Below are 57,671 nucleotides of genomic sequence, written 5' to 3'. Positions count from 1 at the left end.
CCAGCCGAAGGACGTGTTGTTCGGGGTGAAGAAATCCTGCTTGATCAGCGTTTCCCAATTGTCGAAGACCGGCTTCAGTGCCGGGTCGAGATAGCTCATCTCGCCGTTCATCAGCGCCATGTGCTTGTCGAGGCCGTTGATGCGCAGGTTCATCTGGTCGAACCATCCGGCGGCCGGCCACAGCTCCTTGGTGCCCATGGCGATCGGCGTCAGGTTGGCGGCCTTACATTTGGCGCCGAAGGCGAGGAAATCGTCCCAGCTCGCCGGAACCGTCGTGCCGAGCTGGCTGAAGACATCCTTGCGATAGAACATGCCCCAGAGCGTGCCGCCCGTCGGCAGCCCGTATTGCTTGCCGTCGACGGTAACGGAACCGGCCGCCGCGCCGAGCACGTCCTTGTATTTCTCCTTCGCGAAAAGATCGGAGATATCATCGAACAGACCGCGCTTGACGAAGGCGCGCATGCGGTTTCCTGAAAACCAGAAGCAGATATCGGGTGCGCCGGCGACCAGATAGTTGCGGATCGCCGTCTTGTGCGCTTCGTGGTCCATGTTGTTGACCACGACCTTGACGCCGGCCTGCTTACCGAAATCGTCGGCGATCTTGCGCAAGATCGCCAACGCATCGGCGTTGTTTTCGTCGGAAATGATGTTGATGTCCTGGGCCTGCGCGATTGCCGGCATCGGAAAACCTGTGAGTGCTGCGACAGAAGCCGCCCCTGCACCCTTCAAGAAGACACGCCGGCTCGCCGGCCTTCCAAGCAAATTGAAAGTCATCTGATACTCCTCCCGTTGTAACGTCCGTCCGCACCCTTGGCCAGCCAGCCGGACGAAAGCGTGGTGGGCGCCCCTCTTGCCCTTCCACGCATGGTCGCAACAAACCCGCCGCGGCAGCGCATATGCTCTGCCCGGAACATTGGGTTCGAGAAACCTTGTCTTACCGCTGACTTCTTCGCGCTTATGCACGAGCCGGATGTTGATCGACGAGTGAAGTTATGCATAAGTCTGAAACGGACGCAATAATTAATTTACAAAATTAAGAAAGAGAAATCGTGAAGCTGAAAGGCGACCAGAGCACGTCGCGAGCCCTGAACCGGCGGCTCATCCTCAATCTCCTGCGGCAGGAGGGGCCGAGAAGCCGTGCCGAAATAGCGACGATTACGGGTCTCAGCCCCGCCGCCGTCACCTTCGTCATCGCCGATCTGATCGAGGAAGGACATGTCAGCGAAGGCAAGGCCGTGGCGGGGCTCTCGGGCCGGCGCCCCATACCCGTGGAGATCAACTATACCAACGGCTTGGCAATCGGCTTCAAGCTGATGGTCGGCTCGGTGGAATGCGTCGTCACCGATCTGGCAACCAATCCTCTTGCCTCCTCGCGGCTGACCTTGACCGACAACGAGCCGGAGAATGTGGCCAGGGCTTTGGCTGATGCGGTGCCCATGCTCGTCGAGGCGGCGGGACGACCGCATGCGCGGCTGGCGGGGGTCGGCATTTCCGTGCCTGGCGTCATCGACAACGCCCAGGCCGTCTGCGTGCGCAGCTTCCGGTTCAAATGGAACAACGTGCCTTTCGCATCGATGGTGGCGCAAAAGGTCAAGGTGCCTGTCTGGCTCGAAGACGACACCAACGCCTATGCCATTGCCCAGCAACTCTTCGGCCCGGGACGGCAGTATCGCAACATGGCGGTCCTTGCCATCGGCGTCGGCATCAGCTGCGCCCTCATCGTCGATGGAAAGCTCTATCGGGGCGCCCACGGTGCGGCCGGCAAATTCGGCCATACCCTGCACGAGGAGAGTGGCCGGCTTTGCGAATGCGGCAAGCGCGGATGCCTGATGGCCTATTATTCCGAGCCTGCGATGCTGCGCACCTGGCGTGAGGCAACCGAACGTGACGACGGTCATAACCTCACGGATATGCTGGCGGCAGCAAAAGCCGGTGACCCGGAGACCGTCAGGATCTTGAGCGAGGCCGGCAATGGAATCGGAAAGGCGCTCGCCAATCTCGTCAACATCACCGACCCCGAGGTCATCGTCGTCGGAGGCGAAGCGGTTTCATTCGGCGATGCTCTTTTCGGCCCGCTGAAATCCAGCATGGCGACCCGCACCTTCTTTGCCTCGCCACCTCTATTGCCCGATTGGGAAGACAATTCCTGGGCACGGGGTGCCGCAGCACTCGTCACCCAGAAATTCTTCGATTTCGAGACGGCTGATGGGACGACCGGTGCCAGCGAACCCATTGCGCGAGCCTATTCTGCATCATCCACATAGGCCTGAGAGGGTCCGGCCCAGACGCATCCTCGCCATGGCTCCGATAAATTCGCGACACCGAATGTTAGATTGACTCTATTCTACGTCCTGCATAGATTTCTGTGACATTCCTGACTTGCGCCTGTGTTGAAGTGTGACGCAAACCGGTTGACGAGGCATCTTGATGGACACGACTGACCCGTCTCGCGATGACTGTCCTGAGGAATTCAATCTCACACGTCGGAAACTGATGGTGAGCGGCGCCTTGTTCGTCGGAGGCGTGTTGTTGTCTCCGGAGATTTCAGCCCAGACTTTGGGTACGGCCGCACCGGAGGTTTCGACGAGCTTCATGGAAGTATCGTCTCTGCTGATCGATCACCGTCTGGATCCCGAGGTCGGGGCACGCATGGCTGCGGCCATGTTGCGGATATACCCGACAATCGAGCGGGATATCTCTGCCATTGTCCAGATTGCCAAGCAGAAGAACGCCAAGGTCGTCGAGGAATTCTTTGCCGATATTCCGGAAGGGAACCTGAAGGATACCGCCCTGGCCATTATTTCGGCCTGGTATACGGGCGTGGTGGAAAATTCGAGCACTGCGGAGGTCTTCGCCTTCGAGACGGCACTTATGTATCAGCCGACCCATGACGTCATGACAATCCCGACCTACGCAATATCCGGTCCGAATGGATGGAATGCGGAGGCCCCGCCTCTCGGCAATATGCCGACATTCTGACGAGAGCCGCCGGGTGTGCGAATCCACGTCGCCGGCAGCTTAAAACGAATCGAGCGAGATGCCCTGAGCAAGATTGCATCAGAGGATCGGCTCGCAGCGGCTTTTGACGTGCCTACTCGAGTCTTCGGATAATGGAATCGCAAGATGGCAAACGACTACAGTGCCGATGTTATCGTTGTCGGGACAGGCGTCATCGGCTGCATCGTCGCCGAGCAAGCGCTGGATGCAGGCTTGTCCGTTCTTATGCTGGAAGCCGGCCCGCGCGTAGAACGCTGGCAGATCGTTGAGAATTACCGCAACGTACCGCCCCGGTTCAAGCAGAACTGGAATGCACCTTATCCGGCTAAGCCTTGGGCACCGCATATCGAATCGGAACTGCCGGACGCCACGACCGACTATCTGCAGCTGGAGGGCCCGAATGGGCGTGCATACCGCCAGGGTTATGTGCGTTACGCCGGCGGCGCTACGTGGCATTGGGCAGGCATCTGTTGGCGGCTGCATCCCGATGACATGCGGCTGAAGAGCCTTTACGGCGTCGGCCGGGACTGGGCATTTGATTACAACACGCTTGAGCCATATTACACCCGGGCCGAATATGCGTTGGGTGTGTGCGGTCCGTCCGAGGTCGAGCTGCAATGGCCGCCATTGCCGCGCTCCAGGCCCTATCCGATGGGACGCATTCCCTTAGGCCCAGGCGAGCAGCGGTTTACAGATGCTGCCGCACGCGTCGGCATCACCAATCTTCCCGCGCCTCAAGCCCGCAATAGCGGCGTGTCCTACGATGGGCGACCGCCCTGTTGCGGCAACAACAATTGCTTCCCGGTCTGTCCGATCTCGGCGAAATATGATGCCGCATCGGCGCTGCCACGGATCGAATCGAAGGGCGGCAAGATTCTTGCCAATGCCGTCGTCTACAGGGTGGAAACGGATGCGAAGCAGAACATCCAGGCGGTCCATTTCTTAAATCCCAACAAGGAAACGCAAAGGGTCGTCGGCCGGCTTTTTGCCATTGCCTGCAATGCCATAGAGACGCCGAAACTGCTCCTGATGTCCAAGGACGAGCGCAATCCGAATGGCGTTGCCAACCATTCGGATCAGGTTGGGCGCAATCTGATGGATCAGCCCAAGATCAGCGCGCAGATGCTGCTCGCAGAACCGATGTGGACGGGCGTCGGCCCGGTGCAGGGCAGCAGCATCATGATGACGGGGCAAGGCGCATTCCGAAGCGAACACGCCGGCGCCATGCTTCGCTGCGAGAATGCCGCTCTCAGCGCCATCGGCGGACAGGCAGCACTCGCCAAGGGCCTGGTCGGCAAGGCGCTGGACGCCGAGATTCGCAGGCTCTCGGCCTGCACGGCGCGACTGACGATCGAGCACGAGATCCTGCCGGATGCCAATAACCGTCTAACCTTGTCTGACAAGAAGGACTGGCTCGGCCTCAGCAAGCCGAACATCTATTACGATGTCGGCGACTATGTCCGCCGCAGCCATCAGGAATATACCTTGCCGCTGCTGAAGAAACTGATCGCGGAGCTTGGCGCCGTCGAAAGCACCATCGCCACGACCTTCACCAACAGCGACCACATGATGGGGAGCTGCATCATGGGGACCGATCCCACAGACTCCGTCGTAGATGTCGACTGTCGCGCGCATGATCATCCAAACCTTTTCTTACCCGGGGGCGCGGCAATGACGACGGGAGGATGCGGCAACAGCACCATCACCATGGCGGCTTTGGCCATGAAGGCCAGTGACGCCATCGTTGACCAGTTGAAGCGGGGCTGAACGTGGACACTTTCCTCAGGTTCCTTAGCTTCAGGTTTTTAGGCGCTGCAATCTGTCTGATGTCCGCGAGCTCGGCCGCCTTGGCCGCAGGAGATGATGCGCAGGCAGCCTCGATCAAGCGCGGCGCCTATGTCGCCATCGCATCGGATTGCGTTGCCTGTCACACGGCACCGGGTGGCAAGCCGTTCGCGGGCGGACTGGCCATCGCCTCGCCGGTGGGCACGATCTACTCCACCAACATCACGCCCTCTACGACGGCGGGTATTGGGCAATACACGGAGGAGCAGTTTTCCCGTGCCGTACGCCGTGGCGTTCGGGCCGATGGCGCGAACCTATATCCGGCGATGCCTTACACATCATACAATGTGTTGACGGACGCGGATATCCACGACCTCTACACCTACCTGCAGCACGGCATCGACCCCGTCGATACCGTGCCGAAGCCCACGGCGCTGCCGTTTCCGATGAATATCCGGCTGTCGATGATGGCATGGAACCTGCTGTTCCTCGGCAGCGGCAATAGCGAAGCCGATGCCACGCAATCAGCCGAGTGGAATCGCGGCAAATACCTTGCGGATGGTGCCGCGCATTGCAGCACCTGCCATACGCCGCGCGGCTTCCTGATGCAGGAATTGTCCAGTCACTATCTGGGCGGCGGTCAGGTCGGCCCATGGTATGCGCCAAACATCACCTCCGATGCCATCAGCGGCATTGGAAGCTGGAGCAAGGACGAACTGGCCCGCTATCTGGCAACCGGTTCGCTGCCCGGCAAGGCGCAGGCGGCGGGCAGCATGGGAGAGGCCGTCGAGCACAGCTTTTCGCACCTCACGCCGGACGATATATCGGCGATCGCGACCTACATCAAAACCGTCGCGCCGCTGCATGATGCATCCGACGACCAATCGCGGTTTGGCTATGGGCAGTCCTTCACCCAGCTTGCAAGCCTGCGAGGCGCAAACCCGATCCGGTCGGATACGGATGAGCAAGCCAGTGGCGCAGTGCTGTTTTACGGCAATTGCGCGTCCTGCCATCAGGCTTCCGGCCAGGGGAGCAAGGATACCTATTATCCGAGCCTGTTTCACAATTCGGCGACAGGCGGAACCAATCACACCAATCTGATTTCCACGATTCTGAATGGCGTTAGCCGGACCACACCCAATGGCCAGGCCTTCATGCCCGGCTTCGGCGGCAAGGCCAACGATATCAACGCGCTCAATGACAATCAGGTCGCCACCTTGGCAAACTACGTGATCGAACACTACGGCCGACCCGGCACCCCGGTGACGCCTGCCAATGTGGCCGAGGTGCGGGCGGGTGGTCCTGCGTCTTCGCTGCTGCTTCTGGCGCGCATCGGCATTGCCGTGGCGGTTGTTGTGGGCTTGGCGATCATTGCCCTGCTTATTGTTTGGCGGCAGAGGCGAGCCAGGACGGCTTGATCTCGTCCCGGCAGCTACTCACTGAGGATATCTGCGCCAAGGGCCGCGCGTGCTAATCCACCTGCCCCGGCAGGCCCTCGCGCTTCACCCGTCGCTGAACCCAGCTATATCTGAATATGCTCCAGAAGGAGCTTCCCTCGACCTTGTCTAACAGGCCCTCCAGGAATTCCTGATCTGGATTGGCAAGGCGTGCTGCCTCGATCCAGCGCACCGCCTCCTGATGATTGTAGCTTTTCAGTTCCTTGTCGGCATACCACCAGCCGAGCGCGACCATGCAGCCGGCATCGCCGCTCCCGGCGAATTCGAGCACCGGCTGCAAGACATGTTGGCGTGCAAATAGCGGGAACGCTTCGCTGCGCAGAAGCCAGGCATGGGCAGCCCTGATGCGCCGCCAGATATCCAGGTTGATCGAGCTGGGGTCCTCTTCAAGCAAGATCGGGAAAAAGTCCCGCGCCTTGTCGAGATGAAGAAGCGCATCCCTGACGGCCTCGTCCGCCTCCGCACCGGTAATCTCCTCATCGCATATGGCAAGGAGCTGAGTATAGGCCAGATTGTAGATAGCCGTCGGATGATTGCTGGCCGCCGCCTGGCGATAAAGATCGAGCGAGCGCTGCCTGTCCTTGCCGTGAAAATGGAAACCGCTGAGGAATTGCGAGGAGGCGTCGCCATACTCGGCGGCCTTGGCCCACATCGGCACGAGGGCCTCGTCGCCTTCGAATTCCGCGAACTTGGACAGGCTGTTGAATGGCGAGGCCGTGACATCGGTGAGATCAGGGGTCATTTCGGCTGCACGCTTGTACCAGCCATCCGCCACCTCCGGCCGCTTCTCGACCCCGGCCCAGCCCTGAGAGCACAGGAAGCCGTAGAGGGAGGCGCCCCGCGCGCTGGCAAGGCAATTACGGTCGGCGACCTGCCCTAGCCACAGTCCTTTATCCTTGCTTGCCATCCAGACCTCGACAGCGCGAGTGATCTGCCAGTCCTCAAAAAAATTGTGCGGCGCGCTCTGTGCATAGTGCTTGCAAGCCTCCTCGACGCGGTCGAGCTTGGCGAAGAGATAGGCGACATATTTGTGGACGCGGCCCCGCAGGTTCTCCGGCAAGGGGCGTTTCAGCAGACGCTCGCCGATACGCAGCTGGTTTTGCACCACGCGCGGGTCTTCGAACATATAGCCATCGAGCTCAAGCTCGTCGAACCAGGCGAAATAGCGCAGCACATTGCGGTCGATTTCACTGAAGCGCTCGCACAGAGGCGAGTCGGCGAAAGCCAGCATCTCCTCGATGCTGCCGCCCCAGCGGGGCATTCGAAGCGATACGTAGCTGCAGGCCACCTCGAGCGCGAATGGATCCATGGCGAAGGCGACGCGCAGCCAGTATTGCAAGGGAGCAACCGGATCACGCCGCTGGTCGCGCCGCCAGGACAGCGCCTCGCCGGTCAAGATCGCGGGCAGATGCTCCGGCAGTTCTGTGACGCTGATTTCAGCAATCAACTCGCCACCCGAGTGTGCAAACATTTGCTCGATTTCATCGGAGGTCCCGTGGTTCGGCATGCGGCTTGGACGTTCGCCACCGAGAAGCCATTTTGCCCACCAGTCCGGCTCTCCGACGGCGGCAACCGAATGAAGGATGCCGGGGATGACGAGCCAGGCCCGCTGGTCTCGCACCAGAAGCCTGACGAGCGCACGGAACATGGTATCCTGCGCTCTATGGGCGCAGGTCCACATGGCTGGCGTCACCTCATCGGCCATGTCCGTGCCACGATATTCCCCGAACCAGGCCGACCAATAGGCCACCTCGAGAATCGCTGGAAAGTGACTGAGCGGGCGAGCCTGCCGCCATAGGCGCAAGGCTTCCAGAATAGCGGGGCCGCCCTGCACCGCGCAGGCATGGAAATCGTGCAGCGCATCGTAATAATCGCCCTGGCTTGGGCGATCGACGGCCGCATCGCGCAGCCGCGTCAGCAGCCGCTCGGTTTCGTCCCAGAGATGGGCCGGCAGCAAGACTGCGAAGTTCACCGGAATATCGCGTGCTGTTGCTTCCTCGACGGACAGGGCCGCTATCTGGGTCATCAGTGATTCCTATTGTGCTGCTGTAAAGAGGGATCCGGGGCAAGCCCCGGCATGACGAGATTGAAGGACGACCATTGCAGTCGCTTCCAGATGTATTCGGGAGACGTATGGAAATCCTGCCATTCGTTCTCCGTGGCTTTGCTGGGATGGGTGCCCTGACCATGGTGCGGTTCATGCGACAGCCAAGCGGCCCGCAACGCTCTGCCGCGCGCGGCTGCAAGACCGAATTCATCCCAGCCGAGGAAACAATCGCGTACGCGCTGGGCATTGAGAAAGAGCAGCGCCCAACCGAGCGTCTCATCGATCAGGCCCCAGGCGGCCAGAAGACGAAGGATATAGCTCTGCCGCATGGCGTGCGCGGCGAGAAGCTGGCGCGCCAAACCCTTTTGACGGCCAGCGGAAGCGCCGAGCCGCTCGAATTCGGGAACGCGGAAAAACTCCTGCTGAAACCGGGCCAGAACCTCTTCGTCCCTGGCTTGGTCGAGGCCGAGCTCGGTTCGAACGAGGGATTGCTGACGCTGCGGCACGGCCAATGGCGCGCCGAGCCGAAGACCACGTGTCACGCCGGTGACTGCGTGGCGATGAAACAGCGGCTCGGTCATAGCAAGCGCCCATTTGCGGTGGGTGTCAGGCTCTCCGATGGGCGGGGAGGTTTTCGCCGGCGCCAGGAGACGGCTGAGCCAACCGCCGCCCTCTCGCTCAGAAGAAGGTGCATCCTTGGCCGAGAGGGTGCCTTGCCAGTTCGAAAAGTGATTGGCGAAGATCTCCGCGAGCCTCTCTCCGGCCGACGAGGTGGATCTATCAAGGGCCGTCACCGCCAAGGCAGCCATGATCGCAGCACCCGGCTCTCTCGTCGTGGCGGAAATATCGCCGCCCGCACCCAGTGCCAGCCATTGGAGCTGGACATCCGGATCAGGATGCAGGGCCAGCAAATGCGGGAGGGTGGCAACGAGATCACGCTGAAGATCGGCGGAGGTAAGCTCGGCGAAAGACTGATAACTGAACCCCATCGCACGGCCAAGGACAGTGGGTAATTCATGGGCGATAAGGCCAAGCAGCACCAGGTCGGTGCTGTCGTTCGGCCGAGGGCGCAGGTTGTTCAGCAATAGCAGCACATCCGGCATGTAGCGGGCGGCCGGGACGGAGTTCTGCTTGCCTTTGATCTGATCGACGCTCCAGTCACCGAGGTCATCGGCAAGGCTGATCGTCACATGCGGATGATTGTTCGCGTCGCGCAGACTGAACAGGCGTATGCGCCCTTCCTCGCAACCCCTGGCATATTGTTCGCCATAGCCTCCCTCAAGCCGGTCGTGGTTGGCGAACTGACCGAGGCAATGCTGCATGTGAAACGACTCATAGGCCATTTCGGCACGCAGGAGGTCCCCCGAGCCGCGCAGCTCGACAAAGCGCCCATTGGGCGTGGTGATGATTTCGGTCAGGACCTGCCTGTGGCTGGGCCACCATCCGCGCGTGCGCTTGCGGCGCATACGCTCATGATCCTTTCGCCAGGCTTCGTCGGCAGCAGCAAAGGAGATGCGCTGAAAGCGCCCGGCCAAGCGGGTGTCGAGCCGCGAGTGCAGGAATTCCACCAGCCGCGCTTCCTGCTCACGCAATAGATTATGCTCGGCATCAATATAGATCATGCCCTGGACGCCGGCGGCCAGCTTGGCCTGGAACCAGTTGGGGATGGGTTGGGCGCCGACGCAAATATGCCACGCCTTGGCATCGGTCACGGGCAAGGCATGCTCAAAGCAGCCGATCACCCAGCGAAAGAAATGGGTCTCAAGCCAGCGCCGGATATCCGGATGGTCGCGGCGAGCACGGCTTCGGGCAATGATCGCATCCCGGATAAGGCCGGCATTGATAACGTCGCGTGGTGCGATGACCCTGACATTCATGCGGCACATCCGCACAACGATGGAGCCGAACGGAGCCTTGGCCGAGCAATGAATGGGGATTTCATTGGACTGATGGGAAGATCCTATCGCCTATTCCGATGCCTGCATCTGAGGCCACTCTCCCAGCGGAAAATATTGATTTGAAGATGGATTGCAACCGCTTGGATTGATTTTACAGGAATACACCCTTTGGTCCTGTATTTTCGGCTTATGGAATGGGCGCTCGATTGTTGGCCTGCATCTCCAGCCGCGCAAGAAACCCCGGCCTTTCGACCGGGAGCGCCAAGACAGTTATGGGCATGAATTGCGGCACGCGGAGCTGACGGTTTTCTCTAAATTTCCTCGAACAATGGCGCGATCGTCATCTCCGGCACGAGCACGAGACCCTTGTCGGTGATGCGGATTTCCGGAATGACGGAGAGCGGGATGAGGTTGAAGCCCATATAGGCGATGGTGCAGCCGGCCTTTTCCCATTCGACCTTCAAAGCCTTCACCTCTTCCGCCACCTCATGCACGCGCTTGTCGGAGAGAAGTCCGGCGATCGGCAGCGGCACCATGGCCGTCACCTTGCCATCCATGACCACGCAGACGCCGCCTTGTACGGCCTCGATCGCATCGAGCGCGACCTTCATATCTGCCTCGTTGGTGCCGGCGATGATGATGTTGTGGCTGTCATGGCCGACGGAAGAGGCAACCGCGCCCTTCTTCAAATTGAAGTTGTTCAGAAGACCATAGGCGATGTTGCCCGAAGACTTGCCGTGGCGCTCGACCACAGTCACGAAGCAGAGGCCATGTCGGTCGAAATGCGTCTGCCAATCATTTGCCGGCTCAAGTTCGACCGTGACATGCCCAAGAATGATACCCGGCAGCTCGGTCTTGATAGTGTGGGCGATCACCGTTCCGGTCGGCAGCTCCGGCGTCAGTTTCAGCGCCTTCGGCAATTTCACGGTATGATAAGCAGCTTCCGGATAACGATAGGGACTGGACAGCGCGGCATCGAGGACGGGGGTGACCTTGCGGTCTTCGACCACCAGCTCGCCGCCATACCAGGTGCTGACCGGCTTCAGGTCGTCGGTCAGCAGCACCAGATCGGCGCGGCGACCGCCGCCGAGACCACCGATCTCGTTTTCCATGCCGAAGCGGGTCGCACCGTGAAGCGAACCCATGGCCCAGGCCTGCTCCGGCGTCATGCCGGCCTTGACGGCTTCGCGCGTCACCCAGTCGAGCCCGAAGAGCAGAAGGTCTTCGGCATCGCGGTCGTCGGTGCAGACGGCGATGCGCTTGTGCGAAGCGCCGAGCTCGGTGATGGTCTTGATGGCGTGCGGCAGGCTGTGCCAGGGTGTCGTCGGCGGACCGCCGCGCAGGAACAGCCAGATGCCGGCCTCCAAGAGGTCATCGGCGATCTCGCGGTCGATGGCCTCGTGCGTATCGGTGACGCCGGATGCCGCATAGGCGGCAACGAATTCACGACCGTAGACATGGCCAGAGACCGGCCGCCCACGCTCCAGCGCAGCGGCCAGGATCGCGTGACTGCGCTCATCGCCCATCGCCACCTGCACGAAATCCATCTTTTCGCCGAGTGCGAGGGCTTCCGGCCATTTGTCGAAGAGATCGGCGATCTTCTGCGGCGTCAGATCGCCACCGGCCGTCTCGAGCTGCGGCGAGGTTGCCGGCACCGTGCTCGGCACCGTCAGGAAGATCGACAGCGGCGCATGGCGCGCATCCTCCAGCATGGCCTCGACGCCGGCGACATCCATGACATTGCCGATCTCGTGGCTGTCGCAGAAGATGGTCGTCGTCCCGTTGAGGAGAGCGGCCTCGGCATAGGCGCAAGCCGTCACCATGCTCGATTCGATATGGATGTGCGGGTCGACGAGGCCGGGCGCAATGATCCCTCCCCTGGCGTCATAGAGTTTGGCACCGCCGCCCCTATAACTGCCCGCCGGCTTCACGGCGGCGATACGGCCGCCCGAAACCCAGACTTCCTTGTCGGGCAGAATCCGCTCCGAATAGGTCGACAGCACGCGCGCGCCCTTGATCACCAGATCCGGCTCGCGGCGTGCCGAGGCAACATCGGCGAGCGTGCGCGTCATGGTCGAGAGCGGCTTGACGGAAAAGCGTGTGAGCGTCATCGAATCCCCCATTCGAAATCAGTGATAGTCGGGTATGCCCGGCATGGTGCGGAACCCATCGATCATCCGGAAGCGCCGCACCCAACGGCGGAGCGCCGGATAGTCGTCGTGATCGATACCATAGTCACGGCTGAGCGCGAAAGACGGAAACAACGTCAGATCGGCAAGCGTCGGGCCATCGCCGACGAACCATTCGCAGCCATCGAACTGACGCAGCGTCATATGGTCGTCCATGAGGCGGAAAGCCTTGCGCGCACCGGCATGAAGGGCTCTTTCATCGCCGGGCGTATCGAACAGGGATTTCAGTCGCGCCGCCACGGCGGGCGCCAGTGCTGTCGCGGAAAAATGCAGCCACGTCATCGTCGCGCCGAAGGCAGACGCATCCTTAGGTAGCCAGAGACCGGCTGGATCGTGGGCCTTGGCGAGATAGGCAAGGATAGCCTCGGCACCATGCAGCACGAGGTCGTTGTCGCTGAGGACAGGCATCGTTCCCGCCGGATTGAGCGCGAGCATAGCCGGCTTCGTCTCCTCGCGGCCCGGAAACATATCGACGGCGACGGTCGTATGATCGAGCTTCAGCATGGAAAGTAGCAGGCGGACGCGATAGCTGCCCTCATCCATCTCGTAATTGTAAAGCGTAATGCCGGCCATCAGGCGACCTCCGCTTTCTGTTCGAGATCGAAACGAAGCCTTTCGGCCCAAACAGCATAGTGCTTCTGCTTGGCGCCGGCATGCACGGCGGGCGCCCCGGCAATGACGATGTGTAGCGCTGCCTTGTTCTGCGAGATGCTTTGCAGCGCCACCAGCAGACGATCGTCGCCCACCTGGAGCAGGCCGACATCGGTGACACCGCTCTCTCGCAACGCGGCAGCGACGTCGTCCGCGCTGCGATCGATGTAGAGGCTGCGCACCGGGGTTACCTCGGTTAAACCGTCGATTTCAGGCGCGGAGGCTTCCGCTGCCGCCGTCGCCCAGACGATCCCGTATTTCTCTTCGGACGCATAGGTCGGCACCTTGATGGTCTGCGGCACTTCGAGGCTCGGATGCGCGGGAATATAACGACATTGCCCGGCGGTATCGTACTGCCAGCCGTGATAGAGGCAGGCGATGTGATCGCCGCGAACGAAGCCGAAGCTCATGCGCATGCCGCGATGCGGACAGCGATCCTCCCAGACATGCGCCTTGCCGCTATTGTCGCGCCAGACGACGATCTCGCTGCCATCAACCACGGCGCCAGCCGAGGTTCCCGCCTCGATCGACGCCGAAAGCGCGACCGGCACCCATCCTGCTTCCAGTTTCATAAGCTACTCCGCTCGATATCGAGGATAACGCAATCATAGGGGCCGAGGCTGCACGCCATCTCGAAGGCGTCGACAAGATCGTTCTGGCCTTTGACGGCAAGCGTCGCGGATCGCGCGTCACAGGCTCCGAACTCGATATGCAGATCCAGCCGGCGCGCACGGTGCCGAGCAAACTCGACGAAACTGTCGCACACCATTTGCCCGCGAAAGACAAAACGAGCGGCCTCGATCATGTCGCAGCCATTCCGCTCGTTCTATTCATGGCCAGCCCGCGCATCAAAAATATCCAGTCTGCATAAAAAATAACCATGCTTCACTTTTAGGCATTCTAGCAATGCTGGCTTTTGAAATTCAAGAGGCTTTGCGACAGCAACCGATATCAACCGACGGGCGTCAGACCGATCCCGGCGCGGCAACTGGCATAATTGTTGCGTCGATTACCCTCGGGCGCTGTTGGCGCACCTAATCAAAAGAGGGGTTCCATGATTGATTTGCGTTCGCTGTCCCGTCGCGGATTTCTAAATATGAGCGCCGCCGGTGCGGCGTCGTTGATGCTGCCGGCAGGCCTTGCCAGCCGCGCCTACGCCGCAGCCTCCTTTCCGGCGATCAAGGAAGAGGATGCCGTCGTCGGCTTCGGGCATGTCGGTCCGATCTCCGACGAGGGCTGGACCTGGGCACACCATCAGGGCCTGCTCGCCGTGAAAGCTGCCTATCCGAAGCTGAAGAAGGTTCTCGAGGTCGAGAATATCCCCTATTCAGCCGATGCGACGCGCACCTATCGCCAGTTCGTCAGCGAAGGCGCCAACATCATTTTCGACACCTCCTCGAACGGCGACTTCCTGCACGCTGTCGTCAAGCAGGCTCCCGATGTCGCCTTCCTCGAATGTGATGGCCGCGTCGATATGGATAATCTCGGCTGGTACTATCTGGCCCATTGGTATCCGACCTACGTCATCGGTGTCGCAGCGGGCCACCTGTCGAAGTCCGGCAAGCTCGGCTATGTCGCCTCCTTCCCGGTCGCCTCCGTCTTTGCTTCGACCAACGCCTTTCTGATGGGCGCGCGTTCGGTCAATCCGAATGCGACGCTGCAGACCATCGCCATCAATTCCTGGTTCGATCCGCAGGCGGCAACGCAGGCCGGCACAGCGCTGATCGACAATGGCTGCGATTTCCTCTTCGGCATCATGGACGAAGCCGGCTATTTGCAGGTCGCCGAAAAGCGCGGCGTCTGGGCTGCCATGTGGAACACCGACATCCGCCGCTACGGCCCGAACTCCTACGTCTCGTCCGTCCTCATCGATTTTAGCAAGTACTATGTCGATCAGGTCGGCAAGCGCCTCGCCGGCACATGGGCGCCGAGCAACGCGCTCTTCGCCATGGGCGCCGGCGTCGACAGAGACAAATGGGGCGAAAAGGTTCCAGCCGATGTGGCTGCCGCCGCCGATGCGGTGCGCGACAAGATCATCGGCGGCTGGTCGCCCTTTGCCGGTGAAATCAAGGATTCGACCGGCAAGGTTCGCGTCGCCGCCGGCCAGGCGATGACCGACAATGACCTCTATGGCTGGGACTGGTCCGTCGAAGGCGTTACCGGGCTCAGCGCCTGAGCGACCGCTCATGAAACCATGCCTCGGCCGGCTCTCGGCCGAGGCCCATCCCATGACTCTCTGGTATGTATTTGATGACCGAAACAGCGACACCCTTCCTAGCGCCTCCCGGCACGCCGCCATTGGTCCAGCTCAAGGGCATCGCCAAGTATTTTCCGGGCGTCATCGCCAACGAGAATGTGGATCTCGAGGTTCTGCCCGGCGAGATCCATGCATTGCTGGGCGAAAACGGCGCCGGCAAATCGACCTTGATGAATATCCTCACCGGCATCTACCAGCCGGATGCCGGCGAGATCATCATCGATGGCTACGCCAGGCAATTTGCGACGCCGCTTCAGGCGATCGCCGCCGGCATCGGCATGGTGCACCAGCACTTCAAGCTGGTGCAGGCCTTCACGGTCGCCGAAAACATTCATCTCGGCTGGTCCGAGACGCCGCGGCGTGCCTCCGCACAGGTGCTGGAAGCGCGTACGGCCACGCTTGCCGAAAAATTCAATCTTCAGACCCGCCCCGGCGCCCGCATCAGCGATCTTTCGACGGGTGAGCAGCAGCGTGTCGAGATCCTGCGGGTGCTCGCGCGCCAGGCACGCGTCCTCATTCTCGACGAGCCCACAGCCGTACTGACACCGGCAGAGGCCCGCGAGCTTTTCAGGGCACTGCGCGACTTCGTCTCGCGCGGCAATGCCGTCATCTTCATCAGTCACAAGCTCGACGAGGTGCTCGAGATTTCCGACCGTGTCAGCATCCTGCGCGGTGGGCGCAAGATTGCCACCGAAAGGACCGCCGATTGCAACGCCCGCATGCTCGCCAAGCTGATGGTCGGCCGCGATATCGTGCTCGCCGACATGCGCCAGCGTTCCACCGGCGCCGCGCCGATTTCCGCGAAGCCGGTGCTGAGCCTTGGAAGCGTGTCGGCAAAGAACGACACCGGCGCCGAGGCGCTGCATGATATCTCGCTTGCGGTTCATGCCGGCGAAATCCTCGGCATTGCCGGCGTGGCTGGAAACGGTCAGCGCGAGCTGAGCCAGGTGCTGTCAGGCATGCGGCAGATCAGCGGCGGGCGCATCCTTATCGACGAGCTTCCGATCGAGCACAGCAATGCAGCTGCATTCGCGGACAACGGCATCGGCCATATACCGGAAGACCGGCTGCATAGCGGCCTTGCTCCGGCGCTCAGCATCACCATCAATGCCGTGATGCGCGAATACAAGACGCCATCGATCTCAGCGGGCGGTGCCTACCGCCCTGGAGCCGCAGCCGCACTTGCCAGGGAGATCGCCACGGCGGCGGAGGTGACCATTCCGGATTTCAACATGCCGATCCGCAATCTGTCCGGCGGCAACCAGCAGCGCCTTGTCGCCCGGCGTGAGATGCGGATCGCCAGCAAGGTCCTGATCGCCGCCTATCCAAGCCGCGGCCTCGATGTCGGCGCCATCAACACCATGCTGCGTTATATCGTCGAGCTGCGCGATGCCGGCGCGGGGATCGTGCTGATCTCGGAAGAGCTGGAAGAACTCCTCAATCTCTCCGACCGCATCGCCGTGCTCTACGAAGGCAAGATCATGGGAATAGTCGACAATGACAGGACCGATATCGACCAGATCGGCCTATTGATGGGCGGACGCGCCCTTAAGCGCGAGGTTGCCTGATATGAGCGCATCCTTTCGTCTTCACCGATTGCCTTCCGCCTCGCCCAGCAAGGCATTTGCTGCTCGCATCCTGGCTATCCTGCTGGCACTTGTGTTTGCCGGTCTGGTTCTTGCTGCCACCGGCGCCAATCCACTCGAACTGGCCTCCGAGGTGGTAAGCTCAAGCCTCGGCTCCAGTTTCGGCCTTCAGGATCTTGGTGTGCTGCTGGTTCCGCTCATCCTCACAGGACTGTCCGTCGCTGTCGGCCAGCAGATCGGCGTCTGGAATATCGGCGCTGAGGGGCAATTCTATGCCGGTGCCTTCGGTGCTGCCGTGGTCGGCCTCTTCGTGCCTGGCCCGCCCGTCGTGATCCTGCCGCTGATGTTTCTTGCCGGTCTTCTCGGCGGCGCTGTGTGGATCCTCGTCCCGACGCTGGCGCGCGCTTATGCCGGCGTCAACGAGCTGATCACCACGCTGCTGCTCAATTTCGTCGCCGTGCTTCTGGTGTTCTACGTCTCGACCAGCGCCTGGCGCGACCGAACGGCGAATTCGGCGACAGCGCGGTTGTCGGCCGAGATACCCGAGCTCTGGGGCTCGATCCATTGGGGTCTTCCCGTTGCCCTTCTTGCCGCCATCATCGTCGCCGGCCTGCTGGCCTTCTCCCGTTGGGGCTATGAAGTGCGCCTCGTCGGCTCCAATCCGGCTGCGGCTCGCTATGCCGGCATACCGGCGCGCCGCCATCTGATCACCGTCATGCTTCTGTCCGGCGCCATAGCAGGGCTTGCCGGCATGCTGGAGATCGCCGGCACGGTGCACCGCCTGCAAGGCGGCATTTCCAACAATTACGGCTATCTCGGCATCATGGTGGCGGTGCTGGCACGCAACTCCGCCATCGGCGCCATCTTTTCGGCGGCGCTAATGGCCTTCATCCTGAACTCCGGCATCATCCTGCAAACCCAGGGACTGACGACATCGGCCGTGCTCGCGATCACCGGGCTCATCCTGTTCCTGACGGCGATCGGCGATGAGCTCGCTCATTATCACATCGCCCGCGACAAGGCCTGATAAGGACAAGACCATGGATCTTCTCACCGGCCTCCTGACGACAGCCTTTCTCGCCGGCGGCGTTCTGGCGCTTGCCGCACTCGGCGAGGTGTTGGCCGAACGGGTCGGCGTCGTCAATCTCGGCGTCGAAGGGCTGATGGCGATGGGCGCACTGACTGGCATTGCCGCAACCACAATCTATCCCGAGCCGACGCTCGGTTTCCTCGCAGCCTTGCTCGTTGGGGCGTTCTTCGGCGCGATCTTTGCCGCAGCCACCGTTCTCCTGCGCGCCAATCAGGTGTTGTGCGGCCTGGCACTGACCTTGATGGGCAATGGCATCGCCTCCAGCATCGGCCGCGCCTATTCCGGCATGCCGGCGCGCGCCACTTTTTCCGGCATCGAAATCCCGCTCCTCAGCGATCTTCCGATCCTCGGCAAGGCCTTCTTCTCGCAGAATATCCTCGTCTATCTGATCTATATCATCCTGCCGGTCATACTGAGCTACATCATGTTCCGCACCCGCCACGGCCTCAATCTGCGCGCCGTCGGCGAAAACCCGGCAGCGGCGGACGCGGCCGGCGTTTCGGTCAGTCTTATCCGCTGCGCCTATGTCACGGCTGGCTCAGCCCTTGCCGCCGGCGCAGGCGCCTACCTGACGCTCGCCTTCGTGCCGTCCTGGTCGGATGGTGTGGTCGCCGGCCGCGGCTGGATCGCAGTCGCATTGGTGATCTTTGCCGGCTACCGGCCAATCGCGGCCGTGCTGTCCGGGTTGCTGTTCGGCCTCATCACCGCGATCGGCTTTGTCGGCCAGGCGCGCGGCTGGCCGATCGCGCCCGCTTTCCTGTCGATGCTGCCCTATCTCGGCACGATGGCCTTCATCATCGTGCCAGTGCTGGCATGGCAGCGCATGCGCCGCATCATGGCGGCGCCTGCCGCCATCGGACTGCCCTATTATCGCGATGTCCGCTAAGGTGGATCGCCGGACAAGACAAAGGAGTTCCGCATGAGCCAGTGTTTGGACAAGGCAGCCCTTGATCAATGGTATGCGCTGGAAACGGAAACCGAGATTCCGTTCGGAAGCTCCGCCAATCGTCTTCTCGGCACCGATCTTACCGTAGAGCGATCAAGGGATGGCACCATCGTCGTGAGGGCCGATGGGCGCAGCGAGCCATTGCCGCTACTCCATCGCTTCGGCCTCGTCTGGACGACGCTCGGCACGCCGGCCGGTGGACTGTTCGAACTGCCCGAAGCCGATGAGCCGGATCGCCGCGTCGTCAATTGTGGCACCGTGGCTGTGCGCGCCTCCGGGCTCCGGATCGTGGAGAATTTCCTTGATCTCGCGCATTTCCCCTTCGTCCACACCGATATTCTTGGCGCAGAGCCACATACCGAAGTGGCGCAGTACAATGTCGAAATCCGCCGCGATGTCGACGAGGTCTGGGCGACCAATTGCCAGTTCTTCCAACCGCAGGCCGCACTTTCGGCCAGCGAAGGCATCATGACGGACTATATCTATCGAGTGATGACGCCTTTCGCGACGCTGCTCTACAAGACCTGTCCGAATGCCGCCAATCGCTGGGACGTTATCTGCCTCTTCGTGCAGCCGCTCGACCCGGATCGTTGCCGTGCCCATCCCGTGATGTTCCTGATCGACGACGTCTCGACGACGACTGAGCTGGTGCATTTCCAGCAGCTCATCTTCCTGCAGGACCGCATCATCCTTGAAAACCAGCGCCCGGTACTGCTACCGCTGGAGCCGCGGGCGGAAATCCCCACTCGCGCGGACGCCACCTCGATTGCCTATCGGCGTTGGCTGAAGGAAAAAGGCATTACCTACGGCACCACCATCATGGCTGCCTGAAACAGAGAACAGCAATGGATTTGCGTGGCAAGACCCTGAGCGCATCGGGCTTTCATTCGCCGGTGCGCGGCAAGATCGACAGTCTGGATGACGTGCTGATCGAGATCGATGCGGCCGGTACGATCAAGGCGATCCATCGCCATGGCGACCCCAATTACCGCACCATTCGCGATGCCCGCGACGCCACAGGCGAATTGGTGACGCTTCCCGCCGGCTCCTATCTTCTGCCGGGGTTCGTCGACCTGCATGTGCACGCGCCGCAATATCCGCAGCTTGGCGATGCGCTCGACGTGCCGCTGGAAGTCTGGCTGCAGAAACATACGTTTCCGCTGGAGGCGCGCTATCAGGATGCAGCCTTCGCGCGCCATGTCTATGGTCTGCTGGTCGACGACCTCCTCGCTAACGGCACGACGACCGCGCTCTATTTCGCCACCATCCATCAGGAAGCGACGCGGGCACTGGTCGATATCTGCCTCGAAAAGGGCCAGCGCGCCCTCATCGGCAAGGTGGCGATGGACAACCCGCAGGAATGCCCGGACTACTATCGGGATGCCTCGGTCGAGGACGCGTTGGACGGCACCCGCGCCCTCATCGACTATGTGCGCGGTCATGCTGATAATGGCGAAGGCCGCGTCCTGCCTGTGGTCACGCCGCGCTTCATTCCCTCCTGCACGGATGCCACCCTCGAAGGGCTCGGCGCGATTGCCCGGGAATGCGGCTGCCATGTCCAGACCCATTGTTCGGAAAGCGATTGGGAGCATGGCTATGTGCTTACCCGCCACGGCATGACGGATGCGGGGAGCCTCGATCGCTTCGGCCTGCTCCGTCGCGGCACGGTGCTCGCCCATGCAAACTTCCTGACCGCTCGGGATATGGATGTGATCAAGGCGCGTGAGGCGGCTGTCGCCCATTGCCCGCTTTCGAACGCCTATTTCGCCAATGCGGTCTTTCCGCTGCGCGCGGCACTGGAGAAAGGCCTGCATGTCGGCCTCGGCACGGATATATCAGGCGGGCCGAGCGCCTCGATGCTGGAGAATGCCCGTGGCGCGATCCTCGCCTCGAGGATGCTGCAAAGCGGTGTCGATCCGAACGTACCGGCAGAAACGCGCTCGACATTCGGGCGGGCGCAGATCGACTTCCGTGACGCCTTTCACATCGCAACAGCCGGCGGCGGTGCGGCGCTCAACTTACCGATCGGACAATTTGTACCCGGCTATCAATTCGACGCCATCGTTATAGACACCGCCAATGCGAAGGGCACGGTGCGGCTTTTCGAGGATCGGGACGAAGGCGAAGGCATATTGCAGAAGATCATCTACACCGCCTCGCGGCCGAATATCGCGGCCACCTGGGTCGGCGGCCGCGGCGCCTGACTGGTTTCCAGGGGGTGTTAAGCTCGCCTCACGCGATGAAGCTCTCCTGCACGCCTCAAAGCCTCCGCCGTTGGCGGAGGCTTCTGTTGCAGACCAATATCATGTTTCCCAGTAGTTCAATTTGACGCCCCTAGCGTTGTAGAGGACGTGCATATATGAACTATTGACCCCGTTGTGGCCCGAACATATCGGATAGATATAAACGGGATCACCCTTCTCCATCTGGGAAGCCTGTGTCCCGGGGATCACGTGCCCCCCGACAAAAACGCCGCTGCATTGACGCTGAGGCTGACTGCTGAACCAGTTGCGGGACGTGCAATATGTGGGCGCATTTCCATTATTGCATTTACCCTGCCACAGGCCGATCCACGAGGTATATCCAGTGACTTTCGGGTCCAGCGTGCTGCCAATGACATTGGCGAAATCGGTATTTCCTGCCCAGGTGACGGTTCCAACATAGGTGGATCGCAGGATGTCCTGAAGCTCGGCGACCTCCGAAGCCCTGTCGACTGAAGCCTCGGCCTCTATCGGCCTGCCGAACATGCGCTTGAAGTCGTCGAGATTATCAAGGGTGACGGTCGGTGCAGTGCCGATCTCAACGACGCTACCGATGCCGGCCCTTATGGCTGCGTCTACCAGTGTTTCATTGCAGCGCCGGGCCGTATCCATCAGACGTGCATGGAACGCCGTATGCGTCCCGACGTAATCGGCCCACACCTTGGTGACGGGACTATTGCTGCCGACATTGTTCGGCGTTGCGCGGAATTCGATGCGCTGTTCGGATAGCTGCCTGGGCGCATCCTGCAGGAATATGGTGATGCGGAGTTGATCCTCCGTCTGGTCGTCGTTTCCGTGAATGGTCAGTTCGTCACTATCCACCTTATAGTCATACTGAAAGCTGATCTGTGCCATGACTGGCACGCCGTCAAAGGAGCCAACCGGCATGGGGTCGCTCTGAATCTCCTTCGGTCCGCCGCTGAGATCGAGGCTGACCGGGACAGTGTGCTCACCTATCTTCAGCTGCACACTGTAGTCATTGAATAGCGTCGTCAGTGGCAACTCTACGTCAAGAGATTGCGGCGGCTGGGTTGGAACGGTCATGTCAGTAACCTCCGCCGGATTGGTTCGCCGCGACGAAGCCATCGATGACATTGAGCCTGGTGTTTTCGGGCATCCTCATGAATATGACCTCCAAGTATGTTGAGACCTCTGGCCATCGCCAACGAATAGACACTAGCTTTTTCAGTCTTGGCTTGCCTTTGCGTGGGTAACTAAATTCTTTGCGGCCCGCATTTTTTCCAGATGGCAGCGAAGCAGATGGCCGCTCTAAACGAGAGGCACGGAAGGGAGCCTGAGGCGTCTCGCATCATCTCCACGCAATTCGAAGTAGCTAGCTGGTGGCGCGATCAAAACTCGTCCACCGGCTTCGCGCAGGACCTGCAAGCGAAAGAAAATTTTCTTCGCCGGGGATATCTGCCCTATAACGTCCGCTCAAAGAATATGAGATGATGGAGCGTGCCAATTGGCTCGAGCATGATTTTCGAAATGGGATTTGTATTTTTCAATATGCAATTTTAAAATTGGATCCGAGGCCACCTTAAGCCGCCGAAACGCCCGGTGAAGCGAGATTTTTCGTGTCAACAAAATGTCGATCGTTGATAGCGGACTTTTTCATTGAGCGTCTCGCAGCAAATAAATGACCCGGACGAGTGTGGAACGACACGTGACTGATATTGGTCAACTCCTCAGTTGCCCCCTGTTCGCCGATGTAGCGCGAGAGAGCCTGACATTCGACGCCCGTGATTTGCGGACCCGCTTCTATGCGCCGGGACAGATCGTCTTCAACCAGGACGATACGAGCGGCGATGTCTATTTCCTGCGTTCCGGCTTGCTGCTGGCGCTCTATCTCGATCAGGATGGCAGGGAACTGATCTTCACGAGGCTCAACGCTCTTGACTATTTCGGAGAGCTCTCGGCCATCGACGGCGGCAACCGTTCCCTTTCGGTCTATTCAAAAACCGACTCCTGCCTGATCATCATGAAAAAGCAGGCATTCCTCGATCTGCTCGAAACGATACCGCTGGTGCGGCAGCGGATCATGATTGATATGGCGGAGCGGATCCGCAGGCTGACAAGGCATAGCTATCAGCTGACCAGCCAAAGCGTGGATAAGCGCCTGAAAGCCTATCTGGCCCGGGTGGCGCTGGAAAAGGGCGTATTCAAGCCGAACGGGCAGCTGGAAAAATTTCCAACCCATGCGGAAATCGCCGGATCCATCGGTGCCAGCCGCGAAGAGGTCAGCCGCTCCATTTCCGCCTTGAAGCGAAACGGGATTCTCGAGGCCGGCCGGCAGAAGCTGACGATCCTCCAGCCGAATGCCTTGCTCAGCGAATAGCGGTAGCGATTCGGGATCGCATCGTCCTATTTCGTCTTGATCAGCCAGTTCACCGCGATGTTGACGGCGCGGGTTTCCGTTTCGCTGACGCGCACGTCCCCCTGGTGATAGATGGTGCCGGTTTGTGACGATGGCGGCACGGGTGGAGCCGCTTCGAGATTGAGCGGCGGTCCTTCTCCCAGCGTAACGGATTGAGCGGTCATTTTCAGATTGTGCGTATGATCCTGTAGCGCATCCATCTGGGTCGAGCCAACGCCGCGCGGATTGACGGCCGGACCAGGGGGTGGAGTGCGGTTGTCCTTGTCCACGGACTTCTTCAAATCCACGCCGCGTAGAAAATAACCCTGGTAGTCAGGCAATTTGAACTTGTCGCTTCCATCGGCCCCGTAAAGCTCACCGATCACGCGATAGAGTTCCGGATACTCGGTCTTCAAAAGGCTGGAGCCGTCGCAGATCATCCAGGGCATGTAACGCAGATCCGTCATGGCCGAGGTCAGGGTTTGCGTCTGCTGCAGGACTTCGCCGGGAAAGATAATGATCGCGCCAACGGGAATGCCGTCCTGAACGCCCGACTGCGGATGCGGGAAGAATTGATGGCGTGGTTCCTGCCCGGGAAAATTTCCGGGGAAGACTGGCGGAATAAACAAAGGCGGCAGCATTCGGCACTCCTGCGATCATGTGAAGGGATTGTCGGTAGACAGTGCGACCATAGCAGTGGGAACAGTGATCGACCAATTGTCCTGGATGGTTTTGCCGGCTTCGTCCGGCTGTTCCAAAAGAAGATCGACCGCGCTCATATCCACGGCCATGCATGGGGTCAGGTCTTCGGCGCAGGGCCAGATCTGGCCTGTGCGAAATGCTAGCAAAGCCATTCTTGCCGCCTCCGGCTTGACGGAGAGCAGGAGATTGGCGCGCTTGGCGCGAAGCAGGTCTCGCAGATAGCGGCTTGGCGAAAACAGCGAGATCAACGCGCTTTGCCCCTCGCTCAGATACGGGTCCGCGCCGGGATCCTGGACCAGCTCCACCGCCATCCCATCCCAGTCGAATATGTTGCGCAGGAACTGGAAATAGCGCGGTTCGAAATTGATCGAAGCCGCCGTATCTGGCGATTTGGCAAGCGTCGCGCCGGCAAAGAGCGCGATGGCAGCCTGAACGATCTGCTCCTGCACGATCTGCGTCAGAAGCGTCGGATTGGCAGTCTCCAGTGCCTTTTGCTGCTCCGCCAGGGCAGTCTGATAGCTTGTTGACGAAGCCTGATAGGCGGCCTGGATCTTCTGATAGGTCGCCATCTGCCAGTTGGCGAGCGTTGCCGCACTCCGGGCGCATTGAACCTCTATGCTGGCTGCATAATAATTGTTGAATTCGGCTGCCCCCTCCGCCGGCGACGTATCGGGCGCAGGTGCCGCGCTCTCCCCCGAACCGCTTCCCGCGCCGGCGGTTGCTTCGGCCGCAGACGATGTCTTCGGCGGCACGCTACAGAGGATCGATGCCCGCAGCCGGTCGGCATATTGCGCCGGGCTTGCCGTGAGATATCCCTTGAAGGTTGAAATCGTGCCGGTCTGATCCGCCGTCAGGATTACGCCGCTCATCGTCACCTGCACGGTTGGATTGGCGATAAAGCTGCTGATACTCGCGGTCGCCAGAACAGGTGTATAGCCCTCAGGCACGTCCATTTCCGCATCCGACAACGGATTTCGCGATTTGAAGCCGCAACTGATGACGCGAAGAGCCGGCGGCGGCGGCCCATCCGGAGCAATCCCATAGGCCTGGAAAGCATCGAGATAATAGACAGACGCCGGCGTCCCACCAGGTTTGACCGGCTCCGGCGACAGGTTGGCATAGGAGGTTATACCCATGGCGGTCGGGGACAGCGGCGCGACAAGCCTGAGATCGTGATATTGCGAAACCGCCTCGGCCAGATTTGCGCCTGGACGATCGACGAACATCTCGAACACCAGCCTGTCCTGGCTGGCACGGGTCTGAAGCTGGTATACCCGGTTCACCCAGCGAAACACCGCCTGATGATTGCCGTTGTTGCCGGCGTTCGACAGGGTCCGCGTCTGCGTGATTTCCAGTTCCTCGAATATGCGGCTACTCCGGCGCAGCATCGATTCCCGGCGAAGGGCCTTCACCGACCGATCGATGACATCACGGGCAAATTTCGAAATATCCTTGAGGTAACCGCCGGCCGGTTGATCCTGAACCCACCAATTTCCGGTGACCTTCATGGAATTGGTGTTCGGCTGGCCATAATCGGTTTGATAATTGTCGATTGTCGTCGTGGAAACGCGGTCCGACAAGGTCTTCTGGACCTGATTGATCAGGTCGGCGGTCGTGGTATCCCTCCCGAAATTGCTGGTGCTGTCGCTGACGCTCTGGTCGTCTTCGGCCGTGTCCGTCCGGCGCAAGTTGCGATGGACGTCCTGCCGGGTTTCTCCCGCGATCACGGATTCGATGCGCTCTATATCTCCGAGCACATAGCGGCCAGGCCGGTAGTGCACAGTGCGGATGGCGCCGACGGCGTAAGGCTGCACCGCAGGCGGATCGGCAGGCGCCGGAGGCGGATCGACCGGGAAAATATCATCGGGCAGGATCATCACCGCGCTGAGTGCGCGAGAAAGCGCTGCGTCAGGCGGCACTGGCGCGGGATCTTCGCCAAGCTTCGGATGTGCAGCCTGAAAGGCCAATACCCAGTTGACCAGATGCGTGACCTGCAGCAGCCGGATCAGATCGGAAAGCCACGCATGGTCATAGCCCAGCGTGATCATCAGCGCGATCGCCGAATTCCATATATTGACAAGCGCCGCCTGGGCATCGGCCGACTGCAGTTCCGTGGCCAGGTTTTCCCACCCCCCGAAGCTTTCGATTACCCAGCTATCGAGCAAAACGTAGGTGCAGTCTTTCCTCAGCTGGCGGGGAAAATGACGAAAGCCGGCATAGGGTTGCGGTAGCGGCTGCGTCGGCGTCACGAACGGCTCGCCTGGAGTTTGGCCGGTTGCCGGCGATATCGTGTCATCGATGAAGGCGACAGCGGCCTCACGCTTGGCGGCGGGATCGGCACCCTTCAATTTCGTATAGAAGGCGCTTGTGGCTGTCGCTGCGGGCACCGCCATGAAGCGTTGGCCGGCAACGTCGCTCGCCAGCTTCGGCCATGGCTTGATATAGACAAAGGGGAAGAGCTCTCCCGCCTCCAGATGCGCATCGGCGATCGCCATGCCATCAGCCGGATCCGGAATGGGCAGGGGTCCCGGCACCGGCGGATCATCATCCGGCGGTGGAACGGGCGGAATTGGCGGCACCGGGCGCGTGCTGCCAAAGCAGATCATGAAACCGATATAGTTCCAGTAATCGACGTCGTCGGTCTCCTCGATTTCCACCCGGCCCATGATCTGCTGCGAATATTGCACATCCAGCCCGGTTCGCCAGCGCAGCCAGCCGTGCACCTTGCGCCCACCCGTGAAGGCGACGCGGAACGGAGTTTCCTGCTCGAAGCGCAAGCCTTCGACGACATATATCTCGAGCGGCAAAACCGCGCGAAAAATCTCGGCCGCGACATTCAACACAGAGCGGCGCCCCGCATCCTCATAGGAAACGCGAAACCGGATCACGATTTCTTCGTTCTGGTTCTTATGCGGGATATCGCGCCATTCCTGAATCTCGGTGTGGCCGGTCATGGAGATCCCTCAAGCACCGATGGTTTCAAGACCCTTGATGATCTGGGCGAACCAATCGGTATCGGGATCTTTGGATAGAGCCTCGATCAGCGGATCGTTGTTAAAGCCACCCTGCGCAATCTGGCGTATCGGCGGATCCACCAAATTCACTTCGTCATCCATCGGAGCCAATGGAAATGCTTGCGCTATCTTCCCGTAATCGCCGGCTCCCCATTCCTGCTTCGTAATTTTCTGGACTGCCTGATCACGTTGATTGAAGCAGACGCCGATGTAATCAGCGACCAGCTGAAGCTGGTTATCCGCTACTTGGATGTACATCGCCGCATAGCCCTTGATGCGGCCCATATTCACACCCCAGCGCTGCAAATAGGCGACCGCATTGATCACCTCGTCATCGTCTTCGACGACTCCGCTGACGACATCATCATGCGTGACGAAGCTGATCTGCCGCCCACATTCCTCGGTGAATTCCTTCTGGCATTGGGCAAAAACAGCGTCGTTGTCGTCCCAGGTGTTATCGGCACCTTCGAAGCCTCCGCCCGGCAAGGCAAACTTTGCCGCGCCTTTCAAAGGTTGACCATTGGGAACGATCGCGCCTCCTTTGCCGGAGAAGAAATATCCCTTGGCCCGCTTCTGGAAGCCGATAAACCGGGTGGCGTTCTGCGGGGTACGGGAAAACACGATGGTGTAGACGAAATAGCTATTGGGCATTGCACAATCCTTTCTATCCTTTTCAACAGCGGATCGGATCAGGCCGGTTCCGCACGATATGAGACGAAGGTGAGAGGCGTAGCCCGCGGTCCGGGCGCTCCTCCACGAAGCTGAACTGTCAGGGCCTGCAGCCCGCTCAGAGCAAAAGCGGTTCCGCAGGCATCAGTGATCCGGCCGCGCAATGCGGCGCGGCAATCGATCTGGAATTTCAGGCGATCCGGCATGAACACGGCCCATGCCCCAACGCGATCGAGCGGCAATTCCGCGATCGGCCGATTGTCCCGGCAGATGCAAAGCGACAAATCGGGACGCGGCGTGCTTTGACTCAAGAGAAGCCCCGATTTCAATCCATATCCGTGCGGACCCTCTATCCGGGTTCCGGTGTCGCAATTGTCTCGGCCAGGCTGGAGCGGGCATTCATTCCCGTAGCTGTCGCGGATCAGGAATGCCGGCTCCCAGCTGACATGGAGGGGATGATGCCAGCCGTAACGGCACCGTTCGATCGCCGCCCACAGAACCGGCATGGTGCCCGGTAGCATCCCGGAGACATCCCAGAAGATACCCACGCGGCTGACATGCGGATTGAGAGAGACATTCTCGTACGTCAACCAGGTTTGCATGGCGGCTACGACGACGGTTCGCTTTGCGAAACGTCGGTGAATTTCGTGTTCTCCGGAATATCCAGCACGAAAATATAACCGATATCCGAAAGCTGGCTTGCCGTGTTCACATGGAACCGCACCCGCATCATCTTGCCCGACGTTTGGACATCGATCTTCACGTTGCCCCTCACCTCGAACTTCTCGGCATCGCCGGCGTCGGCGGGTAAGGGAATTTCGGTCCACTCGGTGTTGGAAAAGAGATAGGGATTGATGGTCGAGCTGACGCCCGTGTTCAGATCGGTCACCGTCAGCTTGAAGCTGTCTGCGCCAAGGCTTATCGCGCCGGTCTTGGTATTCTTGGTGGCCGGATAGGTCGCCTCGATGGAGACCCTGTCCCTGCCTGTCCCGGCAACGCCGCCCGAGGTCCAGCTCTTGACGATCGTAGCCTGCGCGGTGGAACTCTGGGCATTGCTGCCAGCCGCAACTCCTGCATTGACACTCACCGCACCGTCAGTGCCCTGCACCGAGGCAGAGGGTGTTTGAGGCGTGCTGCTCTCTTGAGCCGTCGAGGTCAAAGCGGATTTTGCACCGGTGAGCCTCAAGCTGGTTTCCGTTTTCATGGCTATACTGTCCTCCGTTCATGAAAGGGAAAACGGGATACCCGCTGATTACTCGTGTGGTATCCCGGATTGATCATCATCTCGGAGAGATGATGGCGTCCTACTGGTTGATGTTTTCCAGATGGAACTGGAAGGGAGTCGAATTCGGGCCGGGGCCGCCGCCGGTCATGACGACATCGGCGCTGGTGATCCCGAAAAGGTTGATCTCGGTGTTGACCTGGCTGATGATCGCGGAATTGATCACCTGACCTTCGGCGACCTGGCTGACGACGCCGATGTAGATGCGCGGCTGGAACTGGAACACGGCCTTCTGCCCGGGCGCCATGTTGGTCTTCGTCGCCAGCAGCTTGCCGTCCTTGAAGATGCAGGCGCTGATCGCGCCTTGCGTCAGCTGGTTGCGCACTTCGACTTCGTTCGGGGAAGTGGCATTTACTTTCGACAGCGCCAGCACATCGCCGGATGTGTCCAGCGTCATGTCGAAGCCCTGGCCGTCATAGGCAGTCAACTGAGGGGTGTAGTTGCCCCAGCTATCCTTGGCCGAAACCTGAAATTGCAGAGGGAAGTTGAAGGGATGGCGGTCGAGCCGACCGCAATTCTTGATCACTTTCCACGCAACGGCGATTTCGCCGAATGACTCGGCAACGTTCTGCTGGAAAATAAGAACGCTGGAATTGTTCGTATCGCCGGAGCGATTGATGAAGTTCAGGCTGATGTTCTCGGTTGCCATTGTCGATTTGTCCTCTCGTGGTTCAATAAAGCGGTGGCCCTCGCCAACAATTCGATACTAGCCAGCAACATCACGGCCTGCCTTTGAGGCCGTGTCTAAATTCTTTGCGCCTGACATTTTTTGCGGAACTCCAGCGGCCCCTGGTTGTAGTGCCTGCGAAATGCGGTCGAAAAATTGTTAGGGTCGCCATAGCCGACCGTCAACGCAATATTGAGCACACTTTCGGAACTATCGCGCAAGAGTTGTGCCGCGATCTCACAGCGACGCTGACGCAACCACGTTATCGGCCCGACGCCGAAGACCTGATTGAATGCCCTGTTCAACGTGTTGCGATTGGTCCCGAGTGTCGCGGCCAGTTCGTCGACCGTAACCGTAGCGGCGATGTTGGTTTCGAGCACCTCGCATGCCGCCCGCACCATCGGATCGCTACCGAGCCCGGCTGAGAAGGTAACGTCATGGATTGATGTCGGAGCCCCAGAGAGGCGCCGTTGAATTTCCGGAGAGCAGAAGGGATAGGTGATATAGTCGGCAAAGCCATATTCAAACAGACGATCGATATCCGGCAAACCGCGCCCCACGATGGCAATTGCAGGAAAAACGGGTGCGGTGTAACCGGACATATCGAGCGGCAGGCTTTCACCAATATAGACGAAGCTTATCGCAGCGGACTGGCATGTATCCTCTGTGTCGCAGGCGATACGGTCCGCATCCTCCATCCTTTCGAGAATTGCCCTCAATTCCCGCGCCTTGGCTTCTGGCAAGCCCAGAAACCGAAAACGACGCGGAAGGCTCAACTCGACAAGAGTATCGGCGCTCTCCTGCAGCCAGGGCATGCCAAGGCTGGGCGGAGCCGGGCTGATGTCGCGTGTAACGTGCTCAAACATGCTGAAATCCAATGAAGCTTGGATGCCATGGCGGCATCGATTGACTTCATCAGAAGATCTCGATCGGCTATTTTACTCTGTGTGTCGTCTCACATAGACGGCTCAGAACACGCCTTTGCCGAGATTTTTTATTAAAAATGAACAACCCTGAATATCAAGTCGAAAGTAGATCACGGAAAAATCGAGCGCGCTTGCGGGTATGGAACCGCCCCAACTCGACAATAGTTTAGCCGGCGTCAAATCATTGTGGAAACTGTCACCTGATTCGCTGGGACATTGTTCTGCGCGATCGTGTCAGCAAGCATCGCCTGTCGGATACCGTTCAATTCATCCTGGGGCGCGAGGTGTGAAATCGCGCTTCTCGCGCGCATCTCCCACAATACAGCCGACTGCTTGCCCGCCGTCTGCGCCGCCAGATGATAGAAGTGCAGCGCCTTGTCCACGCGCCCGGCCCGCTCGTGCACGAAGCCCGCCAGCCTCTGCCGCTCCGCTCGCCATACGCCTTCCGATGTGCCGGGCGAGCCAGTCAACGCTTCCGCGATGCATTCCAGCGCGCGCCGGTCGTCGCCATTCATGGCATAGGCAGCTGCCAATTTTGCCGACCAATAGGGGATGCCGATACCGACGCCCATGAGTTTCTGGAGCGCGAGCGCCTGTTCGATCTTTGACTGGCAGGAGGAATCGCCGGTGGCTTCGAATTCGGCAATTGCCTGCCACATCCTGCCGGTCGCCGACCAGAATGCGGCACCCTGCCTGTCGGCAAGCGCGATGCCTCTTTCCATCCGAGCCAATGCCAGCTCGAAATCACCCAGATAACTCAACGCAACGCCTCCCCAAATGTCGATGAAAGGCAGCATGAGGGGAATGTCGAGCACGGCCTGATGTGCATCGGCCTCGACGACCAACTCGCGTGCGAGCGAGAACTGGCCGGTAATGGCTGCGGAGTGAGGCGAAAACGCATGCGCGGTCGCCAGCAGATCCATTCCGTATTTGGCGGCCAGAGGCGCATGAAGCTCAACTTCATAATGTGTCTTGATCTTGTCCAGGGTCGCAAGCTGCGCGTGAAACTGCCCCGAATAAAATTGAATGCCGTTTCTGGTACCCAGCACGGACAGCGTATGCTCCGCAAGCCTCTCCCTTTGCGGCAGACGGCGAAGCACGGCCTCCATTCTCGATACGGTCATTGCCGCATCCCGCGTGTGACCGATCAGAACCTGGTAGGTGAAGATGCCCCAGAAAATGGACAGGCTGTCGCCATCGACCTGATTGATTCTCTCAAGGTGCGACAGGCTTTTCACATAGGTCTCAAACACTTCCTGGCCGGTAAAGCCGCGCGTCTGCATGAGGTTTGCGGCGAGATCGACAAGCATGTTCGCCTGCTGATGCTCGACATCGATGCGGTTTTGGGCCGCGAGCGCAAGCAGATCCAGCGCATGCCGCAACTGGCTTTCGCCTTCGGCAAAGGCGCCAAGAGCAGTCGTGTACCTGCCGATCCTGTGCCTGTATTGCGCCGCGAGAGAGTGCTCTCCGGCCGCCTCGTGATGATAGGCGATTTCCGCCATCACCTTGTCGCCGACATGGGGATTGCTTTGCGTGTGAACCCAGGCAACCCGCTTGTGGAGACCCTCCCGCCGCTTGCGCAGCAAGGTGCTGTAGGCCGCATCCCGGATCAGGTCATGTCGAAAACTCAAGGCGGAGCCACTATCGCGCTGGAAGATCTCTGCCTTGCAGAGACGTTCGATATCCGAAGTCAAACTCTGGCGGGAAAAGCCGGAGACCTGCGCAAGCACCTCCTCGTCAAAATAGCGGCCGACCACCGAGGCGCATTGTGCGACACGTCGTGCCGGCCCCGTGCTGTCTATCCACGCGACCAATGCCCCGACGAGCGTTTCTGGAACAGTCTCCCGGCCAGATATGCGTCCTTCGTTGAGTTCGCGAAGGAGATGCTCGAGGAAAAGAGGGACACCTTCTGACTTGCCGACGATTTCCTCCGCCAAGGCGGATGTAACCCCCTCCCCGCAGCAGTTGACAACAGCCTCGTGGCATTCGGCCGCGCCCAGCTCTCCAATAGCCAGCACTGTACTCTGGAGCTCACCGATATTGTCTGTGAACTCCGGCCGACCGCTGGCCAGCCACTGGACAGGGCAGTCCTCCAGGTCGGTCAACAATCTGGCGACCAACTGAAGCGTGCTGTGATCCAGCCATTGCAGATCTTCGATGATGATCTGTATCGGACCAGCCTGTGCAATCCTGCGAAACGAGGCCGAGAGCGCATCGAAGGTTCCCTGGCGAATGGCCCCGGGCGTCTCTCTCAGATGTAGCCCGACGGCCGTTTCGGGCTGGCAAAGCGCGCGCAGATAATCGGCATCGTCAGTTCCGAGAGAAACCCGGTCATCAAGCTTGAGCCATTCGACGACAGGATAGAGTGCCGTCTTGCTTTGTCGCTCCGCCGCCTGCAGCACGATGCTTTTCTGCTCGGCCGGATAGCGCAGGCAATGTTCCCGCAATATGCGGCTCTTGCCGATGCCCGGCCGGCCCGAAAGAATATGGAGCGGGCTGGCTCGGCCGCTTTGCCGGACCATCTCCCATGCCAGCGCCAGTTTCGATAGCTCCGTGTCGCGCCCAAAGAACGGGAAGCCGTCTCCTCCCATTCGTTTTGCATCGTCCAGATCGAGGCACCAGACGGGTTCAGGCTCGGAAAAGCCCTTGAGGGACATATTGCCGACGAAACGAACCTCCGTCTCGCGCCGCAGGAGCCGACGCGTCAGATCAGAAATATGGATCGATCCGGGTTCGGCGGATGCCTGCAAGCGCGCGGCAAGAACGCCGCTCGCTCCGGTAATCTTGGAATTCGTGCCATCGAACTCGGCGACGACAAGCCCTGTCGCCACCCCTACCCGAACGGAAAGCCTGTAATCCGCGCCCTGTATCTCGCCGGCTTTGCCGATGATGCGCCTAGCCGCCTGCACAGCGCGGTCGGCCGCATCCTGGTAGGCGACGGGCACCCCGAAATGAGCCACTATTCCATCGGCGAGGTATTCCGCGACGATACCGCCCGACGCCTCGATCTCCGTTTTTGCCAGAATGTAGTAGCTCTGAAGCAGATCCCGCAGATCCTCCGGGTCGAAACGCAGGGCAAGACCTGTGTAATCGACAATATCCGCAAAGAGGATGGTGACCTGGCGACGCTCTCGCAGATCATCATCCATCGTTAGATGCGGTATCTCCTCCGGCGACAACATGGGTCTCATTCTCTCATGTTTGCTGCCAATTGAAGTCAAAATTTTTCTGGGCGGCAGCAACGGCTTTCACGCGAGATGAGTCGAAAGGATTGCTGAGCGTCCAGTCGGTCCAGCATCGGAAAGCGCCGGGTAGGCCATTCTCCTCGGACTGAGCCCTGAACGCAGGCGATATGAATCGCCCCGCCGGCAAGCCGATGCCATTCGTTGCAAAGACATCGAGTTCGGTCACAACAGGGACGGCGAATGCCGACCCCACAGAGAAATCGAATGCCATTGCCTGCCAGGTTCCCTTGCCCCGGGGGGTCAGGATCGGCGTATCCAGAAGCGCACGGACGAGTCCGATATTGCCGAGATCGACGAGCCGGGAAATCGGCGCATAGTCGAAATACCGCATGGACCAGACCGGCACGTTTTCCTCGGTCGCCGTGCTGTAGGTGGAGTTTTCAAGCGTGTTCTTTGCCAGGCGCTTGGCAAGGCCATAGAATAGCTGGCCGGAATAGGTCGCCAGGCTGTTATCGAGAAACAATGCCGGCAGGAAGCTGAAGACCGTGCCATCGCCGCCGGCGATCTCCACGCAATTGATGGCAACGATGTTCTCCAGATAGGTCTTGAACCCGAAGATCTGCGGCAGGAAACTTGCCCGCACATTCGTCTGCTGATTGAACAGGAATGTGACCGGATGGGTGTTTGCAGGCGTTACGGATTGCCGCGACAGCACCAGACCTTGCGGCAGCATCTGTTTTACCTGTTCCACCGGCAGAGCGTGGAAACTGAAAACGCCTTCCATCGAGCCGCGCAGGAAGGCTGGCGTCAGCGGCCAATTCGCATGCGGCGCCGTGATCGAGGACAGCAGAGCCGGCGTCGGCAATGCGTCCAGTACCAGGTCATATTCCCCGTAGATCGGCTCGGTCGAGCCCGTGAATACCCTGGCGGCGGCGAGGCCGGAGATCGTTGCTGCCTCGACGCAGCCGGCATTGATGCCGCAACGCGTCCAGTCGCCCGTTATCACGAGATTGGTGAATCCCGATTCATCCGGCGCCAACCGGTAGTTTACGGAACCGGGCACCGAGAGAACATATCGCTCCGAACCATAGAAATTCTGGCGGAAATACTGATTGGCGAAGCGCTCGCTCTCGGATTGGCCGTTGAGGGAAACAAGCAGGCTTCTGTCGAACTTGCCTTCGGCATTCCGGGTATCCGGCCAGATCGCCGTCAGATAGTCATCCGCCCATTTCGCCGCCTGATCCTGCATTGACGGCGCAGGCACGTCGGCATCCCTCGACGGCGAACAAAAATAGGCGATGGCCTGCGGAGCCGGATCGGGCCAGGTCTCGCGGACCAGCAGGTGGCTCATATCCGCCCAGGTATCGAGCGGCTCGGCAAAGCCGGTCAGGACCGTCTGCAACGTATTGGGATCAAACGGGCTGTATTGATTGTGCTCCTTGACAAGGCCCGGCCAGCCAGTCTCGGTCGTAGGCTTGTTGAGCCAGAACTGCACGGCGCAGGTTGCGACGGTCTGGACATTCTGAAGCATCTGCTTCCAGCAGGGAGATGCAGCGGCGAGCTCAGCGGTCATGGGTGGAAGCGAGGCGAGCGACGCACCGAGGATGACATCATCGAAATCGACGCCCTGACGGAGGCTTTTCGGGATGCCGGCGGGCACAGCCGTTTTCTCCGATTCGAAATCTATCCCGCTTTCGCGCAATTTTTCGCCATCGACCAGCTGCGCCCAATCGGGTTCCGAAGGCCAGCAGGGCAGGCCGGCGACATCGAAAAGCGGCTCATAGGTGCCGGAGACAAACTGCGCCTGTTCGACAAGATCGATCCGGGCGACGGCCTCCCTGGATGTCGAGAGGGCAAGATTGGTGATGGCATTGAAGAAGCTGAACTTGACGCCGCGCTGCTTGAGGACTTGATAGTACGGCGCGAATATCGTGTCGCCCATGCCGGCCTGCATCTTGAAAAACAGGGCCTGCTTATAGGTAAAGGCCAGACGCAACAGCCCGCGCATCGCGGTGCCCGCGCCGACGCCGCGATCCGTGCATATGCCGCCCGGATATCCGAAAACATAGTCGTAGCAGCTGCGAAACACCGACGACGCCACGGCCTGCTCCGATGCATCGTGCTTCAAAAGCCAGGCCGAGCATTCCATGCCGTCGATGGAATCGAAACCGCGCATGAAGACCTGATCGGCCACCATGCCCATGGCAAAGGCCACGCCAAGATCCAGCATGAAATAAACCCGGCGAGCCGTATCGTCATTGATCCACTCCCCTGGCTTGATACCCTGGAGCCAGATCCGGATGCCTTCCAGAATCTCTTTCAGCTCGTTGCCATTCTGCGCGGTATGCAAGCGCGCATCCGCCGGCATCCCCCTGGCATAGGCCACGAGTTGATGAACCGGAGACCGGTAGCCGCCGACACCTGTTCCCTGCGACGGCAATGGTAAGGCATCCCCGACCTTTTCGATCTGACCCGCCAGGAATTCAGCCACCATTTTGAAATAATCAAAAGGTTGCGGCAGCACCCCTCCGGAGCCGGGAACCAGATTGTTGCCGGGGAACTCGATGTACCACGGCCGCCACATCTGCCTGGGGTCTCCTACCCCCTCCTCGCTGAGAATGAATGTATTGAGCGGCTTTAGCGCCTTCTCCACGGTGCCAAGCGGATCTTCCGGAGACCTCAGCTTCAGGGCGACAAGCTCATCGTAGCAGGAGCGGATAAGGCGGAAGGCGTTGTCGTAGAACCCCGCCCAGATATGCAGACCGTGTTCTTCTATGCGATTGCCTATTTCGCGATTGCGACCGCTTGCGCATTTGCCACCGAGCCGCCATCCGCGCTGATAGACCGTGATGTCATATTTCGCCTGCCATCCCGGCTCCTCGGTCAAGGCGTAGGCGGCGGTCATGGAGGCCACGCCGCCTCCGATGATTGCGATCTTCCTTCTCTCCTGCGACGCCATGAATGTAAGCTCCCCCTTAAACGCTCCAGCGCGATTTGAACAATTGTGGCTGCATCCCCTCTCAGAATGAAGACATCTGCGAACGAAGAGCTAGCTGCGATTATATTGAGTGCGCCATGATCGAATTCTCCATTCGCTCACCGGCGTCAGAATGGTCTCAGGCAATTTCTCGATAGCTCGGAGCAACGGCTCTGCGCAGAACCGATGACAGCGCTTGTTTATAAAAGGAGTGCCCGGCCGCCGCGGCACCTTCTCTCCCGATCTGCAATAAAATTCAATTTCAAATGGTATGCGTCTTGGCAATGCATGCGGCAGGCTTGGCGCTTGTATGCGAATATCGCCGAAAACCCGGCCGCACCAGCGAATAACTGGTGCAGGCATTAGGCTATATGCTGCGCCAGATTGCTAGAAAAATCAGCGCTCAATTTATGTTGAAGTGGATAAATTTTGGTGGCGCGGGAGCGACGGGGCAATGCCTGCGCACGCCCTTATCGGCAGCAGATATCCGTGGGTACTCGAGCCTCGGGTGCGCACCTCTCCACCAGAAGAGTTAAAAATACAATCCTGGGGAGTGGCGGGAGCGCCATTTGCAGATTTTCGCGTTACGCCTGAGGGGAATGAAGGAATGACCTTGGTTTTTGGGGCACTATTCCAAGGATTTTGATAGGATCGGCCAGATCGTTCAAGCCCTGTTTAGCGTGGGCGCACCTCGATGCCGGCGATGATGATATCGACCATGCGCTTTGCGGCGTCTTTCCAATCCGGACCATTGTTGCTGGCAAGACCACCCACCGCGCGCAGGAGATCAAGTGGCGGAATATCAAGCTTGATCTCGCCGCTTTCGACAGCACGTTTGGTCAGCATTTCCATGGAGTTGCCGATCAAGGGGCCGGAGGCTGCATAAAGCGTCGATGTGCCGCCAACAAGGGAATTCAGGGCCGGATACATGCCTTGCTTTGTATCGATATATTCGACGAATACCACCATCCACTGCCGGAGAGCTTCTTTCGGCGGGAAGCGCCCGGCAAGCTCTGTCGCGGCCTTGGCGAGCTGTTCGGTCTCGTTGCGGTAGACATCACCGATCAGGGCATCCCGGGTCGGGAAATGGCGATAAAGCGTACCGATACCAACCCCCGCGACACGCGCGATTTCTTCCAGGCTGGCGTCTGCACCCTTTTCGGCAAAGGCAGCCTTGGCCACTTCCATCAGCCGGATGCGATTGCGCTCTGCATCGGCGCGCGGTTTGCGGACAGCACCGCGCTCGCTTTTTATCGTCACGTCTGCGAACTACCCCTTGATAAACGGAGGGTGCCTCCGTATCTATTGCGGAGGCACCCTCCTCTTAATCCATTCGAGGGCAGCGGGCAATGGCTCGCTGCCATGGCGTGCCTATGTGTCCACGGTTGAAGGAGATTTTCATGACCGGACCTTTTGGAGCGACCTCCACCACTGATGAGGTGCTTGCCGGCGTAGACCTCAGCGGCAAGCGCGTGCTGGTTACCGGCGCTTCGGCCGGCCTCGGTGTCGAAACGGCAAGAGCCCTCGCCGCCCGCGGAGCACAGGTTGTCGGTGCAGCCCGCGATCTTGCCAAAGCAGAAAGGGCAACAGCGGCAGTTCGCGCCGATGCCAGAAACGGCGGGGGTTTAGAGCTTATCGAACTCGACCTTGCCTCCCTTGCCAGCGTTCGCAAGACAAGCCATGCGCTCGTGGCCGATGGACGGACCTTTGACATCGTCATCGCCAATGCTGGTGTGATGGCAACTCCCCTCGGCCATACCGCCGATGGCTTCGAGACCCAGTTCGGCACCAATCATCTGGGCCACTTTGTCTTCGTCAACCGGATTGCTTCGTTGATTTCTCCTGGCGGTCGGCTCGTCAATGTCTCCTCCTCCGGCCATCGCTTCGCCGATGTCGATCTCGAAGACCCGAATTTCGAGCACACGGACTACGAACCCTGGCTGGCCTACGGACGCTCGAAAACAGCCAATATCCTCTTTGCCGTTGAATTCGATCGGCGCCATAAATCACGGGGCGTCCGGGCGACCGCTCTGCATCCGGGCGGCATTCAGACCGAACTCGGCCGGCATCTTCCGGAAGGCGCACTCGAGCAATTGCTGACAAGGATCAACACCGAGCTCGCCGCGGAAGGAAAACCACCCTTCCAGTTCAAGACGATACCGCAGGGTGCCGCAACCTCGGTCTGGGCCGGCGCAGTCGCGGCAGCCGACGAGGTCGGCGGCAAATATTGCGAGAATTGCCATGTCTCGGTGGTGACGGAAGGATTGATCAATCCTATCAGCGAGGGTGTGCGTTCCTACGCGCTCGATCCCGAGCATGCCAAGGCGCTCTGGGCCAAGAGCGAGGAAATGGTCGGCGAGGTTTTCGCCCACTAGGCGGCAAGCTGAGTGACAGGTGTGCCCAGGCAGCCGGTATCATCTCGCCGGCATGCCAAGGTGGCACATCTGTCACAGCATATGACAGGCAGATCGCAGGGACCTCTGCGATCTCGCTGACCAAAACTTCGCTTTCGTCCCCCGGGCGCGAAGTTTCAGCCAGATGCAGGCGCCTTTGGCATTGTCTACGAAGACGAGATCAGGTTAAAGATCGCAACTTCCGAGTGCCAATCACCTCCCCGGGGAAAATCAAATGCACATTGAGCCGCAGCGACGGATCTATATCTGCTTCCTTCTGTTCGCGATATCGATGGGTGCATTGCTTTCGCGCTTGCCCGATCTGCAGGACGCACTCGGCATCAACAAGTCGGAACTCGGCCTGACCCTCATCGGTGCAGCCATTGGAGCGCTGATATCGCTCACTTTTTCGGCGCCGATCATCGCCCGGCTGGGCGCACGGACGACGGCTTTCATAACCGTGCTTGGAACCTCTGCCTTCATCGCCCTCGTTCCCTGGGTCGGCGCCGCGCCGCTGGTGTTCGCCGTACTCTTCTGCGAGGGACTGCTCGCCGGCGCGCTGGAGATCAATCTCAATGTCGAGATTGATCGCATTGAAGCCCAGCTCGGTCGCGGGGTGATGAATCGTGCCCATGGCTTCTGGAGCCTCGGCTTCTTTCTGACGGCACTGGTCTCCTCGGCGGTTCGCCAAGCCGGCGTTTCCGTCCAGCTCCACCTAGCCTTGACGCTCGCATTTGTGGTCATCGTCGGCGTGATAGCTATTGCGGGCATGCGAAATGCCCCGGCGCGCAGCCAGGTGCAACATAGCGATGAGCCACGAATTGCCTTGCCGACGGCCGGCCTCCTACCGCTTTGCGTGATTGGAATTGCGGCCTTTCTCGTCGAAGGCGCCGGAATCGACTGGTCCTCCATCTACATGAGAGACGTATTCGCGGTCGAACCTTTCATCGGTGGACTGGGACTGACCGCATTCACCTTTTTCATGGCCGTAACGCGGCTGTTCGCCGACCCCCTCGTGGATAGCTTTGGCGCCCGCGCGGTCGCCTTCGGCTTGCTGCTTCTATCCGCGGCCGGTCTGGCAGCCGTGTGGCTTGCGCCCCATCCCTATGTGGCACTCGCCGGTTTCGCTTGCATGGGCGCCGGCTGCAGCGCGATCTATCCGCTCGCCGTCTCCGCCGCAGCTCAACGAACAGACCGCGCGGCACACCTGAATGTCGCCGCCCTGGCGCAGATGTCCTTTGTCGTGTTCTTTCTCGCGCCGCCTCTGCTTGGCTTCATCGCGGAAAATGCCGGTATCAGAATATCCTATCTGATCTGCCTGCCCATCATCATTGCCGCATTGTGCCTAGTCGGCGCATTGGCGCCTCGACGGGACAAGGCCCCGCAAGTGCCTTGCGGCCAGTCCTAGCCGAATTATACGCTGCTTGCGCGCGCCCTGTATCCGTATTTTCCCGGCTAAACACGGATGCGGTTGCGCGTCAGTTTGCTGAGTTCGGTCGAGGTGAACTGAAGAATATCGCGACGCTCAGCAGTAAACCTTGTCGATCCTTGACATCAACCGCGCGCTGATGTCGAACAGAGCAGACACTATCAGGAAATCCAGGGAGGCAGACATGCGCGCACCCAGACGGCCGACCAACCCGCTCGATGCGGCCGAGGCAATCTTCAAACCTGCGAAAAAGCCCGCGGCACCCACGATCGAACGTCCGGCGATTCCCAACACAAAAGAGCTCGTCTCCCTGAAACTCGACAGCGAAATCCTCGCCTATTTTCAGGCGGATGGACCCGGCTGGCAGGATCGGATCAACGACGCGCTCCGTGCCACAATGAAGGCCAATGATTAGCCTATCTATCGCGGACGCTATCTGAGACAGCCATCCAAACGGCAGTGTATAGCCAGCGGAAGCAAATCCGGCATTAAGTTCCATCTTGAAGTAAAGTCTCTACAAAACAGATGGATAGGCGCCGTCGAATTTTCGCACTGGGGGAGCAGAAGCGGTAAGCGGGGCGGATTTGGAGGCGCGAATGCGCTCCAGACCATTCCACATAATTCGCGAGGCAGAGTCATCCCCGCACCCATGGGGCTCTTCCCGTTAACCGCACCTACCCATCAGGCGTAGCGAACTATCCACACGATGAGCAGAATGTCGATTAGCAGTGCAATCATCAGCAGCAGGCTTATGAGCTTCCGCCGCTCCGCCGTCTCCTTGGATTCAATTTTGAAAGCCGCTTTGTAAGCGTCTTCGATGTCTCGGTCACTCACCGGTCTGATGGAGTTTCGGGGGCGCGTCATATTGACGAGGCCGCACGTGACGAAGATGAAAAATAAAAGCAGATAAGGGGCCATCTCCACCGAAGCCTTTTGCTGTCCCGCCACATGCAATTTCCTATTAGAAAAGCAGCTTTCACAGTCCATCGCAATTGAAAGCTGCATGCGCAAAGTCAGGCAGTTCTGCATTACCGGGAGATTTGCCCCACTTGCGCAAAACGGTCAGTGGAGCAGGGCGAAAGGGTGGTGACCGCAGACCTGCCTCATGCTCCGTATTCAGCGACTATTTTGGCGGCTGAACGCAAGGGGCACATCTGATGCTGAAAAGCTCGTTGTGAAATTCACTGCAAGCGAAAACACGAAGCTCTGGACAATCCCGGTGGGAGGCGCCCCTCCTCACTGTCCTTCACCCCGCCTTTAGCCCATTTTGCGCGTCTACCGCACGACCAACCCACGTTACCGGCCGAGCCGGATTTAAAACCGTGACAGCTGTCACGGTTTTAAATCGTCGCCTACTCCAATTGACCCATTTCACAGACAGCAGAAATACGAACCCAGTCCGAAAGCCGCACCTCAAGCTCAGTAATCAAATTTCAGATTTGAGCCTTGACGATCGCCTGCATACCTATTTCCCAGGCCTTCCCTCCTGGGGCGCCGGCATCACGCTCCGTCATCTGCTGCATCACACATCAGGCCTGCCCGGCTATATTCAATTCTTCAGCACCAGTGAGGACATCACCGAACTCACGCGCTCCATTACAGGCATAGACAACGAGGATGTACTTGAGCGAACCATGCGCCTGTCCGGACCGGAATTCCCCGTGGGTTCGCAATACTCCTATAGCGGTGTGGGCTACGTTCTGCTGGCCATGGTCGTTGCCATCGTCTCCGGGCAATCCTTCGCGGACTTTCTAAGATCGAATGTGTTCGAACCTCTCGGCATGAAGCATATCCTCGCCTACGATTCGCGCCGCCCGACACGCCACAGGCTGGCGCATGGCTATTTGAGGAAAGGGGATCGGTTCGAGCGCTGGGATTATCCAATGCTGACGGTCGGGGATGGTGGTCTCTTCTCCACGCTCTCCGATTTGTTTCTCTGGGACCAAGCGTTGAACACCGAGTGGCTTGTCTCCAAGGCCACCCTTCGCCGCGCCTTTACCTCCGGCACTACCAGTGATGGGGCCGAGACGGGCTATGGTTTCGGCTGGATTACAAATGTCTTTCCCTATTTAAGCGCGGCCGAACGCCGCCAACTGATAGGGCCTGGCGGTGGCGCCGATATAAGGCATGTGGCACACGGCGGCAGCTGCATCGCCTACTTCAACTACATGATCCGCTTTCTCGAAGCGCAGCGCACGATCATCGTCCTGACCAATCGCGGACCCATCGCGCCGGCTTCGGCGCCGCCTGGCCACCCGGATTTTCCTGGGCCTCGCGTGCGGGCGCATCGGGTGGCGGAGATCCTCTTCTTCCGCAATTGAGCATCGGACCGGCCCCTGGCGCTCCCGGCGATGTCCCAGAAAACCGTGACAGCTGTCACGGTTTTCGCGAGCAAAGCGGAATTGGCCACCGAGTCTCCCGCAATGCGAAACCGATAGACAAATCGAGGGAGATGACAGCGTACGTCGCGATGAGCTCGCTGGGGAGCTACGCCCGCCTGATCACGAGTGAGCCCATCTCCTAAATCTTGAGAGACGCCAGTGTCGACATAGCTCAAGGAAGTTGGGATGGTTTGGCACGCTCGGGCTATTGCTCGACAATGGAGGAGGGTTCGCCGATGTTAAGTAATGCGAACGACAGGGGAGGGCGCGGACTTGGAAAACGGGTCACATTTTCACATAACCGAAACTGACGGGTGGCGCGTTGACCACCGCGCAAACTCCGCTCTTCCCGGCTACCTAATCATCAGCTCAAAGAGTTTCGTTACCGACCTGTCGGATCTGCCCGAGAGCACCCTATGCGAACTCGGTCCGCTGCTGGCATCTTCCCAGGACGCCCTAAAACGAAGGCTGGATGCCCAGCGCGTATACATAGGTCGATATGGGCATGTTGCAGCGCGCACACTCCATTTCCATGTGATCCCGATCTACGACTGGGTCGAGGAGCTATTTTGGCAGGACAGCCGGTATCGAGTGCTGGAAGGATTTGCAGAAGGGGAGGGGGAGACACCGGTTGACGGTGCCGAACTAACGCTGTTCGTCTGGCGCGAATTCTGCGAACGCGCCGAGCCGCCACCGATCCGGGGACCTTCCGTGCCTGAGGCCATCGCACTGCTTCGCGATGCGCTACACCATCGGCAGGCCGGTACGAGCTGAATCCCAACCAGCCCTTATCCCCGCATCGGGAACGGCGATGCAGTGCAAGGTGTCGACTGCAGGAGGTGAAGGTGGTCAGCAACGCCCATACCGGCCACGCCTTCAGGCCGGCGCGTCGGCATCCCAATCAACGGCCCTTGCCGGAAGTCTTCACGGGGAAGGGACATCGACAAGCCTGCGCAGGCAAATCAACCCACTCCGGGACGTCGGACATCTCGCGGTTCCCCCCCCCATCGCCGATCCAGAGAGCCAATTCCAAGACAAGATTTGTGGCGCGCCGCCGCTTGCCTCGATCCTGCGGATCGATCTGATGCGCCCATTGGCTCCTGCCAGATTTAGGCGCACGCCCGGCTCAAAATGCTAGGTGCTTAACAAGTTGTTTTTCCTTGAAAATTTTTCCAAAATGTAGCTAATCCGCCGTTGACTTCCTTCAGCCATGCGGTGTTTTTCCATGATTGCGAGGGGATATGTTCGCGGGTCGGAACCACCGCATTCTGCGAACCGGCAGAGGCAGGTCGCACCATCTAAGACGGTGGATTGCCGCAATATCTCGATGTCCTATCCATTAGTCTCAGAAGAGACGTTGTCCGTCAACATTCTATCGTCATTGAAGCGGCTCGATACCTGGCAAAAGGTATTTGATCAACTTTGCCATCTTATATCGGAGGCACATGCTCAAGGTAGGTTCGGTCCAGCGCCGTGGGACTACCACTATTTCTTCCCCTGCGCTCCGCTGTCATCCGCCAAACCAGTGTCAGAGCGTAGCCAACGCAATCGGCTACTCCCGCCATAAAGCGGATCGCACCAGCATAATGTCGTCCGGGCGAAATGTTTCCAGGCAGGCCTCATCGCGTGTGGCCTGCGACACGGCCAAATGTCATCTCCAACCAGTTCTCTCAGCTTGAGCGCCATACAATTGAGAACTCACCAATGCGCCACGCCGAAAGTCGCCTCGTCTGACACGATCTCAAGCGTACGACATCAGCCCTGCGCTCGCCGAGAAATCTCGGCCCAGGCTTCCCAGGTCGCAAGCCGATCCGCATATTGCTTCTGCGCGATGCCAAGCGGCGCTTCACCAAGAAAGAGTCGCAACGGCGGTTTCTCGGCATCAACGACACTCAAGATCGCCCCGGCAGTCGCTGCAGGATCGCCCAATTTGCGCGACACAGATGCGGCTTTCAGTCGATTCCGAAGCGCGTCATACTCGACCATCGGCTTCAGATGGGTGGAAGAGTTTCCACGCCAATCCGTATCATAGCCACCGGGCTCAACGAGAGTAACCTTTACCCCGAACTCAGCGACCTCCGCAGCCAAAGTTTCACCCAGACCTTCCACCGCCCACTTCGTGGCGTTGTAAATGCCAGCAGTCGGGAAGGTGATTATGCCGGCGAGACTGGAGGTTATGAGTATATGCCCTCCACCTTCCTTCCGCAGGTAAGGTAATACCGCCTGCACCACCCATAAAGTCCCAAAGAAGTTCGTGTCAAACTGCTCGCGCGCGTTAACCTGGTCCGCTTCTTCGATCGTTCCGAAGATGGCGTAACCGGCATTGCTGACCACCACATCAAGACGTCCAAACGTGACAGCTGCCAAGCGCACGGCCTCTCCGACATCCTCCTTGTTGCGCACGTCCAGCTCAATCGGCAGTAGCGCGGAACCGTATTTTTCAACCAGGCCTGAAAGCGTCGCCACGTTTCTAACGCAAGCGGCCACCTTGTCGCCGCGGGCGAGTGCAGCTTCTGCCCATACGCGCCCCAGACCCCGCGAAGCGCCAGTGATAAACCAGATCTTTTCACCCATGATCAACTATTCCTCGGAATGATACGACGACATCGAACGAACGCCTTCCTGCTCAACTCGGCAGTCCACATGGCGACGAAGTTCTATCCCCGTTGCCTCACCGAAATTAGCGGAGATCTCCACGCGAGCGGTAACCGGCCTGGGCCAGATAATGCAGCGACCCCGCCAAGATCAGCTGCGCGTTGGCACCGAAAGTACGGAATTCAAGGCGCAGATGGCTGGCGCAAGAAAGACTAAAGGTCCCAATGAAGACTTTGGATAATCGGTTGGCTGCGTCAGGAGCATGAAAGATCTTCTGCAGCACAGCGGCCACGCATTGCACTTTGCCGCCGTGGGTGAACATCTCTCTTTCGTATCCGGTACTTGCCTCAGCCATGTCATCGTCCGCGCGGAGGAGCGATCGCGAAAACATCAGGGCATCGAGCATAGCCATGTTTGCACCTTGGCCGCCAAACTGTGGCACAATATGTGCCGCATCCCCAGTCAGAGTAACGTTTGGCCTGGAAGGCCGCGATTGATCAACGGTGGTCCGAACGAATAGCCTGATCGAAAACGGGACTGCAGCCTAAACCGCCCGGATGAATGCCGGATACCAATTCGACAAGATCTCACTCGCATAGGCACCCGCCGCGTCCACGATCGACAAGTCGAGACCATTTGGGGCCGGGTATTCCTTGAGAAATATACAATCAGACCGTCCCACCGCTCCCCGCCTGCACAGAGAGGCCAATCGGGTGCCAAGCGTGAAGAAAGTTGTGACCCTGACCTGGCGCAGAATGCGCCGAGCTGTCCTTGCGAGGTTTGGGAATATCTCCCTGTAACAGCGTTACGCCCGAATATTCTGGCGCCTGATCCGTTACAAAGGCTCGCACTTGCGAGCGGGCACGATCTCCGCGCCAACCAACAGATCGATGTCAATCGCGACGCTTTCCGTGAAATGGGCGCGCTTCATAATCTACGCATCCGGCGACGCCAACAAATCGTCGCTCCCGCTAAATGTGGTCCTTGGCCTTAGCGAAGAAAACCGCATTTCTGGCAGCTGCTCACGGTCTACTTCAGGTCGTCCGGACACAAAGCGGAGCGGCGGCATCCGCAAGGTAATTCGGCCGGCTTATTCGAAATCGCATCGGCATCTGCTTCAAGTCTCGCGAACTGCCGAAAGGCAGCCTCTGGTCCCGCCGCCTTGATTGCCTTGGATCCGGAGTGCGTTGCCATATCCGGACTGCCGCCCGAGAAGCGTGCCTACACGGATGCATCCCACTCGAAGGCCAATACATAGGCGCGTTCGCACCTGAAGAAGGTGCGCCAGCATGAGGTCGCCAGGTCCCGCGCCTTCATGACCGTGGCTTGGTCTTCCGCCGAATGGCCGCTTTGAAATCAACGACCGCCGCGCCGGGAGAAGATGCGGTACCTGCCGATTGCCTTATTCCCGGCACTTCGCGATCCTGTTCGCCTTCGGCAACCTCAGTGAAATAGCGGGCAGGTGTCGTACCGAGCATCCGCCTGAACATCGCGATGAAGGCGCTTGTACTTTCATAGCCAAGATCGAAGGCAACATTCATGACGGATTGTCCGGAGGCGAGGCGCTGCAACGCAAGCCCAATGTGCAATTGCTGCCGCCAGCGCCCGAAGGACATTCCGGTCTCGCGCTGAAACAAACGCGTAAGCGTGCGATTGCTCGCTCCGACCCGCGCGCCCCATTCCTCGATCGTAAAGCGCAACGCCGGATCATCCATCAACGTCTCGGCAAGCCGCCGCAAGCGTCGATCCGTCGGCATGGGCAGACGCAACGGCTCGAGTGGCGCTGCCTGCAATTCATCGAGCAATACGGAAACAAGCCGCGCCTCGCGTGTATCACCTTCCGGATAAAGGGTAGGGGTGGCAACGAAACGCAGCAAGAGTTCGCGGAGGAGGGGCTGTACGAACAGGATTCCGCAACCATCGCTGAGAGATCCGGCAAGTGCCGGGTCTATATAGAGACTACCGACCGTGACGCGGCTGGTCGAACGGGCAACATGAGAGATCCCGCTTGGAATCCAGATGGCGCAATGCGGCGGTACGGTCCAGACACCGTTTGAGGCTTCGACGGTAACGGCACCGCTGATGACGTAAAGTAACTGCGCCTTCTCGTGTTGGTGAGTATCGGTCTCGTGAATGGAAGCGAGCTCGATGGTCAGCCCGACGACCGAGCGCGGGACCTTATCCGGATCTTCCAAACCAGGCGGCTTCGCAAGTGTCATACTCGGGTCTCCCACCCACCCATACCATCATCGCGGTCAAGCCCAGATCGCACCGAGATCTTCTACCCTCAGTGATGATCCCGGTGCGAATATCGATGTTAACAGCGACGGGCCGCCAGCTCAGTTTCGCCTAAAGCTGGCGGAAGTGATAAGGCACATAGGTATCATTGTTCCTGCATCACACATTACGCTCGCCGGCCAAAGAATAGCGAGAGTCGGCCATTTCCTACACAAACTTTCCTGCCTTGACCCGTCAGGACGCCTTTCCAACACCCGAAAGGCTGCGCCCATTTGCTCGAAGCAGCGCCATGAGGGCAGGGCCGAGCGAAAATTCGCCTCGTCCCGCCTTGATCGTGAGATCACGCAGATAGGCGCCAGCGGAATTGATATGCCCCGATCGCTCAAGGATGCAGGCCATTGTGACCGCGGCGTTTTCAGGCCCCATCACTTCGCAGGCCTCCTGGTACGCCGAAGGGCTGACCCCGAGCATCGATCGCACCACAACTGCGGCCGACATCAGGTCTCGCCAGTTGTTCACTGCGCCCCCAGGGCCGTAGGACATAACTTCCGGGCAGGCCTTCAGCACCAATCCCAATGGGAATACCCGCATTGTCCCCTCGGTAGGCTGATTGTTTTGCGCCGGCGTCGCCTCCAGCTCTTTTTCAGAGCTAGGTTCAAATTCAGTGATGGATTGGGGTTTTGAATTCTGTATGTGACGCTCATTATGGGCATCATTGGTGCTAGTATTTTCTGTTTTTTTCTGCATTTCGAGCAAGTTGACGATTTCATCCTGCAGCAGCCTCATCTCTTCGAGCAGTGAATTCACTATCTCAATGGTGGGCGAACGGGGAATGCGGCGGACCAAGTCGACATAGATCCCTTCGATACGTGCCCAATCGCCTGGAGCGCCCTCCTCGATCGCCGCCGTAATCAGCTTGCGAACGTCTCGACGGCAAATCGTCAAGCTTTCCTTGGCTCGGCGAAACGCAATACGATCTGCCGCCACCTGCTGTGCCATGCCCGCGAGTTCTTCTGCGCGCAACAGAAGCGGCGAAATATCGAACCCAAATGCGCTTTCGATCTCGCCTTCCCTGTCCTTTCGCGTGTAGCGCTTGCCATTTGCGCTGTCTTTTCGAACGATCAGGCCGGCTTCGACGAGCAGAGCGAGATGTCTGCGCAGCGTGGCGCCTGCAATGCCGTGAGCCCGCAAGCTCAGCTGCACATTGGAAGGAAAGACGATAAGTTGCGCATCCTGGCGCAACTCATTGTCAGGATAAAAGCTCAATAGAGCGTCGAGAACGGCCAGGCTGCGATCCTGTAGTCCGAGCAATTCCCTCGCCTCGGAAGCGTCCCTGAAGACCTTCCATTTGTCGGCCGCTTTGCCGGGCTCGATTTCGGCAGTAGCAATCTGCCGCCGAACCAAGGCAAGCGTCACCGGCCGCCGCCCGAACGGCGTCGTTACACTTCCACTCTGCATTTCCCTCACCCCAAAAAAGGCAAAAGAAATCTGCTCACCAAAAACGGTGCCAAAGACTCTTGACTGTGATTCGTGGAAATGCGATTCTTCAGTTGCTACATTGAAGAGAAGGCTTCCACGACGGCAACGTTTAGGGGGCCTTTTTTCTTTTGCCAGGCTTCCTTTCGTTTGACATCAGTTGAAACCCTGAGAAGACAATCAGGGTTTGCTGCTATTTCGTTGGCGGGAGAAGCGCTCAGCCAGGCCGGACAATTCCCCTTCGACAAATCTTATAAACTCGACGCCCAGCGCTCCCTCGGCGGAAATCCGCACCTCTTTCGGCAAGGTCGTGTAGGTACCGAGCTTGGTGCCCGACGCGTCGACGATTGTAGTCGGCGCGGTATCGCCGGGATCCGAACTCGGTTTGACCGCGCGCAGTGCGTACTGGAATCTATCGTTTGACGATCCCGGCTCGGCATTGGCACGCGAGAGGGCGCCACGTGCAGCCTCCAATGCGCCCGGCACAGTCGAAATCGTCTTTGCCAGATCGAGCCAGCGCGGCCTGCCGATCTTCGGCGCGCGGCCGATCGCCTCGATCACGTCCGCCGGGATCGACCGATAGACGCCCCGCATGCGGGCGAGCTCCGAATGTTCGATCGACAGCGCCGCATAGATATCGCGCGGCTTGATGCCGGCGTCATCCATGCGCGAGGCGAACAATACGCGCTCAATCCAGGTCAGGTCCTGTCGGCTGGCATTCTCGATGCCCTGCGCCACGACCAGGTCGAGATCGGAAATCTCGACTTCAATCGCTCGGACCGTATGGCCGAGTTCAAGAGCGGCGCGCCAACGGCGATGACCATAGACGACCTGATAGCGGCCGCTTGCCGTCGGATGCCGGCGAACCTGGATCGGGATCTTCTGGCCTTCAGTCTCGATCGAGTGCTTGAATCTCTCGAAATCGTGGGGGTCATCATCCGGCAGGCGATCCGGATAGGGAGAAGGGTCGATCGTTTTGGGATCCAGATCATGGATCGAGCCTTCGCCTGATTCGATAATTGCCCGCAAACGATCCCGTTCCGCGCGGATGTCGCCAATGGCGCGGTGAGCCGCGCCGATAACGCCGGCGCCGACGCGTGTCGGCTGGGCAGGGGAGGGCTCAGGCGCCGGCTGAGCGGCCGCAGTGTCGTCGCTTTCCAGCTCAGCCGAAATCAGGCCGAAACTGGCAACAATCGATTTGCGAGGTGACTTGCTCATTCACGCCCCCAACTTGAGTTGATCAGTTGCACGATGGCTTCGTTGACCGCGTCGACGGCCTCGCGCGCGCGCTTGTGCGTATCGCGGCCGATCTGCCCCACATCGAGCTCATAGACGGAACGCTTGGCGAGACCAGCGGCCTCAACTGCCGTGCTCTCTATAGCGGTCGGCAACAGAACGTCCGAGCCAAACAGATGACGCAGCATCGCAACCACCTGCGACTGCGGGCCATCATTCGGATCGTGGCGTGTGACCAGATACCGGATGAAATCCTGATCGAGCTGGGCACCGCTCTCGTTGAGAACGCTGATCAAATCGCCCATCATCAGAAGAAACTGGCTCATCGATGCGACGTCGAGCATCGCCGGGTGAACGGTGATGATCATGCTTGTCGCAGCATAGATGGCGCTGAGCGTCAGAAAGCCAAGCGAAGGCGGCGTGTCCAGAATGACGATGTCGTAATCGGCCTCGACCTCGGCAAGCGCAAGTTTGAGCCGCTCGAAAAAGATCGCGCCAGATCCCGACCTGTTGGCCAGAACCCGGGGGGTCTCATGCTCATATTCCATGACCTCAAGGTTGCCCGGAATGAGGTCGACGCCGTCAAAATAGGTCTTGCGGATAATGTCGCGAATGGGGCGCCGCTCGGCCTCGTCGTAGCGCAGCGCCGCATAGATGGTCTCGTTGGCGCCGACATCCACCTCCGGCTGAGCGCCGAACATGGCGGACAGCGATGCCTGGGGATCAAGGTCGAGAGCCAGAACCCGGTAACCATGCAGGGCGAGATAATGCGCAAGATGAACCGACGTTGTCGTCTTGGCACTGCCGCCCTTGAAATTGGCAATTGCCAGCACCTGCAGGTGTTCACCCGGCCGACGCCGGGGCAGAAAGCGAAGTGCCTCCGCAGGCTTCTGCTTTGCAAACAGCTCCCGCAGTTCATTGACCTGGGCAAGCGTATAGACGCGATGATTGTTTTCCAGCCGGCTGGGATTGGGTCCACGACCCTCGCTGGACATCAGCTTCAAGGTCGAATCCGGGATCGATGTCAGCTTGGACACTTCATTCGTCAGGAACTGTCGCAGTATCTTTTCCGACTTCGGCGGGTACATGCGGGTTCGAAGCTGCTGGAGCTGACTCGACAGCAAGCCTGCATGGCGTGCTATCTTGCCGCCTGCATCTTCCCTGGACGGAACTGTCGTCTGTGCGTGCCTTGCTATCGCCATCTATCCCTCTTGGCGGCCGATTCCCGGTTTGCCGACCATTGCCCGCCAAAGGATAGACCATGATTCTGCTGGGCCGTCCAGAGAATAAGGGTTAACAGCCGATTAAAGCGGCGAAGCACGGAATCCCGCAAAGCGAGCCTAACATACGAGATTTCCTTGCTTTTCTCGCCAACGTCAAACGGCGGCCGGTTACACTTACCCACACCTTTGACCGCGCCACAGCGCTACAACCGCCGGGTTGAAGCGCTCTGCGAACATTCCATCGAGAGAATCACTGCGCCCATTCCTGCGACCCGAAAGTGCGCCCTGCAAAGCCAACAGCACCCAACCCGCAATGATCCTGCATAAGATCGCATTGCATATGACGAGAATTTGGATCGTTCTAATTTCCCACCTTTTACCAGCCGGTTCACTTAATTCACATCTAAAAGCACCTCGGCGGATTTAAAATTAACCCATTAAATACAATCATATCTCGTCGCAAAGCCTCGCAATCCACCAAACTCCGTTAGGTTCCTCCTCAAAATTGCTTCTTGACATATTTGGAACGTTCCAATTTATTGCATGCAAGCAACGTGGTCAGGGGGGATATCATGACAAAAGGGCGGGTTACCGTCGTCGATATCGCGAAAGCGGCCGGCGTTTCGAAGTCGACAGTTTCCCTCGTCCTCCAAGGGTCACCACTGGTAAACGAGGCAACCCGGGCAAAGGTCAATGTGGTGATGCGGGAGCTGGGCTACGTCTACAATCGTGGCGCGGCCAACCTCAGGCAGTCCGGCTCCAAGTCAAAAATTATTGGCGTTGTCGTCAACGACCTCACAAACAGCTTCTTTGCCGAGCTTGCGGTTGGCGTTGATATGGTCGTGCAATCAGCGGGCTTCGTCCAGTTTCTGTCAAACACGAGCGAAAGTCTCGATCGGCAGCAGGAAGTTATCGCATCCATGCGCGAGCATGGAATCTCGGGCCTTATCCTGTCACCTGCCCGCGCAACCGAAGCCGCCGACCTGAAGCCCGTGGTGGCTGCCGGCATTCCCGTCGTGGTGGCCGTGCGCAATGTGCAGGGCGCAAAGGTTTCATCGATCGTGTCGGACAATCGCGAGGGCATATTCGCCGGCGTGCAGCATCTGGCATCTCTGGGTCATCGCCGCATCGCCTTCCTTGGCGGCTTTGGCGACACCGCGGTCTTCGACGAACGCCTCGACGGATATCGTGCCGCCATGGCCGCCTGCCATCTGGAACACGATGAGAACCTCATCATCCCCTCAGCGCCCTCAAGGGCAGGGGGAGCTGAAGCCATCAACCGAGCCCTGGCAATCGAAGTGAAGCCGACAGCAGCCGTCTGTTTCAACGACGCGGTTGCCTTTGGGGTTTGCGATGGGCTTCGAGCCAACCGGCTCGAGCCGGGGCGTGACTTTGCCGTGATCGGTTTCGATGATGTCATCGAGGCAAAGACCGCCGTCCCGGCTTTGACGACGATTTCGGTGGATCCGCAGGGGATGGGGCGGAGGGCCGCGCAACTGCTCTTGAAGCAGATCAATGCCGGCAAAGTGGAGGCCGAGGCGATTGTCTCGTCCGTCCGGCTCGTCGTGCGTGAGAGCTGTGGGACCGGCAGCGGCGACGCGATCGGTAGGAGACACGCATGACGATGCGTTGGGGGTTGATCGGCGCCGCCGTCAAAGTTGAAACAGGACTTTAATTGAACATGAGCAAGCACATCACCCCGGCAGAAGCCGCAGCTCTCATTCCGGATGGCGCCGTCGTTTCGGTGTCGTCTTCAAGCGGCCTCGGCTGCCCCGATCTGATGCTGAAGGCAATCGGCGAGCGTTTCGAGGCGACCGGTCATCCGCGCGAGATCACGACGCTTCATCCGATTGCGGCCGGAGACATGAGCGGCATCAGGGGTGTCGACCATATTGCCCAAAAAGGCCTGCTGAAGCGCATCATCGGCGGCTCCTATCCGTCCGGTCCATCCAGCGCCGAGCCCCCGCTTATTTGGCAGATGATCACCGACAACGAGATCCCGGCCTATAATATTCCCTCCGGCATCATGTTCGATATTCATCGTGAGGCGGCAGCAAAACGGCCGGGAGTGTTGACGAAGGTCGGCATCGATACATTCGTCGATCCCGAGCGGCAGGGATGCGCCATGAACGAACTCGGCACCAAGGAGCCTGTCGTCAAGCGCGTCTCTTTCGAAGGCGATGATTGGCTGTTTTTTCCGTCCATCATCCCAAATGTGACGATCGTGCGTGCGACGACGGCGGACGAGCGCGGCAACCTCACCTATGAGCATGAAGGCGCCTATCTCGGCGGCCTCGATCAGGCGCTCGCCGCGCGCAACAATGGCGGCATCGTCATTGCGCAGGTCAAGCGGATCACCAAGGAAGGTTCGCTGAAGCCGCATGATGTCCGCGTGCCGGGCATGCTGGTGGACTATGTGATCGTCGACCCCGATCAGAAGCAGACGACACAGACGCTCTACGATCCTGCAATCTCGGGAGAAATCTTCCGGCCGCTCGACAGCTTCCGGGTTCCTGAATTCAACATACAGAAAGTCATCGCGCGCCGCGTGGCGCAGGAGCTGCAGGCTGGCAGTTGCGTCAATCTCGGCTTCGGCATCTCGGCAAACGTACCGCGCATCCTGCTGGAAGAGGGGCTTCACGGCGCGGTCACCTGGGTGATCGAGCAGGGAGCGGTCGGCGGCGTCCCGCTGCTCGACTTTGCCTTTGGCTGCGCCTCGAATGCCGATGCCTATATGCCGTCGCCCTATCAGTTCACCTATTTTCAGGGTGCGGGCTTTGATGCCTCGCTACTCTCCTTCCTCGAGATCGGCAGGGATGGATCGGTGAACGTTTCCAAGCTGTCGTTCCGACCGCATGTCACCGCCGGCGCCGGCGGCTTCGTCGACATCACGGCGCGAGCCAGAAAGATCGTCTTCTCCGGCATGTTCAATGCCGGCGCAAAACTCGCGATCGCCGATGGCAGGCTGGTGATCGAGAAGGAAGGCAAGCTGAAGAAGCTCGTCAACGAGGTCGAACACGTCACCTTCTCGGGCAAACGCGCAATCGAGCAGGGGCAGGACATCACCTACGTCACTGAACGATGCGTGATGAAGCTGACGCCGCAAGGCATCGTTCTCACAGAGATTGCGCCAGGCGTCGACCTGCAGACCGATATTCTCGACCAGTCCGAATTCCCGCTCATCGTTGCAGACGATCTCAAGATCATGGATGCGGGACTCTTCGGCGAGGCCAAGATCAACCTGTCCCTGCCGCAGAAGAGCGCTCGCACCCTGGAGGGCACGTTCCATGGCTAGCGGCACGGTAACGATCGACATCGAAGGGCACGTCGCCATCATGAAGGTCTGCCGCCCTGAGAAGCTTAATGCGCTTGATCTGGACATGCTCAAGGCGCTCGCCGATGCAGCCGACGAGGTCGAGGCGACCGCAGAGGTGCGCGTGGCGATCCTCACCGGCGAGGGCAAGGGCTTTTCGGCAGGCGGCGATATCAAGGCTTGGGGCGGCATGCGGCCGGAAGAATTCGGTCACGCCTGGGTTCGGCATGGACATCGCATCTTCGAAAGGCTCGCCACGCTCCGCGTTCCCATGATTGCCGCCCTGAACGGCCATGCGCTCGGCGGCGGCCTGGAGCTTGCCGGTGTCGCCGATATCCGCATCGCCGAAGAGCAGATCAAGATCGGGCTTCCGGAGACTGGTCTGGGCATGGTCCCGGGCTGGTCGGGGACCCAGCGCCTCGTCAAACGCTTCGGCGCCCAAGTGGTGCGGCGCATGGCGCTTGGCGGCGAGATTTTCACGGCCGAGGAGGCAAGATCGCTCGGCATTGTCGATGCGGTGACGACAACCGGCAACGCGGTGGCCGCGGCCAAGGATTATGCGGCCCGCATCGCGTCGCGGGGTCCGGCCGCTCTCGAAGTCGTCAAGTTGATGATCGCCTCAGCGAACGGCGAGGACAACGGCACGGCCGTCGAGGCGCTCGGTTCGATCCTCGTCGCGAAGACCGGCGATCTCAAAGAGGGCGTCGCTTCATTCAGCGAAAAGCGCCCGGCACAGTTCAAAGGAGAATGGTAATGACGGTTCTGATCGCGCCCAAGGCTCTCGGCGACCACAAGGTTCGTGACTTCAACATGCTGATCGACGGCAAGTGGGAGGCAGGTGCATCCAATCCGATCGAGCGCATTGCTCCCAGCCACGGCGTGGTTGTTAGCCGCTACCCCACAGGGTCGAAGGCGGATGCTGAGCGCGCCATTACCGCTGCCCGTAAGGCGTTCGACAACGGCCCCTGGCCGAGGATGACGGCGTCCGAGCGTTCGGCGGCGCTGCTGAAAGCCGCAGACCTGATCGCCGCTCGCTCCGAGGAACTCGCCTATCTCGATGCCATCGAAGCCGGCAAGCCGATCAGCCAGGTGCGTGGCGAGATCGCCGGTTCCGTCGACATCTGGCGCTATGCTGCCGCTCTTGCCCGTGACCTGCACGGCGAAAGCTACAATACGCTTGGCGATGGCACGCTCGGTGTGGTCCTGCGCGAGGCGATCGGCGTCGTCTCGATCATCACGCCCTGGAACTTTCCATTCCTGATCGTCGGCCAGAAGCTTCCTTTCGCGCTGGCGGCAGGCTGCACGACGGTCGTAAAACCCTCCGAGCTGACGTCAGGCTCGACACTGGTGCTTGGCGAAATCCTGCAGGAAGCAGGCGTTCCCGATGGAGTGGTGAACATCGTCACCGGGACGGGGCCGGAAGTCGGCGCCATCATGACGTCACATCCGGATGTCGACATGGTGTCGTTTACCGGTTCGACCGGCGTCGGCAAACTCACGATGACCAATGCAGCGCAGACGCTGAAAAAGGTCTCGCTGGAACTCGGCGGCAAGAACCCGCAGATCGTCTTTCCGGATGCCGATCTCGACGCCTTCATCGATGCCGCCGTCTTCGGCGCCTATTTCAACGCCGGCGAATGCTGCAATGCCGGCTCGCGCCTGATCCTGCATAAGAGCATTGCATCGGATGTCGTCAAACGCGTCGCGGAGCTTGCAAAGAACGTGAAGGTTGGCGATCCCCTGGACCCGACAACCCAGGTCGGCGCGATCATCACGCCGCAGCACCTCGAAAAGATCGCCGGCTATCTTGCCGGCGCCAGGGATAGCGGCGCAAGGGTCGCCCACGGCGGCGAGATACTTGATTTCGGAATGGGCCAGTTCATGGCCCCGACGATCCTCGATGCAGTGACCCCGGGGATGGCCGTGGCGCGCGAGGAGGTTTTCGGACCGGTACTGTCCGTTCTGACATTCGAGACCACGGCCGAAGCAATCGAGATCGCGAACTCGATCGACTACGGGCTTTCGGCCGGCGTCTGGAGCCGCGACTTCGATACTTGCCTGACGATCGGCAGGAAGGTCAGGGCCGGAACGGTATGGATGAACACCTTCATGGACGGCGCGTCCGAGCTTCCCTTTGGCGGCTACAAGCAATCGGGCCTCGGCCGCGAACTCGGCCGCCACGCGGTCGAAGACTATACCGAGACCAAGACGCTCAACATGCATATCGGCGGCAGGACCAATTGGTGGATGCCGCGAAAAGACAGACTGGCCTAGCCGGCAAAACACTACGCCTGAGGAGGGCGGGGAGTGGGTGCGGGAAATAGATCCCGCATCTGAAGCTTAAATTTGGGAGGAAGACCATGCGTAGACTGATGACGACGAGTGCTCTGGTAGCGCTGGCGGTTGCCGGTGCAGCGGCTGGAGCGCGTGCGGCGGATGTTAAGG

45 protein-coding genes (1 of these 45 running past the window's edge) are annotated in these 57,671 nt (G+C 59.6%); 20 read left to right on the top strand and 25 right to left on the bottom strand.

From position 1 onward, the window contains the following. A protein-coding gene (locus tag A6U86_RS20890; RefSeq protein ID WP_068394886.1) for an ABC transporter substrate-binding protein crosses the window boundary here: on the bottom strand, nt 1–774 show its 5' portion. The gene continues 498 nt to the left of window position 1, outside the view; only the first 774 of its 1,272 coding nucleotides appear in the window; the start codon lies at nt 772–774; the stop codon falls past the left edge of the window. Nucleotides 775–1,049: 275 nt separating this feature from the next. Here A6U86_RS20890 and A6U86_RS20885 point away from each other — a divergent pair, with 275 nt between their 5' ends. The 4 genes from A6U86_RS20885 (at nt 1,050) to A6U86_RS20870 (ending at nt 6,200) form a co-directional block, all read left to right on the top strand. After that, on the top strand, nt 1,050–2,264 hold the full coding sequence (locus tag A6U86_RS20885) for an ROK family transcriptional regulator (RefSeq protein ID WP_068394885.1): 1,215 nt from the start codon (nt 1,050–1,052) through the stop codon (nt 2,262–2,264). A 163-nt stretch (nt 2,265–2,427) separates the two neighbouring features. Then, nucleotides 2,428–2,979, top strand: coding sequence for a sorbitol dehydrogenase family protein (locus tag A6U86_RS20880; RefSeq protein WP_068394884.1), 552 nt, complete (start codon nt 2,428–2,430; stop codon nt 2,977–2,979). Between the two features lie 144 nt (nt 2,980–3,123). Beyond that, on the top strand, nt 3,124–4,764 hold the full coding sequence (locus A6U86_RS20875; protein WP_068394883.1) for a GMC family oxidoreductase: 1,641 nt from the start codon (nt 3,124–3,126) through the stop codon (nt 4,762–4,764). A 59-nt stretch (nt 4,765–4,823) separates the two neighbouring features. Then, complete coding sequence (locus A6U86_RS20870) at nt 4,824–6,200, top strand: cytochrome c (protein WP_068394882.1); 1,377 nt, start codon at nt 4,824–4,826, stop codon at nt 6,198–6,200. A 52-nt stretch (nt 6,201–6,252) separates the two neighbouring features. Here A6U86_RS20870 and A6U86_RS20865 read toward each other — a convergent pair whose 3' ends face one another. From A6U86_RS20865 to A6U86_RS20840, 6 genes are all read right to left on the bottom strand, one after another. Then, entirely contained in the window at nt 6,253–8,265 is a 2,013-nt protein-coding gene (locus A6U86_RS20865; protein ID WP_068394881.1) for a DUF4034 domain-containing protein, read from the bottom strand. Continuing rightward, nucleotides 8,265–10,163: a DUF1266 domain-containing protein gene (locus tag A6U86_RS20860; RefSeq protein ID WP_068394880.1), complete on the bottom strand. Its 1,899-nt coding sequence runs from the start codon at nt 10,161–10,163 to the stop codon at nt 8,265–8,267. Before A6U86_RS20860 ends, A6U86_RS20865 begins: the two co-directional genes overlap by 1 nt. A gap of 332 nt (nt 10,164–10,495) precedes the next feature. Continuing rightward, nucleotides 10,496–12,295, bottom strand: a complete 1,800-nt coding sequence (locus tag A6U86_RS20855) for an adenine deaminase (protein WP_068394900.1) — start codon at nt 12,293–12,295, stop codon at nt 10,496–10,498. Between the two features lie 18 nt (nt 12,296–12,313). Continuing rightward, nucleotides 12,314–12,946: a glutathione S-transferase family protein gene (locus tag A6U86_RS20850; RefSeq protein ID WP_068394879.1), complete on the bottom strand. Its 633-nt coding sequence runs from the start codon at nt 12,944–12,946 to the stop codon at nt 12,314–12,316. Further along, a complete protein-coding gene (locus tag A6U86_RS20845; protein WP_068394878.1) occupies nt 12,946–13,596 on the bottom strand; it encodes a Rieske (2Fe-2S) protein in 651 nt (216 codons plus the stop codon). The genes A6U86_RS20850 and A6U86_RS20845 overlap by 1 nt, the downstream gene beginning before the upstream one ends. Then, the gene (locus A6U86_RS20840; RefSeq protein WP_244510029.1) at nt 13,593–13,829 is read right to left on the bottom strand and encodes a hypothetical protein; all 237 of its coding nucleotides are present in this window, start codon (nt 13,827–13,829) and stop codon (nt 13,593–13,595) included. Before A6U86_RS20840 ends, A6U86_RS20845 begins: the two co-directional genes overlap by 4 nt. A 249-nt stretch (nt 13,830–14,078) precedes the next feature. On the opposite strand from A6U86_RS20840, the gene A6U86_RS20835 reads away from it, so the two are divergent. The 6 genes from A6U86_RS20835 to guaD all read left to right on the top strand — a co-directional run bounded on the left by A6U86_RS20835 (nt 14,079) and on the right by guaD (nt 21,107). Next, nucleotides 14,079–15,200, top strand: a complete 1,122-nt coding sequence (locus A6U86_RS20835) for a BMP family ABC transporter substrate-binding protein (protein WP_068394877.1) — start codon at nt 14,079–14,081, stop codon at nt 15,198–15,200. A 74-nt stretch (nt 15,201–15,274) separates the two neighbouring features. After that, entirely contained in the window at nt 15,275–16,849 is a 1,575-nt protein-coding gene (locus tag A6U86_RS20830) for an ABC transporter ATP-binding protein (RefSeq protein WP_068394898.1), read from the top strand. Nucleotide 16,850: 1 nt separating this feature from the next. Beyond that, nucleotides 16,851–17,894: an ABC transporter permease gene (locus A6U86_RS20825; RefSeq protein WP_068394876.1), complete on the top strand. Its 1,044-nt coding sequence runs from the start codon at nt 16,851–16,853 to the stop codon at nt 17,892–17,894. 13 nt (nt 17,895–17,907) lie between these two features. Continuing rightward, on the top strand, nt 17,908–18,843 hold the full coding sequence (locus tag A6U86_RS20820; protein ID WP_068394897.1) for an ABC transporter permease: 936 nt from the start codon (nt 17,908–17,910) through the stop codon (nt 18,841–18,843). Nucleotides 18,844–18,876: 33 nt separating this feature from the next. Beyond that, on the top strand, nt 18,877–19,734 hold the full coding sequence (locus tag A6U86_RS20815) for an aromatic ring-hydroxylating dioxygenase subunit alpha (protein WP_068394875.1): 858 nt from the start codon (nt 18,877–18,879) through the stop codon (nt 19,732–19,734). A gap of 14 nt (nt 19,735–19,748) precedes the next feature. Further along, a complete protein-coding gene (gene guaD, locus A6U86_RS20810) occupies nt 19,749–21,107 on the top strand; it encodes a guanine deaminase (RefSeq protein WP_068394874.1) in 1,359 nt (452 codons plus the stop codon). Between the two features lie 99 nt (nt 21,108–21,206). On the opposite strand, the gene A6U86_RS20805 is transcribed toward guaD, so the two are convergent. After that, nucleotides 21,207–22,208, bottom strand: a complete 1,002-nt coding sequence (locus tag A6U86_RS20805) for a hypothetical protein (RefSeq protein WP_068394873.1) — start codon at nt 22,206–22,208, stop codon at nt 21,207–21,209. A 622-nt stretch (nt 22,209–22,830) separates the two neighbouring features. Here A6U86_RS20805 and A6U86_RS20795 point away from each other — a divergent pair. Beyond that, the gene (locus A6U86_RS20795; protein WP_158008771.1) at nt 22,831–23,502 is read left to right on the top strand and encodes a Crp/Fnr family transcriptional regulator; all 672 of its coding nucleotides are present in this window, start codon (nt 22,831–22,833) and stop codon (nt 23,500–23,502) included. Between the two features lie 26 nt (nt 23,503–23,528). Here the strand turns inward: A6U86_RS20795 and A6U86_RS20790 are convergent, their stop codons facing one another. The 10 genes from A6U86_RS20790 to A6U86_RS20745 form a co-directional block, all read right to left on the bottom strand. Then, nucleotides 23,529–24,161 carry a tail fiber protein gene (locus tag A6U86_RS20790; RefSeq protein WP_083196925.1) on the bottom strand — a complete coding sequence of 211 codons (633 nt, stop codon included), beginning with the start codon at nt 24,159–24,161 and terminating at the stop codon, nt 23,529–23,531. A gap of 15 nt (nt 24,162–24,176) precedes the next feature. Beyond that, entirely contained in the window at nt 24,177–27,176 is a 3,000-nt protein-coding gene (locus tag A6U86_RS20785; protein ID WP_068394870.1) for a hypothetical protein, read from the bottom strand. Nucleotides 27,177–27,185: 9 nt separating this feature from the next. Then, nucleotides 27,186–27,887 (bottom strand): hypothetical protein, encoded by a 702-nt coding sequence (locus A6U86_RS20780; RefSeq protein WP_068394869.1) that lies wholly within the window; start codon nt 27,885–27,887, stop codon nt 27,186–27,188. A 38-nt stretch (nt 27,888–27,925) separates the two neighbouring features. Further along, nucleotides 27,926–28,507: a hypothetical protein gene (locus A6U86_RS20775; RefSeq protein ID WP_068394868.1), complete on the bottom strand. Its 582-nt coding sequence runs from the start codon at nt 28,505–28,507 to the stop codon at nt 27,926–27,928. 5 nt (nt 28,508–28,512) lie between these two features. After that, complete coding sequence (locus tag A6U86_RS20770) at nt 28,513–29,109, bottom strand: hypothetical protein (RefSeq protein WP_068394867.1); 597 nt, start codon at nt 29,107–29,109, stop codon at nt 28,513–28,515. A gap of 100 nt (nt 29,110–29,209) precedes the next feature. Further along, nucleotides 29,210–29,836: a hypothetical protein gene (locus tag A6U86_RS20765; RefSeq protein ID WP_068394866.1), complete on the bottom strand. Its 627-nt coding sequence runs from the start codon at nt 29,834–29,836 to the stop codon at nt 29,210–29,212. Between the two features lie 95 nt (nt 29,837–29,931). Then, on the bottom strand, nt 29,932–30,720 hold the full coding sequence (locus A6U86_RS35900; RefSeq protein WP_068394865.1) for an AraC family transcriptional regulator: 789 nt from the start codon (nt 30,718–30,720) through the stop codon (nt 29,932–29,934). A 236-nt stretch (nt 30,721–30,956) separates the two neighbouring features. After that, on the bottom strand, nt 30,957–33,929 hold the full coding sequence (locus A6U86_RS20755) for an AAA family ATPase (RefSeq protein ID WP_158008770.1): 2,973 nt from the start codon (nt 33,927–33,929) through the stop codon (nt 30,957–30,959). A 46-nt stretch (nt 33,930–33,975) separates the two neighbouring features. After that, on the bottom strand, nt 33,976–36,924 hold the full coding sequence (locus A6U86_RS20750; protein ID WP_068394863.1) for an NAD(P)-binding protein: 2,949 nt from the start codon (nt 36,922–36,924) through the stop codon (nt 33,976–33,978). Nucleotides 36,925–37,617: 693 nt separating this feature from the next. Further along, nucleotides 37,618–38,202, bottom strand: coding sequence for a TetR/AcrR family transcriptional regulator (locus A6U86_RS20745; protein WP_068394862.1), 585 nt, complete (start codon nt 38,200–38,202; stop codon nt 37,618–37,620). A gap of 140 nt (nt 38,203–38,342) precedes the next feature. Between A6U86_RS20745 and A6U86_RS20740 the strand changes: the two genes are divergently transcribed. From A6U86_RS20740 to A6U86_RS20730, 3 genes are all read left to right on the top strand, one after another. Further along, nucleotides 38,343–39,317 (top strand): SDR family NAD(P)-dependent oxidoreductase, encoded by a 975-nt coding sequence (locus tag A6U86_RS20740; RefSeq protein WP_068394895.1) that lies wholly within the window; start codon nt 38,343–38,345, stop codon nt 39,315–39,317. A gap of 253 nt (nt 39,318–39,570) precedes the next feature. Then, nucleotides 39,571–40,743: an MFS transporter gene (locus tag A6U86_RS20735; protein WP_068394861.1), complete on the top strand. Its 1,173-nt coding sequence runs from the start codon at nt 39,571–39,573 to the stop codon at nt 40,741–40,743. Nucleotides 40,744–40,948: 205 nt separating this feature from the next. Then, the gene (locus A6U86_RS20730; protein WP_068394860.1) at nt 40,949–41,179 is read left to right on the top strand and encodes a BrnA antitoxin family protein; all 231 of its coding nucleotides are present in this window, start codon (nt 40,949–40,951) and stop codon (nt 41,177–41,179) included. A gap of 266 nt (nt 41,180–41,445) precedes the next feature. Here the strand turns inward: A6U86_RS20730 and A6U86_RS20725 are convergent, their stop codons facing one another. Further along, complete coding sequence (locus tag A6U86_RS20725) at nt 41,446–41,712, bottom strand: hypothetical protein (RefSeq protein WP_141683765.1); 267 nt, start codon at nt 41,710–41,712, stop codon at nt 41,446–41,448. A 491-nt stretch (nt 41,713–42,203) separates the two neighbouring features. Between A6U86_RS20725 and A6U86_RS20720 the strand changes: the two genes are divergently transcribed. Beyond that, on the top strand, nt 42,204–43,085 hold the full coding sequence (locus A6U86_RS20720) for a serine hydrolase (RefSeq protein ID WP_068394858.1): 882 nt from the start codon (nt 42,204–42,206) through the stop codon (nt 43,083–43,085). A 333-nt stretch (nt 43,086–43,418) separates the two neighbouring features. After that, the gene (locus tag A6U86_RS20715; protein WP_068394894.1) at nt 43,419–43,919 is read left to right on the top strand and encodes an HIT family protein; all 501 of its coding nucleotides are present in this window, start codon (nt 43,419–43,421) and stop codon (nt 43,917–43,919) included. A 981-nt stretch (nt 43,920–44,900) separates the two neighbouring features. Here A6U86_RS20715 and A6U86_RS20710 read toward each other — a convergent pair. The 6 genes from A6U86_RS20710 to repA form a co-directional block, all read right to left on the bottom strand. Beyond that, the gene (locus A6U86_RS20710) at nt 44,901–45,719 is read right to left on the bottom strand and encodes an SDR family NAD(P)-dependent oxidoreductase (protein WP_068394857.1); all 819 of its coding nucleotides are present in this window, start codon (nt 45,717–45,719) and stop codon (nt 44,901–44,903) included. A gap of 106 nt (nt 45,720–45,825) precedes the next feature. Continuing rightward, nucleotides 45,826–46,206, bottom strand: a complete 381-nt coding sequence (locus A6U86_RS20705) for an NAD(P)/FAD-dependent oxidoreductase (RefSeq protein WP_275507284.1) — start codon at nt 46,204–46,206, stop codon at nt 45,826–45,828. A gap of 847 nt (nt 46,207–47,053) precedes the next feature. Continuing rightward, nucleotides 47,054–47,959 carry a helix-turn-helix domain-containing protein gene (locus A6U86_RS20700; protein WP_068394855.1) on the bottom strand — a complete coding sequence of 302 codons (906 nt, stop codon included), beginning with the start codon at nt 47,957–47,959 and terminating at the stop codon, nt 47,054–47,056. Nucleotides 47,960–48,212: 253 nt separating this feature from the next. Next, on the bottom strand, nt 48,213–49,436 hold the full coding sequence (gene repC / locus A6U86_RS20695; protein WP_068394854.1) for a plasmid replication protein RepC: 1,224 nt from the start codon (nt 49,434–49,436) through the stop codon (nt 48,213–48,215). 198 nt (nt 49,437–49,634) lie between these two features. Beyond that, the gene (repB, locus tag A6U86_RS20690) at nt 49,635–50,672 is read right to left on the bottom strand and encodes a plasmid partitioning protein RepB (RefSeq protein ID WP_068394853.1); all 1,038 of its coding nucleotides are present in this window, start codon (nt 50,670–50,672) and stop codon (nt 49,635–49,637) included. Next, nucleotides 50,669–51,892: a plasmid partitioning protein RepA gene (repA, locus tag A6U86_RS20685; RefSeq protein WP_068394852.1), complete on the bottom strand. Its 1,224-nt coding sequence runs from the start codon at nt 51,890–51,892 to the stop codon at nt 50,669–50,671. Before repA ends, repB begins: the two co-directional genes overlap by 4 nt. A gap of 593 nt (nt 51,893–52,485) precedes the next feature. Between repA and A6U86_RS20680 the strand changes: the two genes are divergently transcribed. From A6U86_RS20680 to A6U86_RS20665, 4 genes are read left to right on the top strand one after another with little or no spacing between them, the layout of a single operon-like run. After that, nucleotides 52,486–53,535 carry a LacI family DNA-binding transcriptional regulator gene (locus A6U86_RS20680; RefSeq protein WP_068394851.1) on the top strand — a complete coding sequence of 350 codons (1,050 nt, stop codon included), beginning with the start codon at nt 52,486–52,488 and terminating at the stop codon, nt 53,533–53,535. Nucleotides 53,536–53,594: 59 nt separating this feature from the next. Continuing rightward, the gene (locus A6U86_RS20675; RefSeq protein WP_068394850.1) at nt 53,595–55,208 is read left to right on the top strand and encodes an acyl CoA:acetate/3-ketoacid CoA transferase; all 1,614 of its coding nucleotides are present in this window, start codon (nt 53,595–53,597) and stop codon (nt 55,206–55,208) included. Further along, the gene (locus A6U86_RS20670) at nt 55,201–55,980 is read left to right on the top strand and encodes an enoyl-CoA hydratase/isomerase family protein (protein WP_068394849.1); all 780 of its coding nucleotides are present in this window, start codon (nt 55,201–55,203) and stop codon (nt 55,978–55,980) included. Before A6U86_RS20675 ends, A6U86_RS20670 begins: the two co-directional genes overlap by 8 nt. Beyond that, nucleotides 55,980–57,500, top strand: coding sequence for an aldehyde dehydrogenase family protein (locus tag A6U86_RS20665; RefSeq protein ID WP_068394848.1), 1,521 nt, complete (start codon nt 55,980–55,982; stop codon nt 57,498–57,500). Before A6U86_RS20670 ends, A6U86_RS20665 begins: the two co-directional genes overlap by 1 nt. Nucleotides 57,501–57,671 lie beyond the last annotated feature (171 nt).

Origin of the sequence: Rhizobium sp. AC27/96 (assembly GCF_001692325.1) — a bacterium.
Classification (GTDB): Bacteria; Pseudomonadota; Alphaproteobacteria; order Rhizobiales; family Rhizobiaceae; genus Rhizobium.
The sequence above is the reverse complement of the archived record's forward strand: the minus strand, read 5'-3'. Positions and strand labels throughout refer to the sequence as shown.

What these genes read in the sequence shown, in the direction of transcription:
- A6U86_RS20770 (WP_068394867.1), bottom strand. Translation starts at nt 29,109, where the DNA reads ATGAAAACGGAAACCAGCTTGAGGCTCACCGGTGCAAAATCCGCTTTG.
- A6U86_RS20700 (WP_068394855.1), bottom strand. Translation starts at nt 47,959, where the DNA reads ATGACACTTGCGAAGCCGCCTGGTTTGGAAGATCCGGATAAGGTCCCG.
- A6U86_RS20790 (WP_083196925.1), bottom strand. Translation starts at nt 24,161, where the DNA reads ATGCTGCCGCCTTTGTTTATTCCGCCAGTCTTCCCCGGAAATTTTCCC.
- repC (WP_068394854.1), bottom strand. Translation starts at nt 49,436, where the DNA reads ATGCAGAGTGGAAGTGTAACGACGCCGTTCGGGCGGCGGCCGGTGACG.
- A6U86_RS20710 (WP_068394857.1), bottom strand. Translation starts at nt 45,719, where the DNA reads ATGGGTGAAAAGATCTGGTTTATCACTGGCGCTTCGCGGGGTCTGGGG.
- A6U86_RS20830 (WP_068394898.1), top strand. Translation starts at nt 15,275, where the DNA reads ATGACCGAAACAGCGACACCCTTCCTAGCGCCTCCCGGCACGCCGCCA.
- A6U86_RS20825 (WP_068394876.1), top strand. Translation starts at nt 16,851, where the DNA reads ATGAGCGCATCCTTTCGTCTTCACCGATTGCCTTCCGCCTCGCCCAGC.
- A6U86_RS20860 (WP_068394880.1), bottom strand. Translation starts at nt 10,163, where the DNA reads ATGAATGTCAGGGTCATCGCACCACGCGACGTTATCAATGCCGGCCTT.
- repB (WP_068394853.1), bottom strand. Translation starts at nt 50,672, where the DNA reads ATGAGCAAGTCACCTCGCAAATCGATTGTTGCCAGTTTCGGCCTGATT.
- A6U86_RS20780 (WP_068394869.1), bottom strand. Translation starts at nt 27,887, where the DNA reads ATGCCCAATAGCTATTTCGTCTACACCATCGTGTTTTCCCGTACCCCG.
- repA (WP_068394852.1), bottom strand. Translation starts at nt 51,892, where the DNA reads ATGGCGATAGCAAGGCACGCACAGACGACAGTTCCGTCCAGGGAAGAT.
- A6U86_RS20785 (WP_068394870.1), bottom strand. Translation starts at nt 27,176, where the DNA reads ATGACCGGCCACACCGAGATTCAGGAATGGCGCGATATCCCGCATAAG.
- A6U86_RS20875 (WP_068394883.1), top strand. Translation starts at nt 3,124, where the DNA reads ATGGCAAACGACTACAGTGCCGATGTTATCGTTGTCGGGACAGGCGTC.
- A6U86_RS20675 (WP_068394850.1), top strand. Translation starts at nt 53,595, where the DNA reads ATGAGCAAGCACATCACCCCGGCAGAAGCCGCAGCTCTCATTCCGGAT.
- A6U86_RS20815 (WP_068394875.1), top strand. Translation starts at nt 18,877, where the DNA reads ATGAGCCAGTGTTTGGACAAGGCAGCCCTTGATCAATGGTATGCGCTG.
- A6U86_RS20665 (WP_068394848.1), top strand. Translation starts at nt 55,980, where the DNA reads ATGACGGTTCTGATCGCGCCCAAGGCTCTCGGCGACCACAAGGTTCGT.
- A6U86_RS20840 (WP_244510029.1), bottom strand. Translation starts at nt 13,829, where the DNA reads ATGATCGAGGCCGCTCGTTTTGTCTTTCGCGGGCAAATGGTGTGCGAC.
- A6U86_RS20775 (WP_068394868.1), bottom strand. Translation starts at nt 28,507, where the DNA reads ATGCAAACCTGGTTGACGTACGAGAATGTCTCTCTCAATCCGCATGTC.
- A6U86_RS20835 (WP_068394877.1), top strand. Translation starts at nt 14,079, where the DNA reads ATGATTGATTTGCGTTCGCTGTCCCGTCGCGGATTTCTAAATATGAGC.
- A6U86_RS20740 (WP_068394895.1), top strand. Translation starts at nt 38,343, where the DNA reads ATGACCGGACCTTTTGGAGCGACCTCCACCACTGATGAGGTGCTTGCC.
- A6U86_RS20870 (WP_068394882.1), top strand. Translation starts at nt 4,824, where the DNA reads ATGTCCGCGAGCTCGGCCGCCTTGGCCGCAGGAGATGATGCGCAGGCA.
- A6U86_RS20765 (WP_068394866.1), bottom strand. Translation starts at nt 29,836, where the DNA reads ATGGCAACCGAGAACATCAGCCTGAACTTCATCAATCGCTCCGGCGAT.
- A6U86_RS20755 (WP_158008770.1), bottom strand. Translation starts at nt 33,929, where the DNA reads ATGGATGATGATCTGCGAGAGCGTCGCCAGGTCACCATCCTCTTTGCG.
- A6U86_RS20845 (WP_068394878.1), bottom strand. Translation starts at nt 13,596, where the DNA reads ATGAAACTGGAAGCAGGATGGGTGCCGGTCGCGCTTTCGGCGTCGATC.
- A6U86_RS20730 (WP_068394860.1), top strand. Translation starts at nt 40,949, where the DNA reads ATGCGCGCACCCAGACGGCCGACCAACCCGCTCGATGCGGCCGAGGCA.
- A6U86_RS35900 (WP_068394865.1), bottom strand. Translation starts at nt 30,720, where the DNA reads ATGTTTGAGCACGTTACACGCGACATCAGCCCGGCTCCGCCCAGCCTT.
- A6U86_RS20750 (WP_068394863.1), bottom strand. Translation starts at nt 36,924, where the DNA reads ATGGCGTCGCAGGAGAGAAGGAAGATCGCAATCATCGGAGGCGGCGTG.
- A6U86_RS20805 (WP_068394873.1), bottom strand. Translation starts at nt 22,208, where the DNA reads ATGACCGTTCCAACCCAGCCGCCGCAATCTCTTGACGTAGAGTTGCCA.
- A6U86_RS20670 (WP_068394849.1), top strand. Translation starts at nt 55,201, where the DNA reads ATGGCTAGCGGCACGGTAACGATCGACATCGAAGGGCACGTCGCCATC.
- A6U86_RS20850 (WP_068394879.1), bottom strand. Translation starts at nt 12,946, where the DNA reads ATGGCCGGCATTACGCTTTACAATTACGAGATGGATGAGGGCAGCTAT.
- A6U86_RS20855 (WP_068394900.1), bottom strand. Translation starts at nt 12,295, where the DNA reads ATGACGCTCACACGCTTTTCCGTCAAGCCGCTCTCGACCATGACGCGC.
- A6U86_RS20735 (WP_068394861.1), top strand. Translation starts at nt 39,571, where the DNA reads ATGCACATTGAGCCGCAGCGACGGATCTATATCTGCTTCCTTCTGTTC.
- A6U86_RS20880 (WP_068394884.1), top strand. Translation starts at nt 2,428, where the DNA reads ATGGACACGACTGACCCGTCTCGCGATGACTGTCCTGAGGAATTCAAT.
- guaD (WP_068394874.1), top strand. Translation starts at nt 19,749, where the DNA reads ATGGATTTGCGTGGCAAGACCCTGAGCGCATCGGGCTTTCATTCGCCG.
- A6U86_RS20865 (WP_068394881.1), bottom strand. Translation starts at nt 8,265, where the DNA reads ATGACCCAGATAGCGGCCCTGTCCGTCGAGGAAGCAACAGCACGCGAT.
- A6U86_RS20820 (WP_068394897.1), top strand. Translation starts at nt 17,908, where the DNA reads ATGGATCTTCTCACCGGCCTCCTGACGACAGCCTTTCTCGCCGGCGGC.
- A6U86_RS20680 (WP_068394851.1), top strand. Translation starts at nt 52,486, where the DNA reads ATGACAAAAGGGCGGGTTACCGTCGTCGATATCGCGAAAGCGGCCGGC.